Source organism: Liquorilactobacillus satsumensis DSM 16230 = JCM 12392, from assembly GCF_001435195.1.
GTDB lineage: Bacteria > Bacillota > Bacilli > Lactobacillales > Lactobacillaceae > Liquorilactobacillus > Liquorilactobacillus satsumensis.
Genome location: NZ_AZFQ01000055.1, coordinates 1 through 57,671 on the forward strand (window position 1 = coordinate 1; position 57,671 = coordinate 57,671).

Annotated in this window: 45 protein-coding genes and 1 other annotated feature (1 of these 46 running past the window's edge); of the genes, 12 read left to right on the forward strand and 33 right to left on the reverse strand. The window is 41.6% G+C overall.

Going from position 1 to position 57,671, the window contains the following annotated elements:
• Positions 1-503: 503 nt before the first annotated feature.
• From FD50_RS11545 to FD50_RS13015, 9 genes are all read right to left on the reverse strand, one after another.
• Complete coding sequence (locus FD50_RS11545; RefSeq protein WP_054755632.1) at positions 504-1,484, reverse strand: bile acid:sodium symporter family protein; 981 nt, start codon at positions 1,482-1,484, stop codon at positions 504-506.
• 30 nt (positions 1,485-1,514) lie between these two features.
• Positions 1,515-3,332 carry a dihydroxy-acid dehydratase gene (ilvD, locus tag FD50_RS11550; RefSeq protein WP_056961880.1) on the reverse strand — a complete coding sequence of 606 codons (1,818 nt, stop codon included), beginning with the start codon at positions 3,330-3,332 and terminating at the stop codon, positions 1,515-1,517.
• Between the two features lie 57 nt (positions 3,333-3,389).
• Positions 3,390-3,788 carry a Rid family detoxifying hydrolase gene (locus FD50_RS11555; protein WP_054755630.1) on the reverse strand — a complete coding sequence of 133 codons (399 nt, stop codon included), beginning with the start codon at positions 3,786-3,788 and terminating at the stop codon, positions 3,390-3,392.
• A 12-nt stretch (positions 3,789-3,800) separates the two neighbouring features.
• Complete coding sequence (locus FD50_RS11560) at positions 3,801-4,598, reverse strand: ABC transporter ATP-binding protein (RefSeq protein ID WP_056961882.1); 798 nt, start codon at positions 4,596-4,598, stop codon at positions 3,801-3,803.
• Between the two features lie 54 nt (positions 4,599-4,652).
• Positions 4,653-5,927, reverse strand: coding sequence for a threonine ammonia-lyase IlvA (gene ilvA, locus FD50_RS11565; RefSeq protein WP_054755626.1), 1,275 nt, complete (start codon positions 5,925-5,927; stop codon positions 4,653-4,655).
• 122 nt (positions 5,928-6,049) lie between these two features.
• Complete coding sequence (gene ilvC / locus FD50_RS11570; RefSeq protein WP_056961884.1) at positions 6,050-7,060, reverse strand: ketol-acid reductoisomerase; 1,011 nt, start codon at positions 7,058-7,060, stop codon at positions 6,050-6,052.
• A gap of 76 nt (positions 7,061-7,136) precedes the next feature.
• Positions 7,137-7,427, reverse strand: a complete 291-nt coding sequence (locus FD50_RS11575) for an ACT domain-containing protein (protein WP_054755624.1) — start codon at positions 7,425-7,427, stop codon at positions 7,137-7,139.
• Positions 7,428-9,161: a biosynthetic-type acetolactate synthase large subunit gene (ilvB, locus tag FD50_RS11580; protein WP_056961886.1), complete on the reverse strand. Its 1,734-nt coding sequence runs from the start codon at positions 9,159-9,161 to the stop codon at positions 7,428-7,430. It abuts the gene before it with no gap.
• A gap of 15 nt (positions 9,162-9,176) precedes the next feature.
• Positions 9,177-9,305 (reverse strand): hypothetical protein, encoded by a 129-nt coding sequence (locus FD50_RS13015; RefSeq protein WP_261913793.1) that lies wholly within the window; start codon positions 9,303-9,305, stop codon positions 9,177-9,179.
• A gap of 1,114 nt (positions 9,306-10,419) precedes the next feature.
• Here FD50_RS13015 and FD50_RS11585 point away from each other — a divergent pair.
• Positions 10,420-11,748 carry an MFS transporter gene (locus FD50_RS11585; RefSeq protein WP_056961888.1) on the forward strand — a complete coding sequence of 443 codons (1,329 nt, stop codon included), beginning with the start codon at positions 10,420-10,422 and terminating at the stop codon, positions 11,746-11,748.
• Between the two features lie 206 nt (positions 11,749-11,954).
• Here FD50_RS11585 and FD50_RS11590 read toward each other — a convergent pair whose 3' ends face one another.
• On the reverse strand, positions 11,955-13,298 hold the full coding sequence (locus FD50_RS11590) for a PFL family protein (RefSeq protein ID WP_056961890.1): 1,344 nt from the start codon (positions 13,296-13,298) through the stop codon (positions 11,955-11,957).
• Positions 13,299-13,314: 16 nt separating this feature from the next.
• Positions 13,315-13,584, reverse strand: coding sequence for an ACT domain-containing protein (locus tag FD50_RS11595; RefSeq protein WP_056961892.1), 270 nt, complete (start codon positions 13,582-13,584; stop codon positions 13,315-13,317).
• A gap of 167 nt (positions 13,585-13,751) precedes the next feature.
• On the opposite strand from FD50_RS11595, the gene FD50_RS11600 reads away from it, so the two are divergent.
• Positions 13,752-15,104, forward strand: a complete 1,353-nt coding sequence (locus FD50_RS11600) for a DHA2 family efflux MFS transporter permease subunit (protein ID WP_056961893.1) — start codon at positions 13,752-13,754, stop codon at positions 15,102-15,104.
• A 437-nt stretch (positions 15,105-15,541) separates the two neighbouring features.
• On the opposite strand, the gene FD50_RS11605 is transcribed toward FD50_RS11600, so the two are convergent.
• From FD50_RS11605 to pdhA, 7 genes are all read right to left on the reverse strand, one after another.
• Positions 15,542-16,318 carry an epoxyqueuosine reductase QueH gene (locus FD50_RS11605; RefSeq protein WP_054755694.1) on the reverse strand — a complete coding sequence of 259 codons (777 nt, stop codon included), beginning with the start codon at positions 16,316-16,318 and terminating at the stop codon, positions 15,542-15,544.
• Positions 16,319-16,423: 105 nt separating this feature from the next.
• A complete protein-coding gene (locus tag FD50_RS11610; RefSeq protein ID WP_056961895.1) occupies positions 16,424-17,560 on the reverse strand; it encodes an SGNH/GDSL hydrolase family protein in 1,137 nt (378 codons plus the stop codon).
• A 392-nt stretch (positions 17,561-17,952) separates the two neighbouring features.
• Entirely contained in the window at positions 17,953-18,966 is a 1,014-nt protein-coding gene (locus FD50_RS11615) for a lipoate--protein ligase (protein WP_054755614.1), read from the reverse strand.
• Positions 18,967-18,986: 20 nt separating this feature from the next.
• The gene (gene lpdA / locus FD50_RS11620; RefSeq protein WP_056961897.1) at positions 18,987-20,393 is read right to left on the reverse strand and encodes a dihydrolipoyl dehydrogenase; all 1,407 of its coding nucleotides are present in this window, start codon (positions 20,391-20,393) and stop codon (positions 18,987-18,989) included.
• 7 nt (positions 20,394-20,400) lie between these two features.
• Positions 20,401-21,759 carry a 2-oxo acid dehydrogenase subunit E2 gene (locus tag FD50_RS11625; RefSeq protein WP_056961899.1) on the reverse strand — a complete coding sequence of 453 codons (1,359 nt, stop codon included), beginning with the start codon at positions 21,757-21,759 and terminating at the stop codon, positions 20,401-20,403.
• Positions 21,760-21,771: 12 nt separating this feature from the next.
• Positions 21,772-22,749, reverse strand: coding sequence for an alpha-ketoacid dehydrogenase subunit beta (locus FD50_RS11630; RefSeq protein ID WP_056961901.1), 978 nt, complete (start codon positions 22,747-22,749; stop codon positions 21,772-21,774).
• 2 nt (positions 22,750-22,751) lie between these two features.
• Positions 22,752-23,852, reverse strand: coding sequence for a pyruvate dehydrogenase (acetyl-transferring) E1 component subunit alpha (gene pdhA, locus FD50_RS11635; protein WP_056961903.1), 1,101 nt, complete (start codon positions 23,850-23,852; stop codon positions 22,752-22,754).
• Positions 23,853-24,370: 518 nt separating this feature from the next.
• Between pdhA and FD50_RS11640 the strand changes: the two genes are divergently transcribed.
• Complete coding sequence (locus FD50_RS11640; RefSeq protein ID WP_056961905.1) at positions 24,371-24,619, forward strand: hypothetical protein; 249 nt, start codon at positions 24,371-24,373, stop codon at positions 24,617-24,619.
• A gap of 605 nt (positions 24,620-25,224) precedes the next feature.
• On the opposite strand, the gene mnmG is transcribed toward FD50_RS11640, so the two are convergent.
• Together mnmG and mnmE are read right to left on the reverse strand one after the other, a co-directional pair.
• Positions 25,225-27,129 (reverse strand): tRNA uridine-5-carboxymethylaminomethyl(34) synthesis enzyme MnmG, encoded by a 1,905-nt coding sequence (gene mnmG / locus FD50_RS11645; RefSeq protein ID WP_056961907.1) that lies wholly within the window; start codon positions 27,127-27,129, stop codon positions 25,225-25,227.
• 15 nt (positions 27,130-27,144) lie between these two features.
• A complete protein-coding gene (gene mnmE, locus FD50_RS11650; RefSeq protein WP_056961908.1) occupies positions 27,145-28,536 on the reverse strand; it encodes a tRNA uridine-5-carboxymethylaminomethyl(34) synthesis GTPase MnmE in 1,392 nt (463 codons plus the stop codon).
• A 624-nt stretch (positions 28,537-29,160) separates the two neighbouring features.
• Here mnmE and FD50_RS11655 point away from each other — a divergent pair.
• Genes FD50_RS11655 through FD50_RS11665 form a run of 3 tightly spaced genes read left to right on the forward strand, consistent with a single transcriptional unit; the run spans position 29,161 to position 32,294 of the window.
• Positions 29,161-30,207, forward strand: coding sequence for a branched-chain amino acid aminotransferase (locus tag FD50_RS11655; protein ID WP_056961910.1), 1,047 nt, complete (start codon positions 29,161-29,163; stop codon positions 30,205-30,207).
• A 36-nt stretch (positions 30,208-30,243) separates the two neighbouring features.
• Positions 30,244-31,323, forward strand: coding sequence for a PTS sugar transporter subunit IIC (locus FD50_RS11660; protein ID WP_056961912.1), 1,080 nt, complete (start codon positions 30,244-30,246; stop codon positions 31,321-31,323).
• A gap of 53 nt (positions 31,324-31,376) precedes the next feature.
• The gene (locus FD50_RS11665) at positions 31,377-32,294 is read left to right on the forward strand and encodes an L-lactate dehydrogenase (RefSeq protein WP_054755607.1); all 918 of its coding nucleotides are present in this window, start codon (positions 31,377-31,379) and stop codon (positions 32,292-32,294) included.
• Between the two features lie 239 nt (positions 32,295-32,533).
• Here FD50_RS11665 and FD50_RS11670 read toward each other — a convergent pair whose 3' ends face one another.
• From FD50_RS11670 to FD50_RS11680, 3 genes are all read right to left on the reverse strand, one after another.
• Positions 32,534-33,007: a universal stress protein gene (locus FD50_RS11670; RefSeq protein WP_056961914.1), complete on the reverse strand. Its 474-nt coding sequence runs from the start codon at positions 33,005-33,007 to the stop codon at positions 32,534-32,536.
• Positions 33,008-33,111: 104 nt separating this feature from the next.
• A complete protein-coding gene (locus FD50_RS11675; RefSeq protein ID WP_056961916.1) occupies positions 33,112-34,056 on the reverse strand; it encodes a CPBP family intramembrane glutamic endopeptidase in 945 nt (314 codons plus the stop codon).
• 154 nt (positions 34,057-34,210) lie between these two features.
• Positions 34,211-34,948, reverse strand: a complete 738-nt coding sequence (locus tag FD50_RS11680) for a deoxynucleoside kinase (protein ID WP_056961918.1) — start codon at positions 34,946-34,948, stop codon at positions 34,211-34,213.
• Between the two features lie 289 nt (positions 34,949-35,237).
• Here FD50_RS11680 and FD50_RS11685 point away from each other — a divergent pair, with 289 nt between their 5' ends.
• Entirely contained in the window at positions 35,238-35,711 is a 474-nt protein-coding gene (locus FD50_RS11685; protein WP_056961920.1) for a nucleoside 2-deoxyribosyltransferase, read from the forward strand.
• Positions 35,712-35,801: 90 nt separating this feature from the next.
• On the opposite strand, the gene FD50_RS11690 is transcribed toward FD50_RS11685, so the two are convergent.
• Positions 35,802-37,328 carry an FAD-dependent oxidoreductase gene (locus FD50_RS11690; protein WP_056961922.1) on the reverse strand — a complete coding sequence of 509 codons (1,527 nt, stop codon included), beginning with the start codon at positions 37,326-37,328 and terminating at the stop codon, positions 35,802-35,804.
• 179 nt (positions 37,329-37,507) lie between these two features.
• On the opposite strand from FD50_RS11690, the gene FD50_RS11695 reads away from it, so the two are divergent.
• Positions 37,508-38,353 (forward strand): hypothetical protein, encoded by an 846-nt coding sequence (locus tag FD50_RS11695; protein ID WP_056961924.1) that lies wholly within the window; start codon positions 37,508-37,510, stop codon positions 38,351-38,353.
• 181 nt (positions 38,354-38,534) lie between these two features.
• Here FD50_RS11695 and FD50_RS11700 read toward each other — a convergent pair whose 3' ends face one another.
• Complete coding sequence (locus tag FD50_RS11700; protein WP_054755598.1) at positions 38,535-39,371, reverse strand: MetQ/NlpA family ABC transporter substrate-binding protein; 837 nt, start codon at positions 39,369-39,371, stop codon at positions 38,535-38,537.
• Between the two features lie 92 nt (positions 39,372-39,463).
• Positions 39,464-40,741, reverse strand: coding sequence for an O-acetylhomoserine aminocarboxypropyltransferase/cysteine synthase family protein (locus FD50_RS11705; protein ID WP_056961926.1), 1,278 nt, complete (start codon positions 40,739-40,741; stop codon positions 39,464-39,466).
• Between the two features lie 285 nt (positions 40,742-41,026).
• Positions 41,027-41,280: a binding site (T-box leader), on the forward strand.
• Positions 41,281-41,338: 58 nt separating this feature from the next.
• Here FD50_RS11705 and FD50_RS11710 point away from each other — a divergent pair.
• Positions 41,339-42,151: a homoserine O-acetyltransferase/O-succinyltransferase family protein gene (locus FD50_RS11710; RefSeq protein ID WP_054755595.1), complete on the forward strand. Its 813-nt coding sequence runs from the start codon at positions 41,339-41,341 to the stop codon at positions 42,149-42,151.
• A 184-nt stretch (positions 42,152-42,335) separates the two neighbouring features.
• Here the strand turns inward: FD50_RS11710 and metF are convergent, their stop codons facing one another.
• From metF to FD50_RS11735, 5 genes are all read right to left on the reverse strand, one after another.
• Positions 42,336-43,217 carry a methylenetetrahydrofolate reductase [NAD(P)H] gene (gene metF / locus FD50_RS11715; protein ID WP_056961928.1) on the reverse strand — a complete coding sequence of 294 codons (882 nt, stop codon included), beginning with the start codon at positions 43,215-43,217 and terminating at the stop codon, positions 42,336-42,338.
• Positions 43,195-45,486, reverse strand: coding sequence for a 5-methyltetrahydropteroyltriglutamate--homocysteine S-methyltransferase (metE, locus tag FD50_RS11720; RefSeq protein ID WP_056961931.1), 2,292 nt, complete (start codon positions 45,484-45,486; stop codon positions 43,195-43,197). Before metE ends, metF begins: the two co-directional genes overlap by 23 nt.
• A 570-nt stretch (positions 45,487-46,056) precedes the next feature.
• On the reverse strand, positions 46,057-47,211 hold the full coding sequence (locus FD50_RS11725; protein ID WP_056961933.1) for a DUF3114 domain-containing protein: 1,155 nt from the start codon (positions 47,209-47,211) through the stop codon (positions 46,057-46,059).
• Positions 47,212-47,260: 49 nt separating this feature from the next.
• The gene (locus tag FD50_RS11730) at positions 47,261-49,321 is read right to left on the reverse strand and encodes a glycosyltransferase family protein (RefSeq protein ID WP_056961935.1); all 2,061 of its coding nucleotides are present in this window, start codon (positions 49,319-49,321) and stop codon (positions 47,261-47,263) included.
• 135 nt (positions 49,322-49,456) lie between these two features.
• Complete coding sequence (locus FD50_RS11735) at positions 49,457-49,882, reverse strand: MarR family winged helix-turn-helix transcriptional regulator (RefSeq protein ID WP_054755587.1); 426 nt, start codon at positions 49,880-49,882, stop codon at positions 49,457-49,459.
• 133 nt (positions 49,883-50,015) lie between these two features.
• On the opposite strand from FD50_RS11735, the gene FD50_RS11740 reads away from it, so the two are divergent.
• Positions 50,016-51,407, forward strand: a complete 1,392-nt coding sequence (locus tag FD50_RS11740; protein ID WP_056961936.1) for an MFS transporter — start codon at positions 50,016-50,018, stop codon at positions 51,405-51,407.
• A gap of 69 nt (positions 51,408-51,476) precedes the next feature.
• On the opposite strand, the gene FD50_RS11745 is transcribed toward FD50_RS11740, so the two are convergent.
• A complete protein-coding gene (locus FD50_RS11745; RefSeq protein WP_056961939.1) occupies positions 51,477-52,724 on the reverse strand; it encodes an MBL fold metallo-hydrolase in 1,248 nt (415 codons plus the stop codon).
• A 556-nt stretch (positions 52,725-53,280) separates the two neighbouring features.
• Between FD50_RS11745 and FD50_RS11755 the strand changes: the two genes are divergently transcribed.
• Both FD50_RS11755 and FD50_RS11760 read left to right on the forward strand, forming a co-directional pair.
• Entirely contained in the window at positions 53,281-54,138 is an 858-nt protein-coding gene (locus FD50_RS11755; RefSeq protein ID WP_056961943.1) for an LD-carboxypeptidase, read from the forward strand.
• Positions 54,139-54,429: 291 nt separating this feature from the next.
• Positions 54,430-55,887, forward strand: coding sequence for an APC family permease (locus tag FD50_RS11760; RefSeq protein WP_056961944.1), 1,458 nt, complete (start codon positions 54,430-54,432; stop codon positions 55,885-55,887).
• A 159-nt stretch (positions 55,888-56,046) separates the two neighbouring features.
• On the opposite strand, the gene FD50_RS11765 is transcribed toward FD50_RS11760, so the two are convergent.
• Positions 56,047-57,671, reverse strand: partial view of an NAD(P)/FAD-dependent oxidoreductase gene (locus tag FD50_RS11765; RefSeq protein WP_056961946.1) — the 3' portion only. The gene runs 445 nt beyond the window's last position; the window shows 1,625 of its 2,070 coding nt (coding positions 446-2,070); its start codon lies off the right edge, out of view; it ends in the stop codon at positions 56,047-56,049.

Genomic DNA, 57,671 nt, shown 5'->3' on the forward strand with positions numbered 1-57,671 from the left:
AGGTTAGGTGCAGGAGGCTGGTGGGTGGAGCACGTTATGAAGAAGTGCCGACAACCTGCGTTCAGCCTCCGTTGACTAAGTCCTAAATTACAAAGTAACCTGGGCTTGGTTACGCGTAATGCTGGCTTAGGCACAGGAGGTTGCGGGGTGGAGCACGTTAATAGAAGTGCGCAAAAAGGCGGGAGACCTTGAAGATTAGCGACAGGTAACGAGGTAACTGAACTTGTTACCGTTGTTACCTAAGCTAAGCATAAAGGGCTGCCTTTTGGAGCACGTTAAGATAGAAGTGCCGACAACCGTCAATAACCTAAAAAAACTAAGCGCCCGGGTCAAAACATGAATCTTGACCCAAACTCTTAGTTTTAGCTGATACTGCCTGAAATAAGCCGCTCCAGGCACTAATTTCCCCTGTTCTTTATACTGCGTTTAAATTCTAAAAACTTATTATTTCATTTTTCTTCTATAGATAATGGCAGCTCATCATCTATCTTCAAAAGCTAACCTCATTTGTCTGTGCTATAGATATTTCCCAAAGGTTTAACCGGCTGAGATTGCTCAGTAGCCTTATCTCGCCAATATGAAGCCAATACTGAACCAGAAATATTATGCCAGATGCTAAAAATTGTCGACGGAATCGCAGCCGCGGGAACAAAGTACTTGATCGCTAAAGTCGCTCCCAAACTTGAATCCTGCATGCCAACTTCAAATGTAATTGCTTTTCTCTGCGGATCACGCAACCGGATCAGCTTGGAAAAAAGGTATCCCAGACCATATCCAGAAAGATTGTGCAGCATTACGACCGGAATTACAAGTGCCGTTGCTGCTGTGAACAAGTTAGCATGATTGGCAGCAATCACCGCACCGATAATCATCAAAATTGCAACCTGCGAAACTAACGGCAAGACATGGGTAATTTTCTCTATTTTTCTGCCAAAAACTGAATGTAGGACCACTCCTAAAATAATCGGAAAGAGCACAATCTTAACTGTACTCAAAAATAATGAAGTCGTAGGAATATCAACATACTCGCCGGCAAATAACAACAGTAATCCCGGGAGTGCGACTGGCGCAAGTAATGTAGACAGTGTCTCAATTGAAACATCCAAAGCAACATCACCACCTGCTAAGTAAGCCATTACACTGGAAGAAGTTCCGCTTGGACAAGACCCAACCAGAATTACACCCGCTGCTGTTGCTCCTTTTAACTGAAAAATAAGGCACAACAACCATGCCAGTGTTGGCATAATCACATAATGAGCTACGGTTCCCGCAAGAACTGGAAGCGGCTTTTTCGCAATTCTTTCGAAGTCCTCTAATTTTAACGTCAATCCCATTCCAAATAAAATAATTCCTAATAAATATGAAACATTCGGTACCAGCCACAAACTCGTCTGCGGTAGAACATAATTAAAGGCTGCCCACAACACCACTAGGAGCGTAAACCAGCGCCCAATAACTTTCCCTAATTTCTCCACTTTACTCATTTTCTCTTCCCCTTCATTTAGCAAAACCGCTTAATTTTTCTGCGTATGACACTTGCAATTAGCACCGCATGTGTGCTGCTTTGTTTCTTGTTCTTCATCTTGGACAGGTGCCGTACCGAAAAGCTCATCTGCACCTAACATAATACCGCCTGTGTTAGCAGAAGTTACCAAATATTGATAACGTGCTAAGTACCCCCTGCGCACCTTAGGCTGAAATGGTTTAAGCCCTTTTTTCCGACGTTCAAGTTCCGCTTTATCGACCGCAACATCAAGAGTTCGTTGCTCAAGATCAATCGTGATCTGGTCGCCGTCTTTAATCAAAGCAATTTCACCACCGGCAGCAGCTTCTGGCGAAACATGACCTACACAAATACCATGTGTTGCTCCTGAAAAACGACCATCTGTGATCAAAGCAACTGTCCTGCCTAGACCACGTCCAATAATATCAGAGGTTGGATTAAGCATCTCAGGCATCCCAGGCCCACCTTTAGGTCCTTCGTAGCGAATCACGACGACATCTCCGGCTTTGACAGTTCCATCATCAATTCCGGCTACAGCCTCATCATGTGAATCAAAGCAGATCGCTTTGCCAACAAACTTCTTAATATCGGGATCAACTCCAGCTACTTTGATGACAGAACCATCACGTGCAATATTGCCATACAGAATTGATAATCCACCCTGTTGTGAATAAGGATTATCAAGTGTTCTGATCACTTCCGGATTGAGTGTATGTGCTCCGGCAACATTTTCGCGAATCGTCTTTCCGGTAATTGTCGGACGATCTGGATGAAGAATTCCACCCTTTTCGATCAATTCATTCATAATTGCGGGAATCCCACCTGCATTGTGCACGTCCTCCATTGTCCAAGAAGATGAAGGCACAATCTTCGCCAAATGTGGAGTTCTCTTAGCAATTTCATTAATTTCTCTTTCACTGTAATCAATTCCCGCTTCATGTGCGATCGCCAACCCATGTAAAACGGTATTTGTTGAACCACCCATTGCCATATCAAGCGCAAAGCTATCATCAAATGCTTCTTTGGTCATAATGTCACGCGGTTTAACATTGTGCTCAACATTGTACATAACTTGACGTGCTGCTTGTCGGACCAATTCTTTTCTTTCATCAGAAACAGCTAGTGCAGTGCCATTATATGGCAGAGCCATTCCCATAGCCTCCATTAGCGAATTCATCGAATTAGCCGTATACATCCCGGCACACGAACCACATCCTGGACAAGCATTGCGTTCCAATTCAAAAAAATCATTTTTGCTCATCTTGCCGTCTTTAAAAGCTCCGACAGCCTCAAACACAGTAGAAAGGGTAGCAGCTTTTCCATTAGGATCAAGACCTGCTTTCATTGGCCCTCCCGAGACAAAAGCTGCAGGAACATTTGTCCGTGCGGCGGCCATCAACATACCTGGCGTGATCTTGTCACAGTTAGGCATGAATAATACCCCATCAAACCAGTGTGCATTGATAACTGTCTCGGCTGCATCAGCGATAATCTCACGGCTGGGCAAAGAATAGCGCATCCCAATATGTCCCATGGCAATGCCGTCATCAACTCCAATTGTATTGAATTCAAAAGGAATTCCACCAGCTTTGCGAATTTCGTCTTTAGCAATTTCGGCCAGCTTGCGCAAATGAACATGTCCTGGCACAATTTCAATATACGAATTAGCGATCGCAATGAATGGTTTCTTCATATCTGCTGGATTTTTGACCTGGCCAGTCGCATATAACAAACTTCTTCCAGGGGCCCGATCGGTTCCTTCAGTAATTGTGTCGCTTCTTTTCCTAAGTTCATCCCCGCTGATTGAAAAATTTAATGTATCACTCATTTTTTATAACTCCTCATTTCCGCTTGTGTCTTTTTTCTGGTTTCCTGCTTGAAATCTTTATTGATGCTGATGAACTGCAAAAGCTTCAATTTCGACCTTTGCATCTGCTGGAAGTGCCTGAACTCCTACAGCCGAGCGTGCCGGCAGTTGCGTCACTTCTTTGAAAAAGTCGGCATATACTTCATTCACCTTTTTGAAGTCAGTAATTTCAGTCATAAAAACTGTCATTTTAACAATCTCGGCGACCTCAAAGCCGGCAGCAGTCACAATTGCTTTTATATTTTCCAATGCTTGTTTGGCCTGTACCTCAACTTGTTCTCCAGCAAAATCCCCCGTTTGAGGATTGATTCCAACTTGACCCGAGCAGTACAGTGTTTCCGCTGCACTGACTCTGAGTCCTTGTGAGTAAGGGCCTAATGCCTGCGGTGCGCCCTGAGTTGCAACTGTTTTTTTCATTCAAACATCCTCCTAGTTTGCGTTTGCTTCCGATCGCGGATAAACTAAAACTCTTTTTTTGTCATCTGTGCGCACTTCAAGTGGAGCTCCATAAAAATGAGTCAACGTTTCCTGGTTCAACAATTCCTGACGTTTACCGCTGGCGTAAATCCTTCCTTTTTTCAAGAGCAACACATTATCAAAACACGGCAGCAATTCTTCGGTGTAATGGGACACTAGTAGCAATGCTGGGCTGGTTGGAGCTGCTGCAATTTCGGAAATCTTCGCAAGCAGCGCTTCTCTGGCGAACAGATCCAAACCATTACACGGTTCATCTAAAATCAATAGTTCTGGTCTAGCCATCAGTGCTCTGGCTATTAGAACTAATTGGCGCTCACCTTGTGATAGTACTCGATAAGGTTTGCCAATCAGCTTAGCTCCACCCAATTTTGTCAAACGTGCTTTAGCTTCTTCCATTTCGACAGGAGCATAGCTCTCATATAAACCAATACTTGCAAATTTGCCAGAAAGGACAATCTCTTCCACCAAATCCCCTGGGTGGAGCCAGTCTTGCAGTGCAGTGCTCACCCAGCCAATCCTACGCTTTAAGGCAGGGATGTTAGTATGCCCAAAAACCCCACCTAAAACTTCAAGTGTTCCTTCTGTTGGCCACACATCCCCATGTATCATCTTCAACAAAGTTGTTTTACCAGCACCATTTAATCCTAAAACCGCCCAATTTTCCTTTTCCTTGATTGTCCAGCTAATCTTATTCAAGATCTGGCGCTCACCTTTTATCAAAGAAACATTTTCAAAAGACAAAATATTCATGCGCTGAGCTCCTTTCATTAAGCGCGCTCACCCTAAGAAACATTTCTTTCCTGCTTAAACCATCATTTCATACAGCATTTGATTTTCCTTCAGGTCAATGTAATATGGATCAAATTGACGCAGTCTTTCTTGAAGTGGCCTAATATTTTGCCTCTTTCCTAACCGAATCCCAATTAACACTGGACCCTTGCCGCGATTGACCTTTTTGGTATATTCGAACTTGGTAATGTCATCGTCCTTATCTAGGATCTCGCTGACCATCTCACGTAATGCTCCAGGACGCTGCGGGAAATTCACAATAAAGTAGCATTGATAACCTTCGTAGACTAAAGAACGTTCCTTAATCTCTTGCATTCTTTCAATATCATTATTACCGCCGCTAATTACACAGACTACAGTTTTACCACTAATCTCAGCCTGATGTTCTTCAAGCGCCGCCACACTCAACGCACCCGCTGGTTCAGCAACAATTGCTTCCTTACTGTAAAGTTCAAGCAACGTTGTACAAACATGCCCTTCTGCAACGTTAACCAGCTGGTCCACATATTTTTTAGCATTATTATAAGTCAGTTGCCCAGCAGTTTTGACTGCTGCTCCATCTACAAACTTATCAATGTGTTCTAGGGTTAGTGGGTGCCCACATTTAAAGGCTGCTGCCATCGAAGCTGCCCCCGTTGGCTCAACTCCGATCACCTTAGTTGCAGAACTAACATTTTTGGTATACGCTGCAAGACCACTGATTAGACCGCCGCCGCCGATCGCAGCAAATAAATAATCAACTGTAACGTCATGTGCAGCTGCATCCTCAAAAATCTCGCAAGCAATCGTCCCTTGGCCTGCCATTGTATGTTTGTCATCAAAAGGCGCGATGAAAGTCAGTTGTTTTTCCTCACAGTAATTCGCCGCTGCTTGTGCGGCTGCATCGAATGTATCACCTGTCAATTTAATCGTCACCGCGCTTCCACCAAAAAACTTGACTTGATCAACTTTTTGGCGAGGAGTTGTCACGGGCATAAAAATCACCGCCGGAATTTGCAATTTGTGGCAAGTCCAGGCTACACCTTGCGCATGATTACCTGCACTTGCACACACCACGCCGCGCTGACGTACCGCTGCTGGAGTCTGCGAAATTGCATAGTACGCACCTCGAATCTTGAAAGAACGCACGGCTTGCAGATCTTCTCTTTTTAAGTAAACATTGCAATGGTATTTTTGGGACAAATATGTGTCATGTTGGAGAGGCGTTCGCTTAATAATCGGACGCAACACCTCATAAGCTTTCTCGATTTCTTCTTTTGTTAATAAGTCTTTTGCTGTCATTACATCCATTAGCCGAATCACCCCTTCAAGTTTTTTTCATTATGTACAGTGAAAAGCGGAAGAGCTGCTCACCAAGTCATACCTTAGTTGGAGCTCAGTTTCCCGCTATTTCTTACTGCTTACTTTTTAAATTAGTCGCTGTATTTGTCAGCTTTTGCAACAAATGGCATCTTAGTCCGTAATTCGTCGCCCACTTTTTGCAGTTCAGATTTTTCCATTTCGCTGCGGTACTTGTAAAGCTTCTTGAAGCCGCCACGATATTCATCCATAAATTCTTTGGCGAAGGTTCCATCTTGAATTTCCTTCAAATTACGTTTCATTGCTTCTTTTGATTCAGCGTTGATGACACGCGGTCCTCTTGTATAAGAACCATATTCAGATGTATTTGAGCAATCATTGTACATCTTCGCAAAACCACCCTCGTAGATCAGGTCACAGATCAGCTTCATTTCATGATCAACTTCAAAGAATGCTAATTGTGGTGAATAACCTGCTTCAGTCAAGACTTCAAAACCAGTTTCGATCAGAGCAGTAATTCCACCCATTAAGACATTTTGTTCACCAAACAAATCTTCATCGGTTTCTTCTTTAAAGGTCGTTTTCAAAAGTCCGACACGTGCTGCCCCATTTGCCTTTGCAAATTCCTTAGCAAGGTCTTCTGCGTGTCCGGAAGCATCTTGATAAGTAGCATAAAGTGCTGGTACACCAGAACCTTCCATGTATGTACGCCGGCACAGGTTACCTGGTCCTTTAGGAGCCATCATTACTACATCAACATTTTCCGGTGCAACGATTTCTTTGTAGTAAACATTGAAACCATGTGAAAAACCAAGTACATTGCCAGCTTCCAAATTAGCTGCAACTTCATTTTTATAAACATCTGACATTACTTCATCAGGAGTTAGCATCTGAACCCAGTCAGCCTTCTTAGCAGCTTCTGCAACTGGATAAACTTCAAAACCGTCCTTTTTAGCTTTATCGAATGATTTTCCGGGACGAACACCAACGATGACATCCACACCTGAATCTCGCAGGTTGTTTGCCTGGGCATGTCCTTGCGCACCATAACCGATAAAAGCAACTTTCTTTCCTTTTAAATAATTCGTAGTAACATCTTTTTCGTATAACATTTCAACTGACATAATAGAGCCTCCATTTTTTTGTTTAATTTAGTAGTAAAAACACTTCAACATCGTTTTAAAAGTGTGTACAATGTAGTTAATTATTCTTTTCAATTCCAGCAACCAATAAAGCCGTCGTTTCTGCAGCTGATTCACAACTGTACCAGCTAACGCTTAAAATGTCGATTTGCTTTGCAAGGACCCGTTTTAGGTGTGTCAGGTTCTGTGCTTTTTCAGTCCGCAGCTCGACTTTAGCTTCTACTTGGTGTTTGGAAGTTGAAATAATTACTGCGTTCTCAATATTAATGTTTCGTCGTGTTAACAATCCGGTGAAGCGATTTAAAACGCCCACCCTATTTTTCATTTTGCAAACAACTATTTCGTGCATTTAATCGACCCCCAGCATCTTCTGATTAGGCTGTCCGGGGGCGACCATGGGGTAAACCTGTTCTAGAGCAGGAATCCTTGCTTCTACCAGAACACTTTCTTGGGTTGCGAAAACATCTGCCAATGTTTCGCGCCAATTCTGTGAAGCAAGCCTAAGCCCTTTGAGACCATACGCGTGTGCAAGCTTGATGAAGTCTGGTTGACCGTTGAAAACAGTTTGAGAACGTCTTTTTTTGTAGAACAGATCCTGCCATTGTCTGACCATTCCCAACGTTTGATTATTAAGTAAGATAATCTTGATATTTAGTCTGTAATCCCTAATGACATCAAGTTCCTCGCTTGTCATCTGTAAGCCGCCATCCCCTACAAACAGCACGACTTCTTTTTCCGGAACTGCTAACTTTGCGCCGATTGCGGCCGGAAGTCCAAATCCCATCGTTCCCAAACCGCCGCTCGTAATTAACTGATGCGCGCGGGTAAAAGGATAATACTGTGCTGTCCACATCTGATGTTGTCCAACATCTGTCACGATTGTTGCATCTCCAGCAGTTAGTCGACCAACTTCTGCAATCACGGCTTGGGGCTTGATTTTGCCTTTTTCTTCAACGTAATGCTGAGGATGTTCATGCTGCCATGCGCTCAGTTGCTGAAGCCATGCTTGGTGATCCCTTACTTGCGTTTTCGCTGGATGAGCTAATAACCAGTTCAGTGCCTCTTTCGCATCTGCTGCAACCGCAAAATCCGGCAAAATCATTTTCCCAAACTCGGAATCATCAATATCTATCTGTGCCACTTGGGCCTTGGGAGCAAATTGTGAAGTATTAGTTGCTAAACGATCATCGAAACGTGAACCAATATTTAAGAGAAAGTCACATTCAGAAAACGCTAGGTTAGCTTGATAACTTCCATGCATCCCGCCCATTCCCAGCGAAAACGGATCAGAAACTGGTAACGCACCTAAACTCAACAACGTTGAAACTACCGGTAGCTTGTAGCGGTGCACGAAACGTCTGAATTCTGGAACAGCCCCAGCGGCGATCACTCCGCCACCAACAAGCAATAACGGCTTTTGGGCTCGTAAAAGTGCATCCCGTAATTGTTGCATCTTAGTAAATGCTAGTTTTCTTTGCGGATAAACCGGTGTTTTCGCTGTGAATCCACCAGCGGTTTGACTACGCTGTTGCTCATCCACGGCCATCGCGGCAACATCTTTTGGCAAATCAACTACGACCGGTCCAGGTCTGCCACTGCTAGCAACCGCAAATGCTTCTTTTACAACCTCTGCCAAACTGCCGCTATCGTGAACCTGGTAACTTTGCTTTGTGATCGCCGCCGTAATACTTAGAATATCAACTTCCTGAAAAGCATCTGTTCCAATCGCTGCACACCCAACTTGTCCTGTAAAAACAACCAATGGAATCGAATCAAGCATTGCATCTGCAATTCCTGTCACGGTATTAGTAGCTCCAGGACCGGAAGTTACAAAAACAACACCTGTTTTCCCAGTGGCTTTTGCATATCCTTCAGCCGCATGAACTGCCGCCTGCTCGTGCCGAACAAGAATATTATTAAACGCTTGTCGATATATGGCATCATACAGGGGCAAAACTGCACCTCCAGGATAACCAAATACGAGCTCAACCCCTTGTGCCTTTAAGGCTTCCAACAACAAATCGGCCCCGCTAGCAAGTGTTCTTTTCGTCTCAGTTTTTTCAGTTTCTCGTTTTATCAACATGATTTTCACCTCCTCTTAAAATTCTCGCTCCAAAAATCCCAACATTTGCCTCACACCTTGATACCATCTCCCTTCGCTTCCTTGATCCATGGCCTCACCTCCTTTAAAATCAAAAATCAGCTGCGCACACTCCTTCATTTCCAAAATAAAAAGCACCCATCTGCACGATGGATGCTAAAAAAATCCACCGCTCTAATCTCTTAGCGCGGTGTGATTAATTCCAGGTTACTAACTCAAAATAGCCCAGGCATTAAATCACACACGCGCATGATAATAATGACTAGGACGACTAGTACGATAACATTTTGGAATAAGTTTGTATCTAATTGCCACTTACTTGCACACATGTGATCTAACCCCTTTCTTTTTAATGACTATCACCATTTTATTTTTAGAAATAATACTTGCGCTTATCATGAAACCCACAAGCTGAACAGTACTCCTTACTAGGAGTGAGTGCTCCGCAGTTGACGCAGACACTAACTTCTACGTCTTCCTTCTCAGAGCTAGAAATAAATCTTGCGCCGCAACTGGAACAATACTTCCCAGAAGCAACTTTCTTTCCACAGCTCTGACAAGTAACTATATCATACGCTAACTTCATAAACATCCCTCCGAACCATTATCCAATCACAGATAATACTGACATGTTATAGAATGCTATGATAGCTGTTATTCCATTTGCAATCTGGAAAAACGGCTGACAAGTTTCCTTTTCATCAAAGCATGAATATCTTTCATGTGTGTCATACTACACTCTCGTTTTAATGATGTCAACATCTTTTTTTAATAAAAAACGCCTAGATTTTAGGTCGCACAAAACGTTTTTACTTTTTTTATTCTTTTGGATTTATTCTAAATAACCTTTTTTAGGGCTGTTTTTTCAAGCGCATATAATGTAAAGAAATAAAAAACGCTCAATTAAGATTAATGTTTTGATGATTATTTTTTTAATTTACGGTTGACAATGAAGTTCTGCACGCAGTATAGTTACAAACATATTAGAAAACACTAAGAGGCGAACGAAATGTTACTAACCAACACAAACATTCAAATTATTATTATCAGCGCGATTATTAATTGATGCGGGCTGCATTTTTAGTTGTCCGCAATTGCGGACAGTGTTGGTTAAGCCAGAAGCTGTCATTCAGCTTCTGGCTTTTTTCTTTGCTTCACTTTGGAGGTGTGATCTTGCTTAGACAGTAAAAAAGGTTCAGTTGTTTTCAAGCATATTTTTTTAACTTTTAGGAGGAGTCTCATGGATAACACAAATAATTTAAGCACCACTTTTAAGCATAAAGATACATCAGCTTTTAAACGCGATTCGGTGAAAACTGTGATGTTCGCATCGATGATCGGGACAGCAATTGAATTTTTTGATTTTTACGCCTATGGTACTGCTGCAGCAGCCTATTTCCCAAAAGTTTTCTTTCCGGAAGTTACGCCGGCTATCGCAACCATCCTGAGTTTGTTGACTTTCGGTGTTGCATTTATTGCCCGCCCGCTCGGATCATTTGTCTTTGGTCATTTTGGAGATAAAATTGGCCGCAAACGTACTCTTGTGGTCTCACTTTTACTAATGGGAATCTCAACTGTGCTGATTGGGCTGCTGCCAAGCTATGCTACGCTTGGTCTGACAGCTGTCGTCTTGTTATGTGCCTGCCGCTTCGTTCAAGGAATTGGGCTGGGCGGGGAATGGTCTGGTGCAGCTTTAGTTGCCACAGAAAATGCACCTGCAAGCAAACGAGCCTTGTATGGCGCCTTCCCTGAATTAGGTGCACCGCTTGGATTCTTCTTGAGCAATGGTTTGTTTTTCCTGCTTGAGACCTTCTTAACCCCTGCACAAATGCTTAGCTTCGGCTGGCGAGTACCCTTCTTAGCTTCTTCAATCTTGGTTCTGGTCGGTTTCTGGGTGCGCGAACGGATGCAGGAAACACCACTGTTTCGGTTGGCGCAGGAGAAAAATGAAGTTACCAAGTCACCACTCAAAGTTGTCTTTAAGACTAGCTGGCGGCAATTAATTCAAGGAACCTTGATTGTTTCTGTGACTTACACCCTCTTTTATACTTTAGCAACTTGGTCTTTGACATATGCAACCACCAAATTAGGCTTCTCTAACCAAGAATATCTTTTCATGCTGATGGGTTCAATTATCATCTTTGCATTACTAATCGTTGTCTCATCGACATTTGCAGACAAATGGGGACGTAAACGTACGTTAATGACTTCAGCTTCTGCTTTAATTGTTTTTGCATTTCTTTTCCCGTACTTATTGCAAGGCCAGCGCAACTTTGGCAGTGTTACACTTTTCCTTGTAATCGGCTTTGTCCTCATGGGGATCGCCTTTGGTCCAGTGGGTGCCCTCTTACCTGAACTCTTCTCTACAAAAGTCCGCTATTCCGGTTCAGGAATTGCTTATAATCTTGCAGCAATTGTTGGTGCAGCTTTTACCCCGACCATTGCAACTTGGCTGGCAGAAAATTGGGGAATCCGCTCTGTAGGACTATACTTAGCGGTCATGGCTATTGCGTGCTTAGTTTCTCTGTTAACAATTAAAGAGACTAAAACGGTTGACTTTTCAAAATAATGTAACTTTAAAACAACCGAATTTAGACTCTGCTTATCCCCTAATCTGTTTTGCGACATGTTCAATGTTACATTAAATAACATCTTGAATTTACACTTAAAAAAATAAAGGAACTAACTTGGGCTTTTTACGCAAGTTAGTTCCTTTATTTTTTAATTATTATCAGTATTCCTACTCAAAAATCAGCTGCTGCAACCCAGATTTTTCTAGTTCTTAAAACTATGAATGGGTGCAGGAATTAAACCACCACGAGCAATCATGGCTGCCGAAGAGGCCGCATTAACAGCCATTACTGGGGCATAGCCTAACAAGCCACCAAACTCGGCCATCTCTCCAACTTTTTTACCTTTAATTGGCAATACACGTACGGCTGTCGTTTTGTTATTGATCATTCCGATGGCCGCTTCATCAGCAATCATTGCAGAGATCGTCTCCGCCGGGGTATCACCTGGAATTGCAATCATATCAAGCCCAACCGAGCACACTGCAGTCATCGCTTCTAGCTTTTCAATATTTAAGGTGCCTGCTGTTGCAGCAGCAATCATCCCTGCATCTTCCGAAACTGGAATAAATGCTCCTGACAGACCTCCGACATGATTACAGGCCATGATACCACCTTTTTTAACCGCATCGTTCAACAATGCAAGCGCCGCTGTTGTTCCATGCGTCCCCACACTCTCTAGCCCAATTTCTTCTAGAATCTGAGCTACCGAATCCCCCGCAGCTGGTGTTGGTGCCAGTGACAAGTCAACAATTCCAAAGGGAACATGCAGTCGTTCTGATGCAAGTGTTCCAATCAGTTGTCCCATTCTGGTTACCTTAAACGCGGTTTTTTTGATTGTCTCAGCAACTGCATCCAGCGGTTGGCCTTTAACCTTTTCGAGTGCGTGTTTAACAACACCTGGGCCGCTGACACCGACATTAATGACGACATCTCTTTCACCTACACCATGGAAGGCTCCTGCCATAAATGGATTATCCTCAACGGCATTGCAGAAAACGACCATTTTGGTATTTGCCATAAAAGAACGCTCAGCAGCATCTTTGATGACCTTCCCCATTTGTGCAACTGCGTCCATATTGATACCACTTCTTGTCGAGCCAACATTTACGGAAGCACATACAAGGTCTGTTTCAGACAATACCTGCGGCAATGAGTTAATCAAACGCAGATCCCCGCTTTGGTATCCTTTTTGTACAAGCGCTGAAAATCCCCCAATGAAATTAACTCCGAGTTCTTTAGCCGCGCGGTCAAGGGTTTGTGCATACTTAAAATAGTCTTGATCTGCAGATGCCGCAGCAATAATTGAAATCGGTGTGACAGAGATCCGCTTGTTAATGATCGGAATTCCATATTCTGCCTCAAGTTGTTGTCCGACTTTAACAAGGTTCTTTGCCTTTGTCATGATCTTCCGGTAGATGCGTTCGCATGCTCGATCACTGTCGCTGTCGATACAATCTAATAAGGAGATGCCCATCGTGATCGTCCGGACATCCAATTTTTCATCGGAGATCATGTGAATCGTTTCTTTGATCTTTTCTGTTTCCATCTAACTCGTGGCCCTCCTATAATTGGTGCATGGCGTGGTAGATTTCCTCACGTCTAATTTTAATCTCGACTCCCAACTGCTTGCCTAAATCATCGAGCTCGTGTGCAAGCGCCGTGAAATCAACACTTTCATCTTTGAGCTCAACCATCATCATCATGGTAAAATTATCATCCATGATGGTCTGTGAAACATCTAAAATATTGATCTTCTTCTCAGACAAAAAAGTACTAACCCCAGCGATGATTCCAACCTGGTCCTTACCAATTGTGGTTAAAATAGCCTTCAATATAGACACCCCATTCATTTTGACTTAACTTATGCTCAAGTATAGCTTTTAAACCACCGTTGTGCAATTAGTAATTTTTACCAAGTTTTTCTTGCTTGAATTTCTACCATATTCCAATTAACATTAGAATGTCGCTTAAGTTTTAACTACATAGGAAGGAACTTCTCATGCCAACACCTTTAAGTTCAAAAAAACGGATGGTTGTGACGATACTACTTTTATTCTCAACCTTTATCTCACTTGCGAGTCAAACAATGATGATCACCGCTTTGACTGCTATTGAACATTCTTTAAATATCCCATTAACTAGTGTGCAGTGGTTGACCACTGGGTACATTCTAATTGTTGGAGTTGTAATGCCGCTTTCTTCAAATCTCTACGAAAAATTCAGTAATAGACAAGTTTTTTTGTCTACAATCAGCCTTTTCATCATCGGTAGTTTGTTAGGCGCTTTTGCCTCCAGCTTCAGTATTTTACTCCTTGCACGTTTATTGCAGGCTTGTGCTGGCGGAATCTTGATGTCATTTCAGATGACAGCTATGATTACCATCTATCCGCCTGAAAAACGAGGAACGGTTTTAGGAATGTCTGGATTAGTAATCGCCTTTGGCCCAGCGATTGGGCCGACCATCTCCGGAATTATTTTGCATTTTTTCACATGGCAATATCTGTTTATTCTAGTTTTGCCGTTCATGTTATTAATTTTGGTAGTCAGTTGCTTGACCTTCCCTAATTTCTCACAACCGCAGAAGATCAAGATTGATTTACTTTCAGTCTTTCTCTCACTGTTCGGCTCTGGTATGGCACTCGCAAGTCTGACTGTTCTGCAACAGAACATCTTGCTGGGAATCATTCTCCTCTTAGGGGGATTATTCTTGTTGTTCATCTTTACACGCCGTCAGCTGCATTTAAAGAAACCCATGCTCCGTGTGCAATTATTCAAGTTGCGTTCATTTTGCCTATTGACCTTGATTGGCATGCTTGCCTTTATGGTCTTAATTGGGACCGAACAACTTGTTCCCATCTTTGCTGAAAATGTTCTAGGTCTTAGTAGTTTACAATCTGGTTTGATTCTTCTTCCGGGGGCAATCTTGAATGCTCTCTTTGCTGCTTTGGCAGGCCGTTACTATGATCTGCACGGACCTAAACTATTGCTAACTGTGGGGGTTGCGTTAATGCTGATCGCAACTGTGCCTTTTTTGCTAATGAATGCACATACTCCAGTTTGGATAATCACTTTTGCTTACTTAGTGCGGATGATTGGCAATTCGCTGGTCTTTTCTCCGGCGATGTCCGAAGCTTTCAAAGATGTTCCGCCACTTTATGTGAGTCACGCTTCTGCACTTAACAATTCACTCAGACAGGTCGCTGCTGCTGTTTCAACAACTTTGATGATTGTTTTGGCTGATCTACCGCGCTCGCTTGTGGCAGGTTCACATCTGGCGATTAGTTTTACGGTTATCTTATTGTTGCTTACCGAATTTCTATTTTTGCGTTATGCAGCTTATACACAAAAGTAGAAGTGCCGACAACCAGCGTTCAGCCACCGTAGACTAAGTCCGGCATTACAAAGTAACCCGGGTTTGGTTACACGTAATGCTGGCTTAGGCACAGGAGGTTGCTGGTGGAGCACGTTATGTAGAAGTGCCGACAACCACCGGAAGTCTTTGAGCACATTATGGGAAAAGTGCCGCCCAACACCCTAAAACAAAAACCGAGGGGCTGTGACAAAAGTTAACTTTTATCACAGCCCCTCTTTTATTCCGGATAAACGGGTTCAATAAGTAAAAATTCTCCGTCTAACTTCGAATTACTCATAGCAAAGTACTCGCTATGTTCGTAATTTCGAGTTAGCACTCAAAATTTTCCCGACTTATGTCACACTCTCAATCTACAGATTAACATCCCTATAATTCTAGTTACATGTGCATTTCTTAAATCTGTGCAAGTGCAGCTCCTATTCAACTTGCTCACGCTCGTCATGATAAACAAATTTGATTTCAGGGAACTCAGTGGATCCATCCTTATCCTGCATAAAAGCAAGCGCCTCACGTCTGATTTGCGCTAAATCGATTCCCTGTTGTTTAGCCGCAAAAAGACATCCACAATAACACTGCCGGTAAACATCGTATTCGCGGCACATCTCCAAAGAACGCTGATACCCACCATTTTTTTTAAAGTCACTGGGCAAATACTTAGTAGTATAAAAGTTCTGAACTTCAATCCCTACACTATTAACTACTTGTGAATTCTTATGCGGACTAATAGTCAATGCGCTACCAAAATAATCAAAATCGAGTTCCACGGCTTTTGCAGCAACAAGATCCAAGCGATATCCGAAGCAGGCGCGGCAGCGGTCTCCTCCTTCAGGTTCCTTTTCAAGTCCTCTGACTGCTTCAAAATACTGCTGTGGAGCATACGGAGCAGCTAAAAAGCGGACATTGTTCCCGGTTTTTTCATTGAAATCACGAATGAACTTTTGCTGTACATACTCACGGCGTTGATATTCCGCACGCGGATGGATATTAGAATTTGCATAATAGACAGTCACATCCGCATACTTAGTCAAATATTCAAGCGTGTATGTGCTACACGGCGCACAACAGCTGTGCAATAAAATTTTAGGTCTAGTCGTTGTCAACTGCCAATTTTTGATCATTTTCTGTAAAATTTTATCATAATTAATTTTTTGATTAGGATTCAGTTTATCTAAAAATTCATGCAGATCAATCACCGGATTTTCTCCTCCCCATAAATTGTGTTGCCCCTTCTAGATCAATCACGTCACTGAAAATACTCCTAAATCAGTATATACCTTAAAAGGATCTGCAACAATCCTTCAAGCTAATTCAAGCTTGCGTACAACCTTTTCATATAATTTCGCTGCAATTTTTATGCCGCCTGCTTTACTGACATGCATATGATCCCCAAGATCGTAAGTACTGCTCAGTTGTCCTTGTGCATCTGCAACAAAATAATTATGGAAAACATAGTTCTTTGCAGTTAATAAACGATTAAATTCTCGCCGAGTTTGTTGTGCATCCTCGTAATCGGCAGTCTGCAGCTTTACCTGATTGCTGTGTCCTAGTCTAAACGGAAGAAGATCGCCCAAAAGCAATGTTCCGTTGTTTTTTGAAACCAATTGCTGCAACTCCGTGACCCCTGCCAGCAATTCCGGTGCGGTTACTTTCTGTTTCCCTGCTTGTAAACTGAGCAGCGGCAAAATAAGATCATTTCCGCCAGCTAGAACAAACACTAATTCTGGCTGGATTTCAAGCAGATCTGGCAACCTGTGCAGCAATCCTTGACCAAAAGTTTGATAAAGCAGTTCATCAGTAGGTGCATCATGCAAGAGCCGATTACCTGAAATTCCGCTGTTGAGTGTCACTACTTTCTCTGGAAAGGCGCGATTTAATAAGGCGGTTAAGCTGTCTGTTATTAATCCCATTTCAATCAGCGAATCTCCAGTAAATAAAATCGTCTTAGGTTGGGCTGCCGTCCAAAATTCGATTTGCTCAAGGCAAAACCAGCCACGACGGGCCGTAAATGATTTTCGCAAGCGGGGGAGCTTGTCGGCTTTGCGAATCATTCCAGCGTTAGTCAGCGTGGTATCATAAGTATTTGCAAAATCTAGATAATTTTGCGGTTCACTGCTACTCAACCTAAAAAACAATCTTTGCCCTGTGTGCACGGCCACTTTAAGCGGATCAGTGATCACCCTGCTGCCAGCTGGAATTTTGATGGTTGCAGTCCCGTGCAAGGTTATTTCGTGTTTCACATGAAACGTTTCATCAAATGAAAACTCCAATTTTTGAAAGACCAGTTCACTTTTGCCGTGAAGATTAGTTAAGTGCAAGCGTAAAGCAATTCCGCTAACATTTGTAGTCACTTGGACAATCTGTGTCAGTTCCTCCATCCGGAAAGGAAGTGTAGAAAAATCATTGCAATTATGTTGCCAAATTGGAACCCATTTCAAGTAATTCGCCCCCTTTTATTGCTACGCTACCAAACTCACATTTACCTCAAATTGCACAATAGTTCATCCATCCCGCTTAACTGTGCCATTCAATCCTTTTAGTCTATAAAGATTTAACTGCTGTACTTCTTGCTTAAAACTCACAAAGCGGCCAAAGTTCAGGACTTCAGTAGCAAAATTATTCTTGAAAGCCCACTTTATTAAGAAGCCTAGAATAATCGAAACTCAATGATCACTTTTTGACCTTGAGCATTTGCGCTACATTCCATTGCCAGTACTTTGCCGCTTTGTTGTATTTATTAAAAAAGGTGTTCACTCAAAAATTATCGATAATTGACGTTGCTTGAAAATACATTTTTAATGTGCCCTGCCAACAGTCTCACTTATTTAACTTAATCAGCCAGCAACCGCAGAACTTCTTTTCGTGGAATTCCCTGAAAATACTTATTCAAGTCAACATCGTGCAAAGCCGCAGCGATCTGAGGCTCATCAAAGGTACAGCCCTTAAGCACTTTTTCTAATTTTTGAACGTTGTCGGTTCCAAAAAAGTCGCCGTAGAATTTAATATTCTCAATCTTTCCTTTTTCAACCAAAATTCGTGCATCAATCGTGCCACTTGTGAAATGTTGGCGCCGCTTGACCGTAAAGTTAGGTGAATGCCCATAAACCCAGTCCCAGTTACTGTAGTATTTTTCCTCAATCTGATCGATCTTTTCTTCATCTGCAGCAGTCAGTTGATATTCATGCTGCCGTGCTTCTTCCATACTTTTAACACCCAAAACCCTCATGATCAGCAGATCACGAAACTGCTCAGTCGTGATATTTTTATATTCTGGTGCCAAATATGGTCTCAGATTAGTAACCCGACTCTTGACGGATTTAATTCCCTTGGATTTGATTTTGTCTAAAGGTACATTGAGTGCCCTAGTAACCTCGTCTGTGTCAACATCTAGCATTAATGTCCCATGTGAGAATGTTTTCCCTCCCCGAGTATACATTGCATTGCCTGAGAATTTCTTACCATCAACCACGATATCATTGCGCCCGGTTACCTCTGCTCCTTTAACACCGATCTCATGCAAAGCATTTACAATTGGCGCAACCATCGTTTTAAAGTCGCCAAATTTATTTTGATTTGCGTCCACAATAAAACTAAAGCACAGGTTCCCTAAATCTTGATACATAGCGCCACCACCTGACAAGCGTCGGGTTACTGTAACGCTGTGTTCACGGCAGTACTTCTGATCAATTTCTTCGATCGTATTTTGATTACGCCCAACAATCACACATGACTTTTCGATATAAAACAGCATTAAGGGTAATTGTAATTCATCATTATTCATTAAATACTGCTCGGTTGCTAAATTTCTTCTGATATCAAATGTACGCATTGCCACATATTGCAATGATCACACTTCCTTTCAGCTTAAATATTGACGGGTAAACCTAATGCAAGATCGGCAGCATCCATGACTGCTTCACTGACACTTGGATGCGGGTGAATTGTCAAAGAAATATCTTCAATTGTAGAACCTGTTTCAATAGCCAAAGTTAGCTCTGTAATCAAATCACTGGCATTGGGACCCACAATCTGCGCTCCCACTAAGATATGACTTTCTTTTTCAAAGACAAGTCGCACAAAACCGTTAGTGCTGCTCAACGAGATCGCACGCCCATTTGCTGCAAATGGAAATTGAGCTTTCTTAACAGTTAACCCCTGTTCCTTGGCTTCACTCACAGTCAATCCAGTCGTAGCAATTTCACTATCTGTGTAACAAACAGCTGGCATCGCACGATAATCGATCACAGCTTTTGAACCAGAAATTGCTTCTGCTGCAATTTTGCCTTCATAACTAGCCTTATGGGCAAGGGCAGGTCCGGCAACTACATCGCCAATCGCAAAAATATTTGAAACTGCAGTCCGTCCTTGAGCATCTACGTCAATCAGTCCGCGTTTGTCAATTTTTATCCCCAAATGCTCTAGTCCCATCTCAGCAGTATTAGCACGACGACCGACACAAACAATACAATAATCCGCCTTGAGTTGTTTTTGTTTACCATCAGCTTCAAAGGTAATCGTGGTTCCATCTGCAGTTTGTTCCGCTTTTTTAGCCATTGCTTTTGTATAAATGTCAACTTTTTGGCCGCTAAAATGATTTTCGATTACGGAAACTAAATCAGGTTCGTAGTTTGCAAGAATCCGGTCCGCACCTTCGAGAATTGAGACGTGTGCTCCTAAATTTGCATACGCCGAGGCAAGCTCACAGCCAATGTAGCCCCCACCGACCACTACCAATTCTTTAGGAATCTCTTCCAGTGCCAGTGCACCGGTTGAATCCAAGACACGTCCCTTGAACTTAAAGTTAGGGATTTCAATCGGATGACTACCAGTTGCAATAATTAGATTATTAAAAGTATACGTTTGAGCATGATCTTCATTGATCACCCGCAAACTATGATCGTCCTTTAAGAAAGCACTGCCCCAAATAACATCAATATGATGTTTCTTGAAGAGCCCAGCCACCCCGCCAGTTAGCTTATCCACAACATTTTCTTTTTTCCACTTTTGAGTCTGTTTAAAGTCAAGCTTAGCTCCTGTGATTCTCAGACCCATGTCAGCAGACTCTTTTGCGCGCCGATAGCGATGCGCAACTTCAATCAAGGCTTTCGAAGGAATGCAGCCCACGTTTAAACAAACACCACCGATGAACTCCCTTTCAATCACCGTAACTTTTTGTCCCTTTTCTGCCGCTCTGATGGCAGCGACATATCCACCAGGCCCTGCTCCAATAACAACTGTGTCTAAGTCAATTGCAAAATCTCCAACTACCATATTATGCTCATCCTTCCATTAGTAAGAGTTCTGGATCACTCAAAAGTTCATTCAAGCGGTTAAGTGCCCTTTGTGCTGTTGCTCCATCAATTACACGATGGTCGAATGATAACGAAAGCTTCAAAACACGTGCACTCTTAACCTGACCATCTTCAACAACTGCTTCTTGAGTGATTCGACCTAACCCCAAAATCGCAACTTCTGGCCAGTTGATTACCGGAGTAAAGAAACCGCCGCCAATTGAACCAATGTTAGTAATGGACATTCCTGTATGCTGCATGTCTGTCCCGCTTAACTTGCCGTCTTTTGCCTTTTGTGTATTCTCACTAATCAAGCGTGCAATCGCAAAAAGGCTCTTTTGATCAGCATGTTTAATATTAGGAACAAATAAACCGCGCTCGGTATCTGTCGCTACCCCCACATTAATATAGTTGCGGTAAACAATTTCGTGTTGCTCCATATCCACTTTGGAATTTAAGACTGGGAACTCGCGCATTACACAGGCTAAAGCTTTGACTACATATGCCAAGAAAGTCAATTTGATTTCCCGCTCAGCTGCAAGGGTCTTGTATTTTTTGCGATGATCCCATAATTTGTCAACGACCACATCATCAAAGACCGTCACATGTGGAATCTCACTCTTGCTGCGAACCATTGCTTTGGCAGTAGCTTTACGAATTCCCGACATCTTTTCGCTGGTTTCAGGCCATTGAGCTGTTGCAGTAGCTGGTTGTGTCTGCGTCTGCTCCCCGGTTTTTTCCTCTGTCTGTTCCGCCTGTGCGGCTTGTCCGCCTCCCTTAATAAAGGCTTCAACGTCAGCTTTTGTGACATGGCCGTGACTACCAGTTCCTTTAACTTGTGCTAAGTCTACACCTTGTTCACGCGCATAAACACGCACCGCAGGCATCGCTAACACTGGTAAACTGCGATCAGGCGTGGCTGGAATGCTTGTCTTTGTTGTTTCATCCTTTTGAACTGCTCTTTTTTGATCTGCTAATGCTGCTGGATGTGCTGGATCTTGCACATTTTCTTCTGATTCAACTGGTGCTTTTTCCCGCTCTTTTGGCGTTTCTTCTGTCTTTTCGGTTGCAGCAGGTACTGCTGATTCTTCAGCATTTCCAGCACCTGCAACTTCAAATTCAACTAAAACTTGACCTACTTCAGCGGTTTCACCTTCATTAACAAGGATCTGTTTAACTTTTCCAGCTACAGGAGATGGAATCTCTTCAACTGATTTATCGTTTTCAATCTCCAGCAGATCGTCGTCTTCTTTTAATTCATCACCTGGTTTGACATACCACTGCGCAACTGTACCTTCAGAAATTCCTTCACCAATGTCTGGTAATTTGAATTGATACTTACCCATGCTGTGTGCCTCCTAATATTCCAAGATTTCATTTGCTTTTGCTACAATATCCCCCTGATTAGGCAGCCAGTCACTTTCGGCTTCACTAAATGGATAAGGGGTATTCGGAGCAGTAACCCGTCCGATTGGTGCCTTTAAATAAAGAATTCCGTCTTCAGCAATCAGCGCTGCAACTTGTGCTCCGACACCCGCTTGTTTCTGTGCCTCTTGCACGATTACCACGCGCCCGGTTTTCTTAACTGAATTCATAATTGTCTCTTCATCAAGTGGCGAAACTGTTCGTAAATCTACAACTTCTGCAGCAATATTTTGTTTTGCCAATTCTTCACTGGCCTTGAGGCTTTCTTGCAGCATTGCGCCATAAGAAATCAACGTAATGTCTTGACCCTCTTTAACGACATTCGCCTTATCTAAAGGAACCGTGTAGGCCTCATCAGGCACATCGGCTTTAATCGAACGATAAAGCTTCATGTGCTCTAAGAAAACGACGGGGTCATCCGCACGAATCGCTGAGATCAACAACCCCTTTGCATCGTACGGGTTGCTGGGGATTACGACCCGTAATCCCGGGATCTGTGCCATCAAACCTTCTAGACTGTCTGCATGTAATTCTGGGGTATGCACACCTCCGCCGAAAGGCGCCCGAATTGTAATTGGCATTTTACGCGTACTTCCCAATCTGAATCTGATTCGAGCCATCTGTCCTGCGATTTGGTCCATTGTTTCAAACACAAAACCAAAGAATTGAATCTCCGGCACAGGGCGAAATCCCTGAAGCGCAAGACCAGTCGACAATCCAATGATCCCGGATTCTGCTAATGGTGTATCAAAAACACGATCCGTCCCATGTTTTTCCTGAAGCCCTTCTGTCGCACGGAAAACACCGCCATTTTTACCTACATCTTCACCAAAAACCAACACTTTTTCATCACGGGCAAGTTCTTCATCCATTGCATCTGTGATGGCTTTGATCATTGTCTTTTTCGTCATGACTATTTGGCCTCCTTCGCTTCAAAACGCTCAATCTCTTGTTGTATGCCTGCCGGTGTAGCTGCGAATGTGTTTTTCAGATACTCACTGATTTTTTGTTTTGGCATATTTTCAACTTTATCAATTGCTTCTTTTATCTGTTCTTGAACTTCCTCAGCGTACTGGTCTTCTTTTTCCTGTGTCCAGATTCCCTTATCCGCCAAGTAATGCCGCATCCGCACCAAAGGATCTTTTTTGAGCCATGCATCATCGATCTCCTTTGTCCGGTAACGTTTTGGATCATCGCCTGACAAAGTATGCGGTCCATAGCGATACGTCAATGTTTCAATCAGAACAGGACCATTTCCTGCGAGTGCATAGTCACGTGCCTCTTTTGTAACCTCATAGACAGCCAAGGCATCCATACCATCGACTTGAATACCAGGAATACCAGCAGCTACTGCTTTTTGTGCCAAAGTTTTGGCGGCTGTCTGCTTGCTGCGTGGCACTGAGATAGCGTATCCATTGTTTTGTACAATAAAGATTGCTGGTGCCTCGAATGCGCCCGCAAAGTTAATTCCTTCATAGAAATCCCCTTGGGAAGTTCCACCATCACCCGTGTAAGTGTATGCCACATTTTTTTGCCCCTTGAGCTTAAACCCAAGTGCAACTCCAGCAGCCTGCACGAACTGTGCTCCAATAATAATTTGCGGCGGCAATGCTGGGAAGTCTGCTGGATACTTATTACCATCAACATGTCCACGAGACCATAAGAAAGCCTGATACAGTGGCAGGCCATGCAAAACAAGCTGCGGAACATCACGATAAGCAGGTAAAATAAAGTCCTGTTTGTCCATCACAAAATTGGAAGCAATCTGACTTGCCTCTTCACCCGCTGTTGGTGCATAAAACCCTAGCCGCCCCTGACGGTTTAATTTGGTAGAACGTCCATCAAGAATACGCGACCAAACCATCTGCTTAAACAATGTAAACAATTCGTCATCGCTTAAATCAGGTTGCCAACCCTTCTCAAGGATTTTTCCTTCTTCTGATAGGAGTTTAACTGTTTTGAATTCATCACCATTTTTTTTCAACTGTTCAAAATCGATAATTTTTTTGGACATTTCATGGGCCTCCTCATTAAATTAGCTCTTCGTCTCTAAACAAATGCCTTCCCAACACTCAATATGCCATAAATTCGCCTCTCTTACTAATGATATAGCTTTATAAAACGCTTACAATATAATTTTAACGCCTTTCCATCAAAAATTAAACATTGTTACTTTTTTAACTTGTCATTTTTTTTAATTACTTTCAGCTCAACATATTAAAAAAACCATCCTTTAAACTTTCACTTTATCTGACAAGTAAAGATCCGAACATAACTCCTTTCTTTTAACCTACAATTCGGTCTTAACCATCATAGAACAACTTGTGTCAGTAACTTTCGTCAGGTAAAAAAAATCTCTCTGCCAAAATTTCATCTTTAAAAACTTGATTGTGAACTAATGATCATCCTGGGCTGACCGCGTTTTTAACATCATTTTTTATTGCTGCAATTTTAAAATTCCGCTAAACCCTTTATTTCTCCATGTGTCTCCGCTATGCTTTAAACATGCATACCTTACTTGGAGGCTCCCATATGATCACAAAAACAAAATTATGGATTCATGCTTCACCTTTTCTCATTGTTTGCAGCATCTTCTTATTACCATTACTGTTCTTAACTATCTGGGCCTTTATGGCACAAAATCTTTTCTGGATTATTAGTTTGGTGCTGTTTGATTTTATTTATCTTAATCTAGAATCAACGTTGCTGGCATTCGTATTATTTAAGCGCAAACAGCGACGCGAGGCAGAAAAAGAGGCAACTGAGGATGATGAAAAATAAGTGCAACCCGCTGTGCAGCCGCTAGTTTTTACGTACTAACGCTGAATTACAAAACAGACGGATTATGAATATGCGCAAAAAAGTGGAATAAAAAGCGTTTAGTTGCTGATAATTAACAGCAGCAGGCGGATCATTCCGGGGTTGACTTGGCTGACTTTACAGGTTAAGAGAGTGTGACATAAGTCGGGAAAATTTGAGTGCTAACTCGAAATTACGAACATCGCGAGTACTTTGCTATGAGTAATTGGAAAGTCAGACGGAAGATTTTGACTTATGGAACACGTTTATCCGGAATAAAAGCGAGGCTGTTTGGAAATAAGGACATCAAGCCAAGTGTTCGCGCCTTTTGTCCCAAATTTTATTCAAATAAAAATTGGCAGGGCACCGGTAACCCGCAGCATGGACAGCTTGAAATCCATCTTTTGGACTTCAAATGTCTGCACTACGTTCTATTACCAATTACTCTACCAATCTTTTTGATTACTTTAACTGCTTTTATAAACTACAAACACACTTAATTGCTTTCCGACATTAAAGAAAGCCTCTAATTCGCAACCGCGGCCTTTACCAAGCAGCAGTCTGACAAGACGTTGCTTTCTTTTTTCTTAGACCTTAGCAATCTTGCCCTGTTCAATATAAATTGCAAGAATAGAAAGATCAGCCGGATTCACACCACTAATACGGCTTGCCTGTGCTAGCGTTGCCGGTTGAATTTTTTCCAATTTTTGCCGGGCCTCTGTAGCCAAACCCTCAATTGCAGCGTAGTCAATCCGCGTTGGGATCTTTTTAGCTTCCATTTTTTTAAGCTTTTCTACTTTTTTATATGCTTTTTTAATATATCCATCATATTTGAATTGAATCTCAACCTGCTCTATCTCGCGCGGTTTAAGAGCTTGGTCGGGTTCGGGAATAAATTTTAGCACATCAGCATAACTAACTTCTGGTCGTTTTAAAAATTCGCTGGCAAGCACACCATCTTTCAGCGCAGCAGCTCCCTTTTCTGCCAAAAAAGCATTGACCTGTTCAGTTGGCTTAATTCTAATTTCGCTCAAACGCTGCATTTCAGCTTGAATTGCTTCCTTTTTGCACTTAAAAGCGGCAAATCTTTCTTCTGAAATTAAACCAAGTTCATGTCCGAGTGCTGTTAAGCGTAAATCAGCATTATCGTGCCGCAAAATTAAGCGGTATTCAGCACGCGATGTCAATAAGCGATAAGGCTCATTAGTTCCTTTTGTCACAAGATCGTCAACCATAACCCCGATGTAAGCATCACTTCTTTTCAGTGTCACTTGGTCTTTACCCAAAGCCTTAAGTCCCGCATTGATCCCTGCCAGCATCCCTTGACCGGCAGCTTCTTCGTATCCTGAAGTCCCATTTGTCTGTCCAGCAGTAAATAAACCCGCAATCAACTTCGTCTCCAGTGTTGGTCGTAATTGATACGGCGAAACAATATCATATTCGATTGCATACCCTGGTCGCATCATTTGAGCATGTTCAAGACCCTGAATAGAATGCACCATCTTTTGCTGAATTTCTTCAGGCATTGAAGTTGATAGGCCTTGCAAATAGAATTCGTCAGTTTCTCGTCCTTCCGGTTCAATGAAGAGCTGATGGCGCGGCTTATCTGCAAACCGGACGATTTTATCTTCAATTGAAGGACAGTACCGTGGCCCAACACCTTCAATTACACCGGAAAACATCGGTGCCCGATCCAAGTTTTCTCTGATTAATTTATGCGTAGTTTCATTTGTATATGTTAACCAGCAGGAAAGCTGCTCCTTCACACTGAGATAGTCAGCGTCAGCAGACTCGAAGCTAAAATGATTAGGTCGTGCATCACCTGGTTGCTCCTGCGTAGCCTCATAGTCAATCGTATTACCATCAACACGCGGTGGTGTCCCCGTTTTAAACCGCCGCAGCTCAAATCCAAGCCTTTCCAAGTTACCAGAAAGCTTCTTTGCAGGTTGCGTATTGTTCGGACCCGAAGAATACATTAATTCTCCGATGATAATCTTACCGCGCGCCGCAGTCCCAGTCGTTAACACCACTGTTTTGGCACCATAACGTGCCCCAGTATTAGTAATCACGCCCTTAATTGTGTTATTTTCAACTATTAAGTCGTCCACAATCCCTTGACGTAGCGTTAGATGCGGTTGTTTTTCAAGTGTATGCTTCATCTCAATTGAATAAAGTCGCTTGTCAGCCTGCGCCCGCAAAGCGCGGACGGCTGGGCCTTTGCCGGTATTCAGCATCCGCATCTGGACGTAGGTCTTATCAATATTACGTCCCATCTCACCACCCAAGGCATCGACTTCACGCACAACGATCCCCTTAGCTGGGCCGCCAATTGACGGATTGCAGGGCATAAAAGCTACCATTTCGAGATTGATTGTCATTAAAAGTGTTTCATTACCCATCCGGGCAGCTGCCAATGCAGCTTCACACCCCGCATGACCAGCTCCCACGACAATCACATCATAATTTTTACTAATATATTGCTTTACTTCCATCTCAATCTCCTATTATTACTTTCCTAAACAAAATTGGCTAAACAATTGATTTAAAAGTTCATCTTGATAACTATCACCGGTAATTTCTCCTAAAAGATCCCAGCAGTTGGTCATATCAATCTGAATTAAATCCACTGGCATCTTCGCACTAATTCCTTGTAAAACTGAAGTTAATGCTTTTTCAGCTTGGTTTAAAAGCGCAATATGCCGAGCATTTGTAACCATCACAGTCGTTTGACTATTTTCAATTCCGCCGAAAAAAAGCTCCGCAATCCTGGCTTCCAATTGCTCAAGTCCTTGGTTCTTCAAAACTGAGGTTGTCAGTATTTCTTCATCAGGTTGCAACAGCTCCTTAAGCTGCGCAACCTCAATTCCACGAGTTAAATCCATCTTATTCAAAAGAACAATTCTTTTTTTGGTAGCCGTCAGTTTCAATAACTGCCGATCTTCATTTGTTAACGGTTCACTGCCATTTAAAACTAACATTACTAAGTCCGCTTGTTCAATCGCATGCTTTGAACGCGCGACCCCAATTTTTTCAACTTTGTCAACAGTTTCGCGAATTCCGGCCGTGTCAACCAGTTTAAGTGGCACTCCGCGGACGTTAACATATTCTTCGATTACATCACGGGTCGTGCCCGCAACATCTGTTACAATTGCCTTATCTTCATGCAAAAGGTGGTTCAGTAAGCTTGATTTGCCCACATTTGGGCGGCCAACAATTGCCGTTGCCAGCCCTTCGCGCAAAACCTTACCCTGTTTAGCAGTTGACAGCAATTGTTTAATTCTTTGTCTGACTTCCAACGCCTTTTCTTTCAATAATCGGGTTGTCATTTCTTCAACGTCGTCATATTCTGGATAATCAATATTAACTTCAACCTGCGCCAAAACTCCTAAAATGTCCTGTCGTAAATTCTTGATCAGATGTGACAAGTTCCCATCAAGCTGGTTTAAGGCCACCTTCATTGAACGGTCAGTCTTGGCCCTAATGAGATCCATGACAGCTTCAGCTTGTGAAAGATCGATTCTGCCATGCAAGAAAGCCCGTTTTGTAAATTCCCCTGGTTCGGCAAGCCGTGCGCCATTACTTAATACCAACTGCAAAATGCGGTTAGTCGCAACTATTCCTCCATGACAATTAATTTCAACAACATCTTCACGCGTGAACGTCTTGGGAGCGCGCATCACCGAAACCATTACTTCATCGACTTCTTGCCTTGATTCAGGATCGACAATATGTCCATAATTGATTGTGTGACTTGAAACAAGTTGTAAATTCTGACCAGCAAAGATTTTCTGTGCGCATTGAACTGCTTCTTCCCCGCTTAGACGAACAATTGAAATTGCTCCTTCACCCGGGGGAGTAGAGATTGCGGCAATTGTATCAAATTCTGTGGCTGTTTTCACGCCTTCAAAACCTCCCTTTTAGACAATAAAAAAAGCGCCACTCCACGCGTAATACGTGGATAAAGCACTTTGACTACTTCATCAATTAAGATAAGAATGATTGTCTATAATATACTTTCTATTCAAAAAAAAGTCAATCATCGGCTGCCAACAAATTTCCTTCTAATAATTCAACGGTCCCTAACAAGTTCTTTGTGGCTTCAAAACGCTATTTTATTAACTACAGTTAGTACAACAGATAATATAATTACATTATTATTAAAAAAATGCTTGCATTTTTAATGTGAGCAGTTATAATAAAAAATATCAATTACGAGGTAACTTTAAAAAAACTGAGAGGAGTTGGGTAACATGTCATGCACAATGACCACTATGAATAGCTGTAATAATTCTAATACAACAATCCAATACCTAGTGAGCCTAGTCATTATTAACACGCGCGATGTGTTTCCCAATGTCTTGGCTGATTAGAGTGTAAAGACATTAAAACCATCGCGCTAAGGAGAACTTAGGCGATGGATTTTTTTTAGGTACCCACCGCCAGAATATCATGCGGTGGGTACCTTTTTAATTTCTTTTTAATTTCGCAGTCGCCTCGCAATTCAACTTTAAGGAGGAATCACTATGACACTTACATCAGATCCTAAAGCAAAGAACCCACAAGAATTAGATTGGAACAATCTTGGCTTCAACTACATGAACCTTCCATACAGATACCGTGCATATTGGCGTGACGGCGAATGGCGCGATGCAGGCCTAACAGAAGATGCAAATGTCACCATCAGCGAGGGCTCAACCAGCCTTCACTATGGACAAGAAGTCTTTGAAGGACTGAAAGCTTATCGATGCAAGGATGGCAGTATCAACCTTTTCCGTCCTGACCAAAATGCTAAGAGACTGCAAAAAAGTTGCGAACGTCTCATGATGCCTCAGGTCCCAGTTGACATGTTTATCAGTGCCCTTAAACAAGTTGTTAAAGCTAATGAAGATTATGTTCCTCCATATGGGACTGGAGCAACTCTTTATCTTCGTCCATATCTAATCGGTGTTGGCGGTAATATCGGTGTTCATCCAGCACAAGAATACATTTTTTCAATCTTCGCCATGCCGGTTGGCAGCTACTTCAAGGGTGGTTTAACCCCTACGAATTTCGTTGCTTCAGAATATGATCGCGCCGCACATAAAGGGACTGGGGCAAGCAAAGTCGGTGGTAACTATGCTGCTAGTCTCTTCCCTGGAAAACTTGCACATGATGCAGGTTTCTCAGACTGTATCTACCTTGATCCTATCGAACACAAAAAGATTGAAGAAGTCGGTTCCGCAAACTTCTTTGGAATCACTAAAGATGGTAAGTTTGTCACACCAAAATCTCCTTCAATCTTACCAAGTGTTACAAAATATTCACTTTTGTATCTGGCTGAGAAACGTTTTGGCATGGAAACCGAGCAAGGGGATATCTACATTGATCAATTGGATCATTTCGCTGAAGCCGGTGCCTGCGGAACAGCAGCCGTAATCTCACCAATTGGCGGCTTCAAATATGGTGATCACTTCCATGTCTTCTATAGTGAAACTGAAGTTGGGCCTGTAACACATAAACTTTACGATGAATTGACCGGTATTCAGTTTGGCGATCGCAAAGCGCCAACAGGCTGGATCGAAAAAGTATAGTCGCGATTTTCAAGAGAAAGAGGAGCTGTTATTAAAATGGAGAATACAAACACGACCGCCCCAACTGTAAAAGAATATGCATACCGCATCAGTGCCGCAGTTGCCAACGCAATCTTAGTTACTTTAGGAATTGGATTATTATTGCAGACAATCGCTTCCTTTGTTCACTGGAATGCACTTTATCAAGTGGGTGTGATTGCAAATGACTTGCTTGCCCCTGCATTAGGGGTCGCAATTGCTTCACAGCTTGGAACAAACTCACTTGTAATGTTCAGTGCCATGATTTCATCAACTGTCGGGGCAAATGCAGTTCATTTTACCACTGGCGCTGTTAACGGCACTACCGCAACTGGGTCCAGTTTGATGCAGGCTGCCGGAAGTGCAACATTTGCAACCGGTCAACCTGTCAGTGCTGTTTTAGCAGGCTTAGTGGCTGCACTTGTCGGTAAATATCTTACAGGTAAAACACCACTTGATATGATGCTTGTTCCTTTCGCGGCTACCTTAACCGGTGGAATTGCAGGTTTAGGATTAGCAGCCGTAACTACACCGTTTTTATTAAATGTCAGTGCATTTATCGCACAAACGATGCAGGTTAATCCGCTGGTCGGCTCAATTTGTATCTCTGCCATCTGGGCACTTTTCTTAATGACACCCGCTTCCTCTGCTGCTCTTGCGATCGCTTTAACACTCGATCCAATTTCATCAGCTGCTGCTTTGATTGGTACAACTTCGCAGTTTGTAGCCTTCACTGCAATGTCGTTCAGACAAAATAACGCAGGTGCAAACATCGCGCAGGGAGTGATGACACCCAAGGTTCAGTTCCCTAATCTGTTAATTAACCCGTATCTTTTAGTCCCATCAATCCTCTCGGCAGTTGTCTGTGCCCCAATCGCAACTATCATGTTTGGTTTCCGTTCAACATATAAGCTTGCAGGTTTAGGCCTCAATTCATTTATTGCGCCAATTGCTTACATGGGTCAAGGCTGGGAATCCTTTGCAGTCTATGTATTTACGGGAATGTTCTTGCCAGCAGTTATTTCATTGGTAGCATACAGCATGATGAAAAAGGTTGGGTTAATCAAAGATAACCAATTACACTTGGAGATCGTTTAAGCTGAACAATAACTAATTTAATTACTTGATGGAACGGAAAGGAAATAGATGTAATGGGAAGAAAGTACGCAATTATCGGTGTTGGTCATGTTGGTGCAACAATCGCCTTTGCTCTAGTTACTAAGGGTGATGCGGATGAACTAATTTTGATTGACAAAAATGAAAAGAAAGCTCGCGCTGAACAGTTGGATCTCCAAGATGCAACCGCACGTTTGGAGACACGGCCCAAGATTAAGATTCAAGACTACAGCGAACTGGCTGATACCGATATTCTATTTGTGACAGCAGGAAATATCCATGCACTTGATCACGCAAGCGGCAATCGCTGGGCAGAATTCGAATATACCCGGGAAATAGTCAAAGACATTGCACCCAAGATCAAGGAAAGTGGCTTCCATGGCGTCCTGATAGATACAATGAATCCTTGTGATGCAATTTCTCAATATCTGCAAAAAGAAATTGGATTACCTGGTTCACAAGTTCTTGGAACTGGCACCTTCCTTGATACAGCAAGAATGCAACGTGTGGTTGCAGAAAATTTCGCTGTTGATCCTAAAAACGTAACCGGCTTTGTTTATGGCGAACATGGTGAATCCCAGTTTGTGGCTTGGTCGACAGTCAAGGTAAATGGTCTGGCTGTAAAACCTTTGGCAGCAAAAAAACAATTAGACCTTGACAAATTAGAAGCGCAAGCACGTTCTGGTGGGTGGGCAGTTCACTCTGGCAAAGGCTACACTAGCTTTGCAATCGCTACTTGTGCAGTTAAACTCAGCCGGGCAGTTTTTGATGATGCACACTTAATGTGCCCATGCTCGACTTACAATGCTAAATACGATTCCTATGTGGGCCAACCTGGAATCATCGGTAAAAACGGTGTTGAAGAAGTTGTCACGATCCCATTGCCTCCTGAAGAGGAAGCAAAACTTGCAAAGTCTGCAGCAACTATTAAAGAAAAATTTGAAACAATGTAACTAGGTACTTCTCCACGTTCAATCGCCACAGTTTCAAAGTGTTTCACAACATCCTCATCAATTTGTTGTGATTATGTGTGAACAATAAAAACTATATTATTCCAAGATTACGTTTATGATTAGTTTCCGTATTAGTGCAGTAAAATAAAAAAGTATCCTGCAGGCTTGTACTTGAGCTGCGGGATACTTTTTTAATATAGTCTTTAATATTCAATGTATTTTTAGAGCTGGCTTCAATCTTATTTGCTTTTGTTAACTGCTGTCCGTGCCATTAATACATCGCAGTTTGCATTTCTAATTATATAAGATGCTACTGAACCAACCACCAGTCGTTCAATGAAATTCTTACCTGTTGATCCGACGATAATTAAATCATTTTGATATTCTTTCTGGAAATCAAGAATAACAATTTTGGGATTTCCAAAACGAAGATGGACACGCAGAGCATCATGCTCGATTTCATTATCCTTAAGTAAGCGCTCCTTGAGCTTCAGCATGTAATCTTCATTGGCCTGCTCAATTTTATAGATCCGTTCTCCATCAAGCGCTATTCCTGCACCACCATATTCCAAAGAGTTTAAATCTAGAACTCTCAAAATATCCAGCGTAGCTCCTTGACTATGTTTCACAGATTCAATTGCCTTATTCAGGGCAACCTCAGCCCCGTCAGAACCATCAACTGCTACCAAAATATGTGCATATTTATGAGCCATTTCATCCACCCGCCTTTAACGTTAGAACTGCTTTCTATAGTGCTATCATAGCGCTGCTGCTGCAAAACTTCAAGCAATTTACGTAATAGTGCACGTCCTGGTGTTTAAACTCTTGTCAGTCCCAAACATGCCAACCCTACCACAATAAGCGTTATTATCAGCAGATACTTGCTGCCAAAAGCTGTCCGCAAATAATGGCGTCCCTCTCGATTAGCGGCCCACCACATGCGTAGTTTGCTCCAGTTACGGGCTAATATGTAAGCACCAATTATGCCGCCACCTAGAATAATGATCCCACTAAGCTGATCTGCTCGAGCAGGTGCAAGCCGACGCAACACGAACGTCAAAAAGTCTCCCAAGACAAAGTTATTAAAGATATGCAAACCAATCGACCATTTAATCCCATAGTTCAGTGCAACATAGCCAAAGACGAGTCCAACCATAAATGCAAAGGGGGTTTGCACAAAATTAGCATGATATAACCCAAACATATAAGCTGAGATGATAATTGCCATCTCATTTCCATATTTTGCTAAACTTCGCAGTAAATATCCACGAAAAACAATTTCTTCTGTCAAAGGTCCTAACAAAGCTGCATATAACAACATTGAAAAGCTTTGACTGGAATGTGTCGCGGCCTCCAACTGTTGCGTGGCGCTAAAGCCAATCAAGTTGACCAATTTTTCAAATAGCGCACCATAAATACCTGCCACAATCTGCAGCGTCATCAGGATCGCCGTTAGACTGAAAAACTTTTTCCATGAAATCTGTTCTTTTCCCGCTATCCAATATTGCCTGCGCAAACGAGGTGGCGACACAGCTACAATAACTAATAAGCCGACACCGATCGCCCAAAAGTAAGGTACTCCACTTTGCTCAATTGCACTTGGCAACATATTTTTGACTGCCGAATTATTACCAATTAACAAAAAAACAGAGGCGACTAATGCGACAACTTGAAAAACCACAAAATAGATCGCTGTCACCAATAATGTTTTCCCAAGTTTTTTTTGAAACTTTTTCTTTGCAGAATTATTAATAGCTGCCACTCCCTCTCAAAGCCTTCTTTAGCTGGGTCCAAAACTTAGTTTATTTACACAAGTATACTGTTTTCTCTTTATGCTTGTAAATATATCCTTAGGTAAAAGAAAAGAGCCATAACAAAACTCAGTTTGTCACAACTCCGCTATTTTTTAAAACATTTTATTTGAGCAAAATCTGATGCTTTTTTTTAAGCGTTTCTATCTGTGAACTAGGAACTTTCTTAAGTTCTTGCAATTTATCTTCAATCAACTCAAGAACCTTGATTCTATCACCTAGATTCCCTACAAAGTCGTACTGATCTCCATCAAGAATCAACAACGGTGAGACGTTGTAATTATGCATCCAATCATCGTAATATTGTAACAGCTTCTTGTAATATCCGACAAGTGAAGGATCATTTTCAATAAGTTCATATTTGCGACCGCGTTTTGTAATCTGCTTGATCATTGTTTCGTAAGAGACTCTGATAGTGATCATTAAATCAGGTGCTTTCTTCTTGGCAGCATAAGGCAGCTCTTCCATCATATTATTCAACAAACTTTTATATATCTGATATTCGACATCAGTCGCATTACCCATCTCTGTATTCATCTTCATGAACAGTTCATCTTCATAAATTGACCGATCCAGAATGTTATTGTCGCCTTGCATTGCCTCTTTAATCATTTTAAAACGCCTGTTTAGAAAAAATGTCTGCAATAAATAAGCATATGGATTAGTAGCTTCTTCATCCCCAGCAGCTCTTTTTTGAGCAGCGATCTCGTTTCCCTTGTAAAATAGCGGTAACACCGGGTTATCCTCCACTGGTTCGAAAAAGGCTTTGGTTCCCAATTCCTTAGCCAAAATGCCTGTTAAACTGGACTTGCCGGATCCAATAATCCCAGATAATGTAATCAAAATGATCGTTACACCCTTTCTAATTCTTCTATTCATAGTGCCGTTAGCTTTGATCTTCAAAAACCCTGTGACGGAAACAAAAAGCCTTGAAGATTAAACGCATAAATACTCTGTTACATTTAGTATACCTGCCAGTAACAGTCACTCAGTCCATCGACTCAACAAGTACCAATTACCATCATACTCGGTCTCTAAATAAAAATAAAGGATTGCTTTTACACAAGTGAATGTATTAAAATTAAATGCAACCACTGTATCTTGTAGGAAAAGTAAAAGTGAGGTCATATAAGTGAATAAAGTTTATCTTGCAGCACCATTTTTCAGCGAACCCCAAAATCAGCGAATTCAAGCAGTTAAAAAAGCATTGCAGCAAAACAAAACCATTGATAGCGAAAATATCTTTTTACCTCAAGAACATCAATTTGAAGAAGAAGAATTCGGCAGCCGTGCTTGGCAGCAATACGTTTTTGCTTCAGACATGCGTCAAGTTCACCGTGCTGATCTGCTTGTGGCAATTATCGATTATAAACTGGAAGGCGGAGAAAATGAGAGCGACTCTGGCACTATTTTTGAAATTGGGGCTGCCTTTGAAAACAAAACCCCTATTGTTATCGTACAATTTGATCCGCAAAAGAAACTTAACCTAATGATTGCACAAAGTTTGACGGCTTATTTTGATGCCAGCGGTGATGGTCTAAAGGAACTTGCAACTTATAATTTTGATGTTCTAAAATCAAAACCGGCACACCGTGAGGTCTTTTAAGTGATGATTCAGCAAATTTCAAAATAAAAACTAGGCCATCGCATATTAGCGGCCTAGTTTTTATTTTGAAATCCATAAGATCTCCACTCATTAATTTTGAGCTGCTTGTTTACCAGCTAGTCGCCCAAAAGTTTGTGCATGACTAGCCGCTGTACCCGGAACACGATCTGGGTAACTCCCAAAGAAAAAGCCGCCACTGTCATTTCCAGCTGCGTATAGATGATTGATTGGCGCATAATCCTCATCCAGAACTTCCATCTTTTTATTGACGCGCAACCCATCAAAGGTACATAGTAAGCGTCCGCCTAACATACAGCCATAGTATGGTGCTTGAGCAACCGGAGTCAGCCTGTATGCCTCTTTCCCAAAGTCTTGATCAACACCTTGTGCGGATAACTCATTAACTCGAGCTACTGTCTTTAATAAGTTTTCAACCGGTAAATGAAGTTTTTCAGCAAGCTCTTCAAGCGTTTTTGCTTTAACGATCAGTCCTTTGTCGACATACTGTTCCGTATCTGCTTTCAATTTCTCAACATTTGCCATATATCCAGGAAAACCAATTCGTGCACATCCTAAAGTATGAAATTGAGCTGCGTATTTCCCAAAATTACTGTCCCAGATCATCGCATACAAGTACCCTTTTTGTTTACTTGCTGCATTCACAATAAACTCATATGGGGTTGATTCATTTGCAAACCGTTCACCACGAACATTGACTTTCAGTAATGGATGACTTGCCAACCACAACCAGTCTTGATAAGTTTCGGTTTGAACGTACATATCTTCAGTTCGAGTCCCAATTGGTACTAATCCCCTATCAAAAGTACATCCTGCAGGCGCTTCATCTTTAATTGCTCCCACATTCATTGCAGCCATAATTCCAGCCCCATCATTACGTGGGCTGTCATTATAGACATTCTTTTTTAAGGCTAATGGATTCCATTTTGATAATAACTCCTTATTTGCTGAGTAACCTCCTGTACACAGAATCACGCCTTTAGTTGCCCTAATTTTAAAGTATTTATCATCGATAAGATTCTTAGCAACAATCCCCGTGACAGTTCCATTGTCTACTTCCAGCTTTACTAATGAAGTGTCAAAGAGCAGTTCAACACCCATTTCTTCGACTTTTTCTTGGAACCATTTTCCATAAGAAGCAAAAGTGTTATCATCCTTTGTTGCGTCGTTTTGTGTTGGAAATGCTTTATAAATCGGATTCTTTTCTCCAATATCTGGCTCAGCGCGAAGATGTGCCCCATGCGGCTGTAACACATTATCTTCCACCCAATTGACTGCTTCAGCGCTGTTGTTTACCCAATGATAAATTAAGCCTTCATCAACATTATGCTGTGCAAAAGCAGCTAGATATTCCACTAATTCAAACTTGTTTATTTTTATACCTGCTCGTTTCTGAGCATTAGTATCAACCCCACCTAAGCTAAGCCGTAAAAGATTAATAGTGTGTTCTTTTTCAATTACGAGCGTCTTTACCCCTTTTTCAGCGGCAGCAGCAGCGGCCATTAATCCAGCATTACCTGCACCAATTATCAAAACTTCAGTGCTGATCAGCTTAATATCTGTGGTATTGTAGTCCTTACTATCGTCGTTTGTATTCATAAAAATGCCTCCTTTAGCTTGGCTTTTACCTTATAATAAGTGAAATTGTGAGCAAATTCAACCTATTAAAATTTTCGTGTCTCTATATTTCTTCGATATTATTTTTAAGGAGACAAACACTGCGCTGTATCCCACCTCAAAGATATAGTATTCTTATGACAAAGGGGAGGTTACAAAAGATGTTAAACAAAAATAAACTATTTTTGATTCCACTATGCTTGCTGCTCGTGGGGTGCAGCTCGCAAAAGAAACCAGGAACTGAAAAACAATCAGCAACCCGAACCGAAAAGAAAGTACAGTCAGCTGCCAAAAGTACCCAAACAAACAGCCAAAAAGCAAGTGCTAGCCAAGAAGAGTCCACTACTAGCTCTGCAGCTGCATCTTCTCAATCCGAGCAACAAGCATCCCGCCTTGCTCAACTGAATCATGAGCTCATTACACATCTGGGCACTGTCTTGTTACCACAAAATGATGGTCTCACTAGTGGTAGCGATAAACTCAATGCGCGTTATCATGGAAATGCTGCTAATTATACCGTTAGCTATAGTGTTGAGACACGTGCCAAAGATTTTAATGATTCTAGCGTCGCACAGGAAATTCCTTATGCTGAATTTACAAAGAAAACCTATTCGTCTGCCACCGAGGCTGCCCAACAAGTTACCCACCGAACCGCAAGTGATTCTCAGGGCTTACCAACAGTCGATTTGGGACATAATATTAGAGGATATCTTGATTCAGGGGCGGGACAACGGTACTTATCTTGGAACGAAGGCAACTGGTCACTGAGTGTGCATGCTGCTGCCGTAAAAAATGAAGATCCTACACAGTTAGCCAAACAAACAGTTGCAGAACTTGAGAGCTATCTTTTGCCTGCACCACAATCTTATGGTGAAATCCGCTTCAATGTCGGCTTAAGTTACGGAAGTCGGGAGCAACTCGTGCGGTGGCAAAAGGGCAACATTATTTATGAACTGGAGACACATGATCCTTCAACTGCAATAAAAATGGCAGCCAGTGTGAAATAATTCTTTTCCCTATTCGCATTGTCTTGCACCGACCGTACGCGCCTCCCATTATTTTTAAAATCGGCTTCAACTAAAAAGCAAGACTGCCACAAAGATTGGAAGATTCTCCAACTTTATCACAGCCCTGCTTTATTTTATTATCTTTTACCATACCACTTTTAAACTTTCGCCTGCTGCCACGTTAATTATTAGGCAACACCCAATAATTATCGTTATTATGCTGCTTGACATAATTCTTAAATTCCGTTGATTGATAGGCTTTTTTTACTGCCTTTGCCCAAGCAGTCTTTGCATTTTTCTTAGTGGTTACAGCTACTAAACGATACTCAGAACGTAAAGTCTCTGCTAGTAATATTTTTTTGGTAGAGATTTTTGCACTATAAGCAACTGAACCAGGTAAAACAACATATTCAAAATCTTGCTTAGACCGTGGAATGGTAGCAGAGTCCATTTCAGTAATTTTTAAATTGTACTTATTAGTAGCGATATCTTTCTTGGTTGCCTTAATCAGATCTGTCCCTTTCTTCAAGGTAATCCAGCCAGCTTTGACCAGCAAATTATACGCACGTGCAGTATTGGCAGGATCATTTGGAATTGCAATCCGGTCACCGAAAGCAACATTTTTTAATGTTATTTTTTGCGCTGGATAAATACCAGTAGGTACGGTTGGAATTGGCGTCAGTGCAACCAAATTTGCCTTCTTTTCAGTATTAAAATTCTTCATGTAGGCCGTATGCTGATCAACACTCAAATCCACTTGACCCTCGCTAAGTGCAACATCTGCATTCAACAAATTATTGAAGGATTTATTTGTCACATGATAGCCTTCTTTTTCAAGAATTGGTTTAATTCCCTTGAGAAAAAGCTCACTGTAAGGCCCTGGAGAACTGCCTAGCAAAATTGTTTTTTGATTATTTGAACTGCTCTTTTGACCATGCAAAGTGAAAAATGCAAGTACCGCAATTAGTAAAACCACCAAAAGCGTAACACTTAATTTAAAGCGCGAACTTTTAAACAACGACTTCCCACTCCCTTTGATTACTCTATTTTTCAAAACAGAAAAGCCTGCGCTAGCGTATGGTTTGCAAACAAAGTAATTTTTTATCTAAATTAAAGCTTATCTAAAGCTTGTTTTAAATCCGCAATTAAATCATTCACATTTTCAATCCCAACCGAAATTCTAATTAAATCAGGTGTAATTCCTGTTTCCTTTAATTCTTCTGCATTCAATTGAGCATGTGTCGTTGAAGCCGGATGAATGATTAAGGATTTGGCATCTCCCACATTGGCCAACAGTGAGAAAAGCTTCAGGTTCTCAATTAAATCCTTGCCGGCCTGTTCTCCCCCAGTTAATCCTAAAGTGAAAATCGAGCCTACACCGTTAGGAAAATCGCGCACTGCTAATGTATGATACTTGCTGGACTCAAGTTCTGGGTATTTGATCCAAGCCACTTTAGGGTGATCATTTAGAAAAGCAATAATTTTTCTTGTATTTGAAACATGTCGTTCAATTCGTAAAGATAGTGTTTCCAGTCCTTGCAGCAGCAGAAATGAATTAAATGGGCTGATTGCCGCCCCAGTGTCACGCAAAATTTCAGCACGGACTTTTGTGGTAAAAGCACCGCCTTGTAAATCAGCAAAAACCAATCCATTGTACTGAGCATTCGGCGTCGTAAATTCCGGATAGCGCGTACTTGCATGATAATCAAATTTCCCATTCTCAACGATCACCCCACCCATTGAGGTTCCATGCCCCCCAATGAATTTTGTCGCGGATTCGATTACAATATCGGCACCGTGTTCCAACGGCCGGTAAAGATAAGGTGAAGCAAAGGTATTATCAACGAGCACTAAAATTCCGTATTTATGCGCTGTTGCTGCGATTGCATCAATGTCGAGTAAATTGATATCAGGGTTCCCAATCGTTTCCAAATAGATTGCTTTTGTGTGCTCATTGATATATTTTTCATAATTTTCCGGCGCATCAGGATCAACAAAATGCGTAGTAATACCTAACTTAGGCAATGTCACATTCAGCAAATTATAGGTGCCACCATAAAGTGTACTGGCTGCAATTACCTCATCACCTTGTCCAGCAATATTGGTAATTGCGGCTGTAACAGCAGCAGCCCCACTTGCTAGCGTAACTCCACTGGTTCCTGCCTCAAGTGCCGCCACGCGTTCATCAACTACCGCTGTCGTTGGATTTGTAAGCCGATTATAAATATTACCGGGGTCACGCAGCGCAAAGCGATCAGCTGCCTGCTTAGCATCCTTAAAGACGTACGAAGTTGTTTGATAAATTGGAACTGCCCTAGCACCTGTTTCATCGACTGTCTGTCCTGCGTGGACCTGTAAAGTTTCAAAACTCAAATTTTTTTCACTCATGAAAATTCCTCCTTTAGAATATACGCTGTGCGACAATTTTTTATAAGATACACAAAAACGTCCCTGCAAAAATATTTGCAGGGACGTTTTCACCAACTCGTACTCTCTATCAGATTAAAATTAAGCCTACTCTTCTCATCAAAATCACATATCTTATTGCAAGTATCCTAACATTCGTTCATGCCAACTGTCAATACCTTTTTTTATTAATCTTCACGACTTATTTTTAAAAAAATTGAGTACAGACTTGACGTTTTGGTTAAAAAGTCATAATCTACTTATAATAATATTACGTTGATGGGATGAGTAATATATTTGCGATGATATTCAGAGAACTGGGCATGGTGCGAACCAGTTATCATCCATATGTGAAAATGGTCCCTGAGTGAAAATTGTACGAACTTTAATCTATAAAGCAAGTATAATTCGGGTGCGCCCGTTAACGCAGCAGTGTATCGCATTTTAAATGCCGTACACGTAAAGAGTAGTCATTGTTAATGACTAGTAAACGGGTGGTACCGCGACTTTTCGCCCCGCAATCCTTTGATAGGATTGCGGGGTTTTTTGTACTTGTATTAACCTTAAGGAGGTTTCAATATGTCTTGTGTCAGTATTTTGTCTGGTCTAACTAAAAATGATGTCCCGGTGGTCCCTGGTTCTTTAAAAATTCTCATCTTGAACCTAATGCCTACACGCCAAGCCACTGAAAAACAATTTACTCAACTACTTGCACAGATTCCACAAAATAGTACCGTAACTTTTTGCGTTCCAGAAACTCACCAATTTCGACATCCAGAAAAAAATTTATTTGAGAAATACGTAACATTCGCACAAATTCAACACAATCACTATGATGCTCTGATCGTCACCGGAGCCGCAATTGACCAGCTACCGTTTCAGGCAATTGACTACTGGGAAGAGTTAAAAGAAATCCTAACATGGCGGCATACTCATGTTAAAACCAGTCTCTTTGTCTGCTGGGGAGCGTATGCAGCCGGGAATATTGAGCATCTTTTTACGGGACTGCAACTCAAACATAAGCTCAACGGAGTTTATACTGTTAACGGAATTACAATGCCACATTCACGCTATTTCACTATTCCATCCCAAAATGTTAACAAACGAGCCCGCGTAATAGCTGGAAATAATGAATTAGGCGCCGTTGTGATTCATGATCCTATCACCGCTTCATTATACGTCACCGGTCACCTTGAATATTCGACTGAAACTTTAGCAAAGGAATACCAGCGTGATCTCCGCCTTGACCCAACCACTCAGATTCCTTATAACTATTTTGATGAAAACTTATGCGCCCAAAACACCTGGAGAAAAAGTGCCATTAACTTTTATCGCACATGGCTCGGAAAAATTTCGAGCACCAAGAACCAGTGTTCAGCTTCTGCCGACTAAGCTTTGGATTAGAAGTGCCGACACCCGGCGTCCAGCCGCCGTTGACTAAGTCCTGAATTACAAAGTAACCTGAACTTGGTTACGCGTAATTTAGGCTTAGGCGCAGGTGGTTGCGGGGTGGAGCACGTTAAAAAAGTGCCACCAGTCCAAGAGACCTTCAGCACTTCCATAAAATTTTGTTTTTTTAAGAATTTTTACTTGTTGCTTTAAAGATAGACCTTGTCTCACGCCAAATCTTTTGTGCAACTGTTGCATGATTCATTGTATAAAGATGGATGCCGTCAACTCCATGTGCTACTAAATCAATAATCTGCTCGACCGCATAGGCTACCCCCGCGTCTTCCAAAGCTTCCTTATTGTTTTGGTACTTGTCTAGCATCTGGCTGTATTTATGCGGAATTGGAACCCCCGAAACTTTCGCAATTCGCTCAATTTGCTTTTTGTTAGTACAGGGCATAATCCCTGCTTCAATCGGCACGTTTATTCCCGCAATTTCAGCCTTTTCTTTAAACGTATAAAAACTTTCGTTATTGAAAAACAGCTGTGTAATGAGATGATCGCTACCAGCATCAATTTTTTTCCTCAAACAAGCAATATCTTCAACAAAACTGACCGCTTCCCGGTGCTTATCGGGATAGCACGCACTCGCAATGCTAAAAAGTGGACGTTCCTTTTTTACAAACTCTATCAGTTCATTTGCATGTGAAAAATCACCGACCGGTTTCCTGCCAGGAATGAAATCCCCCCGCAGTGCCAAAATATTAGTTACATTAATTTCTTTTAGCTGATCAAGTAATGTAAGTACCTGCTCTTGTGAAAGATATAAACACGGAACATGCACAACCGCAGGAATGTTTAATGTATTCTGAATAAAATCAGCAATCTCAAAAGTTCCTTGGTCATGACCGATTCCGCCAGCTCCAAGTGTCACAGAAATAAAATCCGGTGCAATTTCTTGCAGACCCTCAAGTGTCGGAATGATACGCTGAGACGAAAGCTCATTTCTAGGCGGAAAAACTTCAAGTGAAAATACTGTTTTACTGTTAAAAAGCTCCGTTAGTTTCATTAACACTGCTCCTAACCTTCCGCGTGGCTTCAACAATATTTCTCAAACTTGCAAATGATTCTTCTTCCGAGCGCGTTTTTAATCCGCAATCCGGATTTATCCAGATCCTATCAAGCGGCAGTTTCTTGATGATTTGCTCAATCAAGGCTTCAACCTCTTCTTCTGCCGGAATCCGAGGTGAATGGATGTCATACACGCCGGGACCTACCTCTGTCTGGAAGTCTGCGGCCGCAAGTTGGTCGATCAACGTAAAATCAGCACGTGAGGCCTCAAACGAAATCACATCTGCATCCAGCTGATCAATTGCATCGATAATATCACCGAATTCACTATAGCACATATGTGTATGAATCTGCGTAGTAGGCGCAACCTTGCTGTGAACAAGTCTAAAGGCTGGAACCGCCCAGTCCAAATATTCCTGATTCCAATTTGACTTACGTAAAGGCAAATTTTCACGAAGAGCCGGCTCATCAATTTGAATAATTTTGATTCCATTTGACTCTAAGTCAAACACTTCTCCTTGAAGAGCTAGTGCAATTTGGGTTACTGTTTCTTTTGGAGCAATGTCTTCTCGTGGAAATGACCAGTTAAAAATCGTAACTGGTCCAGTCAGCATCCCTTTAACTGGCTTAGCAGTCAGATTCTTAGCAAAGACTGAAGCAGCAACCGTAATTGGGGCAGTTCGGCTGATATCCCCCCAAATAATTGGCGGTTTAACTCCACGCGTACCATAAGATTGGACCCAGCCGTTTTTTGTGAAAATAAACCCGTCTAGTTTCTCACCGAAGTACTCAACCATATCATTTCTTTCATACTCACCATGAACCAGTACATCAAGGCCAATTTCTTCTTGAATTTTAACAATTCTCGCAATTTTTTCTTCATTAAATTTATCATACTGTGCACGTGTGATCTCACCTTTGCGGAACTTAGCACGATTTTGACGCACATCTCTTGTTTGCGGAAATGATCCGATAGTTGTAGTCGGTAACAGTGGTAATTTAAATTCTTCTTTTTGCAGCTGCTGCCGTTCTTTGCGTTCAGGAGTGCGCTCATAATCGTTTGGTTGCAAATGATCACTTTGAGCATGCACAGCTGCATTGTATGGATGTTTCACGTTAGCAAATAACGCATCGTTTTTCTCCAAAAATTGCTGATTTCCAATTTTATCATGCTTAAGTGCATCCAACTCTTTCAGTTCAACTAACTTCTCTGTAGCAAAAGCCAGATGCTGCCTTACATCTGCGGGCAATTGCTCTTCAGTGGCCGCACTATATGGAACATGCAAGAGCGAAGTTGAACTATTAATTACAATTGGTGCAGCGATTGTCTGCGTCAGCTCTTTGAGCAATTTAAGCGTGGTTACATAGTGATTTCGCCAGACATTCTTGCCATTGACCACACCTGCGAACAAAGTTTTAGTAGCCGGAAAACCATTTTTTTCAACTAACTCAGCATTATAGCTTCCTTCCAGAAAATCGAGTCCAATTCCATCAAAGGGTAAAGTTAGAGCCTCTTGATAAACATCACGTAAATCACCAAAATAGGTTTGCAATAATACTTTGGTAGTATGTTTCGGGGTAAGGATTCCAGTATAAAGTTCTTTAAACAATTCTTTTTCGGTAGCTGTTACATCCAAACAAAGTGCTGGTTCATCAATTTGGAGCCAGTCAATTTTCTTTTGATCTAAGCGCGCAATAATCTCAGCATAAGCAGCGCTCAGTGCCGGTACAAAATTCTTAGCAGTTGTATCCTCAAGAAAACGGCTAAGCTTTAGCAACGTATATGGTCCAATCACAACAGCTTTAGCATTAATTCCTTGTTTCAAGGCTTCATCAAGTTCCGCAAACAGCTTGTCACCGACTAGCTTTATGTCGGTATCTGTTGTAAATTCAGGAACGATGTAATGATAGTTGGTGTTAAACCACTTCTTCATCGGCAATGCTTTTACGGCTACCTCCCCTTGCTGATATCCACGCGCCTGGGCAAAATATTCAGCAAGAGGCGAAAGCCCCAGCCGTTTGTAGCGCTTGGGTACAATGTTCAGCAAATTCGCAGTATCTAGAAGGTTATCAAAAAAAGAAAAGTCACCCACAGGAATCAAATCAAGTCCCGCTTCTTGCTGAACCTTCCAATGATTTTTTCTGAGCTGTGCTGCCACCTGCAGTAGTTCATTTTGAGTAAGTTGCTTCCGCCAATATTTTTCAGTTGCAAATTTTAATTCACGTTGTTGTCCAATTCTGGGAAACCCGATAATAGTTGTTGTCATGTATATCCTCCTAAAATTTTGTCCTAGTAATAAATTAAATGTTGCGTGCGAACCTTGAAAGAAGCCAAGTTTTTGAGAAGTAACGCGCGCGAATAACCCCTTTTCGCTACAAAAAAAGTCCCTCGCTCAGCATAATTGCCAAGCAAGGGACGAATTTAATCTCGTGTTACCACCCAAATTTATACTACCCTCACGGATAATATCTCTGAAAGTATCTCTCTAAATACCCGATGTTATAACGGTCATCCCCCGACATCCAAGCGTTGACCTGAATGCAACTAATCAGAGCTCATCTTCACTGACTATCAAGGTATCCTTTCACACCATCCGGATTCTCTTCCACCTCTGAAGTCAGCTACTCTTCTCCTCGCAGTTCTGTGAAAATAAAAATGTTTTTCATAGAATTATCATAATTACAATTTTTACTTTTGTCAACAGTTTGCTAACTAAAATTTAAAATCCCTCTAAAAAGCAAGTCTTAGCAAGTAATTAGACCCATTTTAGCACATAGTCTCCCCGAAAAATTCAAAATATTTCCCGGGTAATACTGCAAACATTAGCTCATTCCAATCATTTTCTCATTTTACTTCGAAAATATTTAGCAAATCCTGGATTACGCAAAGGCCAACGCTGCCGACAATATTTAAGAAAATCTGCGTAAACTTGCGCTTTTTTAGCGTCTGGTACTTGTCTCCAAGCCACAACATCTTCCTGACCTTTTTTAACTAGATCTGCATACTGACCTACATATTCTCCTTGGGCATTTTTAACATAATAATCTTTCTCCGCCAACCAATAATCATCTTGTCCAACCGTCGTTAACACTCGCCGCAATTTGGGGTCAGCTGGATGTCTAACATCTAATAATTGATGACTATGGTTTATGCAAAGAAGTGGATTAAAGCTTCTCCCCTTAGGAATTCCATAATTGAATGACTCAGTATTTGCAATTGCCTCAGCTTGATGCACAGCATAGTGTCCCGGATTCGAATCAATCTGACCAGCAGCAGTATATTTATACACTTGCCATTCTGTCACAAACTGACCAGTCCTTAAGGCAACAATAAACTCAGACATTCTACTACTTTTTGTAACCTGAATCTTCATGTTCTGTGGGTAAAGAAAAGCAGAACTTTTTAAATGGCGATTGTGATAGTTAGCATCTGTACCATAATCTAGCTTAAATTGATAGTATTGGGCATACTGCAATAATTTTTCAAAATCATTCTGGCCCACAAAGTTGGTTCGGACAAACCTAATATTATTCCTATCAAGATAGCTTCTGAAAAGATGTAATTTTTGAGCAAGCTCTGCAAGTCCATCAGCGCCATTGGCATATTCTCTAAGACTCCGTTTCCGGAAAACTTGTTGCACAAGTTTTCTGAAGTACTGCAAAAAAGCTGCGTGTGGCGCCATCTGGGGATCTAAGCTATATATAGTCCCTACTTGTAAAAATCCATTGCGGTCGACTTGAGCCTGCAGTTGTTGCAATACCAAAGTGAGCTTCTGTTGGGGAGACAACCTAGCAGCTTTAAACATCTTCGTGTAGAGTTCAGAGCCAATTAATCTACTTGTTTCCGTCCATGCTTCCATCGGTTTACCCTTAGCTATTCGCTTAGCATATGCCTTGTCATAAACCTGCAAAGCGGCTTTATCCCAGCCATTTTGCTGCAACTTCGCTGCAATCTTTGCTTCGTTATTTTTTCGCTGCTTTATAAATACCACCTTCTTTTAGCCCTGATCTGCTTGCATTCGCCTCAACCAAAAAACTAGGCTAATGTCTTGCAAATCCTCTGTTGCGCAAATACCAAATATCCATCCCTAGAATTAGAATAGCACCCACATAAATCAGCAAATAAAGCGGAACTGGGTAAAGTAACTTGCTTTGCTGTCTAATCAAACTAAACAGCAAAAAACGATTTTGATAACCGTCAATCGGCGGCTGAAGAATATCTAATTTCCTTGACCGCAGGTATTGAATATTAAGCGGGTGGTTAGTACTGTTTTTTAAGATTAAGCGATATTTTCCCTTTAAACCTGTGACCGGAACACTCTCATTTTTAGAATTTTGGAAAACTTTTAAACTGCCATTTCCCTTAAGACTCACCACTAAGCCTGATTGGACAGTTGGTAAAAAATTAGTTTGGAGTGTATTGAAGGAGCGCGCAGCCACAACTCGCTCACTGACACTTTGGCCTGGTTTAAGTTGTAACCAAGTCAGTCTAAAGAATTGCTGACTTACAATTGGTCGTTGCTCTGAAACTCTTTTTTGTGTTAACGAATAATTATACACACAGCTTCCGCTCAGAAAAATACCAACCAAGGTTAATACCACCGTCGGATATTTAAATCTGCCTGCTTTCCTTAAAAGGTTACTTTGGGCAAGGACTTCTATTCCTTGACTTGCCAAAATAAGTAAAGGCAGCATTGTAATGAAGGAATAACGGACAGCGACTTCCCACATCAGCATATGAAAAAAGAAGATTCCGACAATATAAAGCAGTAAAAGATAGTGAATTGAAAATTTCCCGTGTCGCGCCTTTTTGAAACTGTCAATTCCCACGCAGAATGCAAAGAACCACAGAGTAATATACACTACTTGTTCAAATGCGAACAGCGGCATGCGTTGTTCCCCAAAAATGTAAGCGTAAGCATCCTTAGTGTCGTTAGTGATTCCATACCCACGATTCTCTGTTCCCACCGTTCCTAACGACCACTGAACATTGATTTTTCTTCCATATAACTGGAGCAGCCCTGATGGTCCCATTTTCTGCAAGCGGGTTTTGATTAACTCCTGTGCGTGTTCTTTTCTACCCTCATATGTTTTAAATCTCGCCGTATCCGCCCAAGCATCTCCAATTGTCCCATTGAATTTAGGATTCAGCCCTGCACTAATCCAGTAGACAAAAGGAAAATTATGTGCCCGTTCAATTTTAAAATTTGTTCCATGTTCACCAGCAGTTTTTAGCTGAACCGCCCCACATAATAGTACCAGCATTGTCAGTAACAGGATCACTGTCTGCTTAACTGGATATTTATTAAAAATAATAAAAATTCCCAATGCAATCAGCGCAATAATCGCATTTGTCTTACAGTACACGGCGGCTGCGAACATCATCACAGACAGTACCAATGCTAATCCTCTGATCCAATGCGTTTGTCCTGACATAAAAAAATCAAATGCTGCAAACCCCATCATCAAAAAGGATAAAGCAATCGGATCAGTATAAGTCACCAGACAAGTCGTATATAAAGGCACAAAGAAAAATGTCAATAATAAGAAAAGTGAACTAACGCGCGGATTTGCATGCCGCCGCACGATTAACCAACTGCATAAAATTCCAATATCTAATAGAATAAAAGTGAAAGCATTGAGAACAACTGTACTATATCCCCAGCCACAAAGCAGCGAAAAGCGATACACTAGTGCATACAACAAAGTTACGCCCACATTATTTGGTGCAAAAGAAAAATAGGTCGGCCAAGTTCGTGCCCCGCCTGCCAGTGCAGCCGCCTGCAGCCTGACATCAAAATCGTCAATTCCTTGACTACCCTTGAAACTGATAATCAAATATAATTGCCATAAAAATGCCAGTATAAGTATGCTCGTTAGCAAAATTCTCCTGATCGTTAGTTTCCGTAACCCGTGATAACATACCAGCAAGGTTAGGATTGCAACTAACATTAGTGCCAGATTGGTAAGTGGATCGAGCAGGTACAACTTCGCATTTTGATATTTCCCCGGTAATAAAATCGCATTATATAAAACAAATACACAAATAGCAGCAAAAATAACACTGACCATTTGCCAAACAAATACTTTTGTTCTCGGCATTTCTCAGTCTCCCCCACGTTTTGAACTACCTTCAATTATAAGTTAAAAACCTGTATTAATGTACTGCAGGTCTAACAAAGCTGCTACTTTTCATTATCTTTAATAACTCTTTGAAACTATGTGCCACTTAAAAACCTAGTGCACTAAACTTTTTGTAAGTGTTAACAACTGTTGCTGCAATAGCTTAGCCTCTGCGCTTCCCAGCGCTGACTCCATTTCTTCTTCAGTAGCTTGAAAGAAACAATGGATTTTTCCCTCTAATATTTTTGAATTGTGCGTTAAAAGAATCTGCTTCATGCGTGCATCTTTCAGTAGCGGGACACGGACCAGTAATTCCCTAGCCTCCATCAACTTCAAAGCACTTGTGGCAGTAGAACGTCGGATATTAAATTCTTTTTCGATGTCTTTTTGAAAAATTGCTCTTTCCTTTTCGTTTTGAAAAATGTAATCAATAATTCCAATCTGAACACCAGTCAAGCCCAAGCTGTGTGCAAAACTATCAGCATTTCTTGCAATTGCATTTGAAGCTTTCTTAATACTTATTCCTAATGATCTCTCCATTTGCGTGCTCCTTTAAAATTGGCCGTCTTCTAACAAACGCCAAGTTCTTTTAACCGCTAGAATAATATTATAGTTTATGATACAACTTAAGATAGATTGTTTGAAGCCTAACAGTTCAAGAAAGGGAGATTCTGTGATTAGAAAGCTTGATTCGAAATTAATTTTTGCCATTATTGCAACTGGTCTGATGTCATTTAGCGGGGTCGTGATCGAAACTGCAACTAATGTTACGTTCCCTGTACTAATGAGTACCTTCCATGTCAGTACCGCAATGGTTCAATGGATGACCACCGGCTATTTATTAGTTGCTGCGATTGTGATGCCACTTTCAGCTTTTTTCAAAAACAATTTCCCTTCAAAACATCTTTTTATCACAGCCGCAAGTCTCTTTATTCTTGGACTACTAATCGATATCTATGCCCCTAATTTTTTACTGCTTGTTCTAGGTCGTATCTGTCAGGGAATTGGGACTGGAATTGCTTTGCCACTAATGTTCAACATTATTTTGGAACAGGCACCTGTTGAAAAAATCGGCTTGCTGATGGGCATTGGCATGCTGATTACTGCGATCGCGCCGGCTTTAGGACCAACATTTGGCGGGTTAGTCGTTAATACCTTAGGCTGGAGAAATATCTTTGTCTTTATCCTCCCACTGGTCATTATGGCACTTTTACTCGGAGCTTGGGCAATTCGTCAGGGTACACCTTTAAAACCTTCCCCGTTGGATAAAACCGGTTTATTTTTTATTGCGCTTACATTTATCGGTTTAATAAGTGCCTGTGGCAATCTTTCCAAACTGACAAAAGCGCCACTTTCCTTTATTATTCCGTTGGTAATTGGAAGTGTCGGTCTTTTGCTATCCGGCCGACACTCATTACGCGTTGCACATCCTTTGCTGAGTCTGCGCATTTTAAATAATCGCAAATTCACGCAACACCTCATCGCGTTTTTCTTGCTGCAATTGGCTGTTTTGGGAATTTCTTTCATACTGCCCAACTATATTCAGCTGGTTAACCATCAAACGGCACTTTTGGCAGGTTTAATTGTTTTACCCGGGGCAGCTCTTGGAGCGCTTTTTGCTCCACTGAGCGGCAGTTTGTTTGATAAATTCGGGGCCCGTCAACCAATTTTGGCTGGTATCGTTGTGGAATTACTTGCACTTTTACTCTTCGTTTTATTTGCTCGTTCCTTAAGCAATTTACTGATCGGATTTTTTTACTTATTATTTATGTGTGGTCTTAGCTTGGTAATGGGCAACACCATGACTAACGGACTGACTGCGATTCCAGCCGCACAAAAACCAGATGGAAATGCACTCTTTAACACCTTACAGCAATTTGCCGGTGCGGTCGGAACCGCACTGGTTTCAGCAATTATGCAGCTTTCACAAAATGCAAATTTTCCAGCAAGTTATGCTGCGCGAACAGCTCTAGGTGCACAATACTCTTTTTCTTTGCTTTTGCTTTTAATAGTTCTAGCAGCTGTTTTGCTGATTTTAGGCACCCGGAAAAGAATCACCACTTAAAAAAACCTCTCACCTTGACAAGTTCCACGTGAAACAAAAACAGATGTTCAAAAATAAAACCAATCGTGCTTATTCGAACCGATATTCCTTACTGTACTCTGGCAAAAGCGAATTAAGTTCAGTCTGCTTAAGTGCTTCGACTGCCCGCTCGGGGTGAAAAGAATGCCACATAGCGGTTTGTTTAGCATGCACCACCTGAGCAATTTTGCAGATTTCCTGTTGAGTTGCATGGCCCGAAACTCCAATATCAAGCAGTGCAGCCTGGTGGTGTGTCAAAAAAGCAGTCAATGTGTGATAATGCGGGTCATAGATTCCCAAAGGATCGCTATTACAATGCAGGTATGTAAAATTTGAAAAACGTGCTAGAAATTGTAATCTTTCAAAACTGTTTTGCACACAAAAATAACGTTTATTATGATTTACTACTGTTGGTGTAACTGGAATTAGTCCTTCCGCTATTCTTCCGCCCCCTTTCTTATCTGCCAATACATAAATTGGAATATCTGAATAAAAATCGCGTAATACTTCGGCGTACGCAGCCTCCCAGACAATTGGGCGTTGCATCACTAACGCCGCCTGATTGAGTTCAAAAAGGCGTTCAATGTTGCGCAAATATGGACTAATCACGATTAATTCCGAAGAGTTTCGCAATGCCGTTTTAAACTTCTCCAAACAGCACTGCTCACCAGTGTTTGTTACCCCTTGTTCTACGGGATTCGTAGTGAAGCTTGTTCCTTCAAGCATAAACAAATCCAATTTCAACTGACGGAAAATATGCATCCAGTGATCGACATGACTGCGATGCGGTCCGTTGAGCCGCACATCTCCAGAATTACCGAAAAAATGTCGACCATCACTGATCAAAAGCGCGGCAGCCCCATAAACATCATGATCACTCTGATAACCAGTCACCGTCAGATCACCCACCCGGACTGGCTCTTCATAATCAAAAACTTGAAAATTAATGTTCAATGCAAGTGCCATCCCTTGGGCTGCCAAACTGCGATAAAGATGATAAGTCTGACGTGAAACATACACCGGAATATCGCTGCGCAAATACGCCAATGCAGCAGTATGATCTAGGTGAAGATGCGTGATAAAGATTGCTTCAGCTTGGTACTTTCTGTGCGCCTTCTTGCCAAACAGCTCTGGTATATCCGGTAAAATATGCTTAGCAAGCATTTCATCTGGGTCAGCAATGCTGGTATTCGCAACTAATCCGAAATCCGTAATAACTCGTGCATTTTCTGTACAGATTTCAACAATATTGCCGCCAATAGTGCGTAAACCGTTTAAAAACTTAACAGTAGTAGTCATAAAAACGCCTCTTTCCAACAAAGTCCTTTTTCTTTCTGATCATGATAACTGCTCTAGTTATCAGAAAACATCTGCTTAGCTTGCGCTTGCAATTTCGTTAAAATCGATTTAGCCGCCTTTTTTACTCAGCCTGCTATCAAAGGCGTCTGTAGCTCCAGCATAATATTGATTGAAACCCACAAAACCCTGTTGTGAAAATGACTTAGGCACTGAAGTCCCCCGCAGCCGGGTCCTCAGAATGTGCTTTGTGGAATGCTGACATTCTTTTGCTTTAACTGCTGCTGTGGAAAGCGGGATATAAACTGTAAACCCAGCCACTCAAGCATTGTTTTAAGCTCTAATAAATACTTCATAAATATCTGAACCTTTTTTGGCCTGAAAAGATTTGTTAAACTTGCCTAGGAGAGTTAGTATACCTTAATTGCTGGTTATTAGAGTCAATCCTTCGTAAAGTTTCCGTATCAGATATGTAAATGTTTGCTACCGCTTGTTTTTGACGCTACACTCTTTTTACAGATTAAATATGCTAAGCTGATTCTTTAAGGAGGAATTTTAGATGAATTCAACATTAATCGCTGGCGATACTGTCGCACTGGTTGCAAACTCTGATCCGCTAGCCGCAACTGAAAAACCACTCGTAGCAAACTTAACCGCCTTACTGAACAGCTGGCAGCTTCAGGTTAAAACCAGTCCGCTGCTTTTTTCATCTTCTCCTAATCTCGCGGTTGCCAAAGCCCGCCTGATGAATCAGTATTTTGCAGATCATTCAGTGAAAGCCATTTTCGATCTCTCAGGTGGAAATCTTGCAAATACAATCCTACCGTTTTTAGACTATGCACTTATTCGGCAAAATCCTAAATTATTTTGCGGATACAGCGATTTAAGTACCATCTTAAATGCCCTACAGACACGCACACAGCTTCCAGTTTGCCTTTTTCAAATAAAAACACTTGTCCAAGAGGCCACTGGAAAACAACAGCAGCTCTTTTATGAAACTTTTTTCAAAAATAAAGCCAATCTTTTTCAATTCGATTATTCTTTTTTACGCGGATCCCAGCTAAATGCTGAAATCTGCGGCGGTAACTTGCGCTGCTTTTTAAAGCTTGCTGGTACCCCCTTCTTTCCTGAACTCAAAAACAAGCTGCTTTTTATTGAAAGCTACAGCGGACAGCAAGCTCTCTTGCTTTCTCAATTCAGTCAGCTTAGTCAATTGCCCCATTTCAATAGTCTTGCAGGCATTATGCTAGGAACTTTTACAAAATATGAACAGACCGTCCCTCAAATTCCTGTCGCTGAACTGCTGCTTACATCCTTGCCAGCCGGTGCCACTTTTCCTATTATCCAGACTTCACAAATTGGCCATGCTGTCACTTCAAGGGCACTTTTTATAGGCACCAGGTACGTTTTCGGGTAGTACTTAAAGTTACAATGAACGTAAAATTTAATTAGCTTAAGCGCAAGTGGCTTAACCATCTGGACACTTACCCCTGCAACACCTAATCCTTTCAAACAGTTTTCAAAATTCACTGTATTATTTTGCGCTTTTGTTTTACAATCAATTACTGTATTGACATTGTCTAATTATAATACGCGTGAGGATGGCACCAAGTGAACTTAGCACTCGAAACAACTACCCATAAGCCGCCAAACAAAAATAGTTTTATTGAAAAAGCAACACAATAAAACTATTTTTGAGGAGTTAATTATGTCTAACAACACCTTGGAACCACAAAAGCATTACATGAGCTGGGGCGTGATTGCTTTACTAGATTTTGTAACAATCATCAGCTTTGAAAATATTTTCTATCCCTTTCAAAATCAGGGCCTTTCAGTCGTAATTTCTTGGATCTTTCTATTATTTGCCTATGTTATTCCTTATGAACTAATCGTCAGTCAATTAAGTCTGACTTTCAACAACCAAAGCGGTGGCCTTGCTTCATGGGTCAGACGCAGCAGTAATGACACGCTGGGTTACTGGACTTCGTGGATGTATTGGATTCAAAGTGTCCCTTATATTGTTGATGTTTCAAACTCTGTGATTGTCTCCTTTAGTTGGATCATTCTTGGCAATAATACACTGGGGCAGCGCATGTCGACTTTTGAATTTGGCTTGCTGACTTTCATTATTATTTTGCTCTTCATTTTACTGGAGAATCTAATCAAAAATTCGTTAGCGATTTTGTCTCTAATTGGTGGCGGTGCAATGTTTATTATGTCCTGTTTGTTTGTGCTATTAGCAGGCTATGCACTGACTCATGGGACACAGATTGCGACCCAGCCATTTAATCTCCATGCCTTTTTACCGCATTTTAGTTTAAAATATTTTTCAACTACTGGATTGTTAATCTTTGCCATGTCTGGAGCAGAATTAGCTGCGCCATATATTGTACAGATGCGTGATCCTAAGCATGAATTTCCTAAGGCAATGTGGCTGTTGGCTATTATGACAGCTTTTCTGACAATCTTTGGCACACTTTCACTTGCAGTCTTCTTTAACGCCAACCACATTCCACATGATTTCAAAATGAATGGTCCTTATTACGCATTCTCTTTACTTGGGCAAGAACTGGGCTTAGGTAAAATATTGATGTATCTCTTTGCCGTTGTCCAGGCAATCTTCATGATGGCACAGTTGGCCGTCTTGTTGGATGCATCCAGTCGCGTCTTTGCCGGTGATGTGGCGGATAAGTTCATGCCACATTGGTTGACTAAGAAAAATAAACAGGGACGCCCGATTAATTCTTACCTGATGACTACCGGACTAAGTCTCTTTTTGTTGCTTCTGACTGGGACCTTGCCTAATATTAATACGATTTATAACTGGTTATTGAATATCAATGGGATCGTCTCACCGTATAAAACATGTTGGGTCTTTTTCTCCTTTGTTGCTATTCGTTGGCGTCAAAAAGAATTTCACTCAGATTATATCTTTATCAAAAATCGTACCAGCGCTCTTTTGGTTGGTGGTTGGTGTCTCATCTTTACCTTTGTGTGTGCCACGCTTGGCTTTATTCCACAAGAAGCCGCGTTTGGAACCAAGGCTTTCGATCACCAATTGCTATTAAACTTTATTACTGTCTTTATCCTGTTCGGCGTTGGTCTCCTGCTTCCGTTGCTTCGTAAGTGGGAATTAAGAAAGCAAGCTGTTCAGCTTGATAAGTAACGAAGACATTCAACTGTGTCAGTATCTTATTTAAAAACATTAAAAGAACCGCTCCTTTGCGTCATGTTTTCATGTCCACAAAGCAGCGGTTCTTTTTATAGCTTAAATTTCTAAGAAATGTATAATGCTAGCAGTCAAATTGGAAAGCATCAAATTTGACTAGGCCCGTCTTCCTGCTTGAAAACCTTCTTGCACAGCATTCATGATCTTCCTTGGTTTAACCGCATCTCCAATTACTTCGACCGCTACCCCAGCATTGATCAATTGCTCCGACAACGGATCATTGGAACGCATTCCTAATGCACAGATAACTGCATCGGCTTTATATTCAACCTGCTTACCATCAAAATCAGCAGTCGGATCAGGTGGTAATTTTTCAGAGAGCGCCGCATACGGTTTTCGATTTTTATCAGCCAAACAAGTAATTTTGTCATCGTCCATTGAAAGAATCTTATTTCTCAGTTCAATCTTAATTCCGTCTTCTTTCATTTTGGCATCAAGTGCCCACCTTGCATAGTACATTACAGCCATGCCGGCTTCAGGCAAGATATCAGTCATCGTGACTTGGTAACCCTTTTCAGCCAAATACATTGAAACTTCACAGCCAACCAAACCTGCGCCGGCAACTACAAAGCTATGCGCGTCTTGCGGATATTCATCATCTAGTACATCCATTGGATTAAGAATATGGCTCTCGTGTGCGCCTGGAATATTAGGTACAAAATGTTCGGAACCTGTTGCCACAATATACTTGTCAAAATGCTGATCTTGGAGCATTTCCATGTTAAATTCCGTGTTTAACCGCACGTCAATTCTTGATTTTTCAACCATATGAATCATGTACTGGGTGTACGCTCTATAATCTGCTTTAAAATCCGGTTTGCCGACAAAATGCAGTAATCCACCCAATCGATTAGATTTTTCGAATAAAACTACCTCATGTCCACGCTTGCTGGCTGTGAGTGCAGCCTCCATTCCGGCAGGCCCAGACCCGATCACTGCAATCCGACGTTTTGTTTCTGCTGGTTTGACATCCGCAAAGTTGGAATATTCCATACTGACCTCAGGGTTTACAGAACATTGAATACTCTGCCATTCCATCCCCGAACCTTGACATTCATTGCATCTCAAACAACGTCGGATATCTTCTCCTCTGCCTTCCATGACCTTTTTAGGATAATCAGGATCTGCGATACTTTGTCGTCCTAAAGCAACAAAGTCTGCATTCCCGGCTGCAAGTGTCTTTTCTCCCATTTCAGGACTAATACTATTTACAGCAATGACTGGAATCTTAACCACTTTTTTGATTGCAGCGGCCATTGGCAATGCGCTTCCTCTGGGGCTGTAGCACGGTGGAATCCAAACAGATGAACTGACTCCTTTGGAAAGAAAGTTGCCTTCCGGTTTCTTCTTATCTCGCATCACATCCATGTAATCATCATATTTGGATTCCAAAGTCCCGATCGTTACATGAACTGCTGCTACTCCTGCTTTTTCAAAGAGCTGGCTGTATTGCTTAGCAACTTCTAGTGTAATCCCAGTCGCAAGATATTCCTCTCCGGGCAGTCTGAAAATAATTGGAAACTTGCGGCCACAGTGTTTCTGAATCGAGGCAATAATTTCAAGTGCAAACCGCGCCCGATTCTCCAAACTTCCGCCATATTCATCAGTACGCTTGTTGTAGTAGCCTGACAAAAATTCATTCACCAAATACCCATGTGCCCCATGAATCTCAACTGCATCAAAACCGCACGTTTTTGCACGTGCAGCGGCCAGCCCATAAT

Coding starts and splice junctions, on each gene's coding strand:
- FD50_RS11575 (WP_054755624.1), bottom strand. CDS start 7,427: ATGCACGAAATAGTTGTTTGCAAAATGAAAAATAGGGTGGGCGTTTTA.
- FD50_RS11665 (WP_054755607.1), top strand. CDS start 31,377: ATGGGAAGAAAGTACGCAATTATCGGTGTTGGTCATGTTGGTGCAACA.
- FD50_RS11655 (WP_056961910.1), top strand. CDS start 29,161: ATGACACTTACATCAGATCCTAAAGCAAAGAACCCACAAGAATTAGAT.
- FD50_RS11640 (WP_056961905.1), top strand. CDS start 24,371: ATGATCACAAAAACAAAATTATGGATTCATGCTTCACCTTTTCTCATT.
- pdhA (WP_056961903.1), bottom strand. CDS start 23,852: ATGTCCAAAAAAATTATCGATTTTGAACAGTTGAAAAAAAATGGTGAT.
- FD50_RS11625 (WP_056961899.1), bottom strand. CDS start 21,759: ATGGGTAAGTATCAATTCAAATTACCAGACATTGGTGAAGGAATTTCT.
- FD50_RS11760 (WP_056961944.1), top strand. CDS start 54,430: ATGTCTAACAACACCTTGGAACCACAAAAGCATTACATGAGCTGGGGC.
- FD50_RS11690 (WP_056961922.1), bottom strand. CDS start 37,328: ATGAATACAAACGACGATAGTAAGGACTACAATACCACAGATATTAAG.
- ilvD (WP_056961880.1), bottom strand. CDS start 3,332: ATGAGTGATACATTAAATTTTTCAATCAGCGGGGATGAACTTAGGAAA.
- metF (WP_056961928.1), bottom strand. CDS start 43,217: ATGAAACTAACGGAGCTTTTTAACAGTAAAACAGTATTTTCACTTGAA.
- FD50_RS11590 (WP_056961890.1), bottom strand. CDS start 13,298: ATGGAAACAGAAAAGATCAAAGAAACGATTCACATGATCTCCGATGAA.
- FD50_RS11705 (WP_056961926.1), bottom strand. CDS start 40,741: ATGAGTGAAAAAAATTTGAGTTTTGAAACTTTACAGGTCCACGCAGGA.
- FD50_RS11730 (WP_056961935.1), bottom strand. CDS start 49,321: ATGCCGAGAACAAAAGTATTTGTTTGGCAAATGGTCAGTGTTATTTTT.
- FD50_RS11630 (WP_056961901.1), bottom strand. CDS start 22,749: ATGACGAAAAAGACAATGATCAAAGCCATCACAGATGCAATGGATGAA.
- FD50_RS11600 (WP_056961893.1), top strand. CDS start 13,752: ATGCCAACACCTTTAAGTTCAAAAAAACGGATGGTTGTGACGATACTA.
- FD50_RS11670 (WP_056961914.1), bottom strand. CDS start 33,007: ATGGCTCATAAATATGCACATATTTTGGTAGCAGTTGATGGTTCTGAC.
- FD50_RS11745 (WP_056961939.1), bottom strand. CDS start 52,724: ATGACTACTACTGTTAAGTTTTTAAACGGTTTACGCACTATTGGCGGC.
- FD50_RS11545 (WP_054755632.1), bottom strand. CDS start 1,484: ATGAGTAAAGTGGAGAAATTAGGGAAAGTTATTGGGCGCTGGTTTACG.
- FD50_RS11560 (WP_056961882.1), bottom strand. CDS start 4,598: ATGAATATTTTGTCTTTTGAAAATGTTTCTTTGATAAAAGGTGAGCGC.
- ilvB (WP_056961886.1), bottom strand. CDS start 9,161: ATGTTGATAAAACGAGAAACTGAAAAAACTGAGACGAAAAGAACACTT.
- FD50_RS11555 (WP_054755630.1), bottom strand. CDS start 3,788: ATGAAAAAAACAGTTGCAACTCAGGGCGCACCGCAGGCATTAGGCCCT.
- FD50_RS11710 (WP_054755595.1), top strand. CDS start 41,339: ATGTCTTGTGTCAGTATTTTGTCTGGTCTAACTAAAAATGATGTCCCG.
- FD50_RS11695 (WP_056961924.1), top strand. CDS start 37,508: ATGTTAAACAAAAATAAACTATTTTTGATTCCACTATGCTTGCTGCTC.
- lpdA (WP_056961897.1), bottom strand. CDS start 20,393: ATGGTAGTTGGAGATTTTGCAATTGACTTAGACACAGTTGTTATTGGA.
- FD50_RS11585 (WP_056961888.1), top strand. CDS start 10,420: ATGGATAACACAAATAATTTAAGCACCACTTTTAAGCATAAAGATACA.
- metE (WP_056961931.1), bottom strand. CDS start 45,486: ATGACAACAACTATTATCGGGTTTCCCAGAATTGGACAACAACGTGAA.
- FD50_RS11735 (WP_054755587.1), bottom strand. CDS start 49,882: ATGGAGAGATCATTAGGAATAAGTATTAAGAAAGCTTCAAATGCAATT.
- mnmG (WP_056961907.1), bottom strand. CDS start 27,129: ATGGAAGTAAAGCAATATATTAGTAAAAATTATGATGTGATTGTCGTG.
- ilvA (WP_054755626.1), bottom strand. CDS start 5,927: ATGGATGTAATGACAGCAAAAGACTTATTAACAAAAGAAGAAATCGAG.
- FD50_RS11660 (WP_056961912.1), top strand. CDS start 30,244: ATGGAGAATACAAACACGACCGCCCCAACTGTAAAAGAATATGCATAC.
- FD50_RS11755 (WP_056961943.1), top strand. CDS start 53,281: ATGAATTCAACATTAATCGCTGGCGATACTGTCGCACTGGTTGCAAAC.
- ilvC (WP_056961884.1), bottom strand. CDS start 7,060: ATGTCAGTTGAAATGTTATACGAAAAAGATGTTACTACGAATTATTTA.